The organism is Pedococcus sp. P2_A3, from assembly GCF_056405035.1.
This window is the reverse complement of the sequence record NZ_JBFUCW010000015.1, coordinates 57,672-112,973: the sequence shown is the minus strand read 5'-3', so window position 1 is coordinate 112,973 and position 55,302 is coordinate 57,672. Positions and strand designations below refer to the sequence as shown.

The window sequence follows — 55,302 nt, the reverse complement described above, 5'->3', positions numbered from 1 at the left end:
CACCGTGGCGACGAGCCACCCCCGCCCCGGCCGCATCCACCGGGCCTGGTGGGTGGCAGCCGTGATCCTGGGTGCCCTGGTTGCCGCAGCGGGTTTCCGGTCGTCCACCGGTGCCCTGCTCGAGCCGCTCGAGTCCGAGTTCGGCTGGTCGCGCGCCACCACCTCGGGTGCGGTGACGGCCAACCTGGTGGTCTACGGGCTGACCGCGCCGTTCGCCGCGGCGCTGATGGAACGGTTCGGGCTGCGGAGGGTGGTCTGCCTCGCCCTCGTCCTGGTGGCCCTCGGCAGCGGGCTCACGACAGTGATGACGGCACCGTGGCAGCTGTGGCTGCTGTGGGGCCTGTTCGTGGGGGTCGGGGCCGGGGCGATGGCGCTCGTGCTGGGCGCCGTCGTCGCGAACCGGTGGTTCGTCGAGTCGCGACGCGGCCTGGTCACCGGGGTGTTCTCCGCAGCGGGTGCCGCCGGTCAGCTCGTCTTCCTCCCGGGCATCGCAGCCCTGGCCACCGGACCGGGCTGGCGGTGGTCGGCGCTCGTCGTCACCGGCGCGGCCCTGCTGCTCGTGCCGCTCGTGCTCCTCGTCGTCCGCGACCGGCCGGCCGACCTCGGCCTGCGGCCGCTCGGCGCGCACCACGGTGAGGCCCTCGACGAGCCGGCCACGCGGCATACCGGGTCGCAGGTGGGGCCGGCCCGGCTGGCCGTCCGGACGCTGCGCGAGAGCGCGCGGTCGCGGACGTTCTGGATCCTCGTCGGCACCTTCTGGATCTGCGGGTGGTCGACGAACGGGCTGATCGGCACCCACTTCATCCCCGCGGCCCACGACCACGGCATGCCCGAGACCACGGCGGCCGGGCTGCTCGCGCTGATCGGTGTCTTCGACCTCGTCGGCACGATCGCCTCGGGCTGGCTCACCGACAAGGTGGACCCGCGGCTGCTGCTCTGCGGCTACTACGGGTTTCGCGGGCTCTCGCTGCTCTTCGTGCCGGCGCTGCTCGGCCCCGACATCCACCCGAACCTGTTCATCTTCATCATCTTCTATGGCCTCGACTGGGTGGCCACCGTGCCTCCGACGATCGCCCTGTGCCGCAGGCACTTCGGCGTCGCCCGCTCGGGGGTCGTCTTCGGCTGGGTCTTTGCGTCCCACATGGTCGGGGCCGGCGTCGCGGCCAGCTATGCCGGCTGGGTCCGCCAGAGCACCGGCGACTACTTCACCGCGTGGCTGACGGCCGGTGGCCTGTGCCTCTTCGCCGCGCTCGCCTGCCTGGCCATCGCCAGGTCGCCCGAGCGGGGGTCGTGGAGCGCGGAGGGCGAGAACGCCGAGGTGGGGGCGGTCGCCTGACCGGCTGGCAGCCCGGTGCTGCACTGTGGGCACGGCCGTGCTTGGCTGGACGCATGACGGACATCGTGGTTGCCGACAACCCGGCCGAGCACCGGTACGAGGCTCGGATCGACGGCGCGCTCGCGGGCTTCGCCGCCTACCGGTTCAAGGGAGCCCACATCGTCTTCACCCACACCGAGGTGGATGACGCCTTCGCGGGGGAGGGGGTGGGCAGCGTGCTGGCCAAGGGGGCGCTCGACGACGTCCGGGCCAGGGCAGAGCACGACGTGGTCGCGCTCTGCCCGTTCATCTCCGCGTGGATCGCCCGGCACCCCGACTACCAGGACCTCGTCGCACCCTGAGGTGCGCCGACCTCCCGAGGGTCACGTGCGTTCCCGGGGACGAGGGTGGTCCCGGTAGTAGTCGCGCCAGATGAGGCGGTGCACCGGCACGAGCCGCGGCAGGTCCCGCAGCCCCGGGATGAGGGGCAGGAACATCAGGCCCAGGGTGAGGACCATCATCAGGGCCCACACCTCCGCGTCGGCGTTCTCAGAGGTCGAGAAGGGCGGCACCTGGTACCAGAACGTGTAGAGCCACATCCAGGGCTGGCCGGGGTAGTTGCCCGTCTCGTTCATCATCCCCCACTGGTCGCCGCCGAGGTGCTGGGCACGGGCTGCGTCCTCCAGGTAGGCGCCGTCGCTGAGGAGCAGCAGCGCTCGGGTCTGGTCGCCGCCGTAGAAGTTGCCCGACGACGTCAGCTGGCCCTCGAGTCCCCCCGAGCGTGCGACGTCGAGGAAGGACTGGGTCAGCACGGGCACCGGGCCGTAGCTGCCCCGGGCGACCGCTGCCGGGTTGCCGTCGGGCGCCTTGCCCAGCGCGTCCGCATAGGCCGTGGCCCAACCGGTCCGGGTGCCTTCGTCGGCACTGCGCCACGTGGCGAGGGCGGACGTGGTCGGCGCGTCGGTCCGCGCGGTGGTGAGCGGTGTGAGGACGAGGTCCGCCGAGTTCACGGGGATGCGCACGCCGCCCCACTTCTGCAGCGGCACGCCGACGACCTTCTGGCCCTCGGCTGCGGCGTTGTACGGCGCGCCGTACGCCGCGCTGGTGCTGGTGCCGGCCAGCTCTGCGGTCGCCGTGGCGACGACGTCCCCGGGGGCACCCTTGGCCCACCCGGCCATCGTGATGGCGGGTTCGTCGGGCGACGAGAACAGGGCCCCGAGACCGACGGTCAGCAGGGACACCGCGACGAGGGCGGCGACATACTCCTTGACCAGGTCGTAGGGGCGCGTCGGGAACGAGTGCGAGTCGCGGGTGCGGCCGGCGCCCAGGCGCCGCCCACGTTGCGAGCCCGGCCTGGTGGGGGTTGCGGTGGCCATCTCAGTCACCTTCCTCGGCGTCGATGGGAGGCACGACCCCGTGCCGTCGCACGAGCACGATGTGCAGGACCGTGATGACACCGACGGCCAGCGGCAGCAGGACCACGTGCCACAGGAGCATCTGGCCGGGGTTGAGCACGTTGAACCAGGCACCCACCCCGATGGAGTTGATTCCGTCCTTGGCTTCCGCGCTGATCCACTGGGAGTCGAAGTTGGACTGGGACAGGTACCCCGTGAACGCCGTGCCGATGGAGGTGAGGAAGGCGACCACCCCGGTGACCCACGTCAGCAGGCGGTTGCCGCGCCAGGCGGCCATCCAGAACTTGCCCCAGAGGTGGATGACCATGAAGCCGAAGAAGAGCTCCACGCTCCACAGGTGCAGCGAGTTGACGAAGTGGCCCAGCGACGACACGTGCCACCACGCTGCGCCACCCACTGCCAGCGCGCACCCGGTCACCACCACGACGGTCAGGGCGGCCAGGGTCAGGACCCCGAAGACGTAGATCCAGGACGACACGTAGACCGGCTGGCGGTCCGGGAGGGCCTGACCCGGCGGGACGGTGCTCGCGATGCGCTCGCGCAGCGCGGCGGTCCAGCTGTCGTCCGGCCGGCGGACCCGTTCGGCGCGAGGAACGCTGGTCATGACCGGTCTCCGCCGCTGTCGTCGTGGCCATCCGGGTCCACGGTGCCGTCGGTGTGGCGCACCGGGCCGGGGGCCTCGACGTGCGCTCGACCGAACGGCACGAGGATCGCGACGACGAAGAGCACGACCATCGTGACGATGATCAGGAGGTTGGCCAGCTCGATGCTGAACCACCCCCAGGACAGCACGTGACCGCTGGGACCGAAGACCACCGTTGCCATCTGGACCATGTCGACCTCGACTCGCGAGCGGGTTGGCCTGAACTTCACCAATGGCTCAGGGTGTGCCTCCGACGACGCGCGGGACAGGGCCTTAGGTCCCCCCTGTGGCCCGCGACGGCATACCGGTGGCTCGTCCTGTGGGGCAGGCTGGAACCGGGGCGGGGCCCGGCACGTTCGGCGCTGGGGGAGGGTTCCCCCGCCCGCGCGTCCACGGTCGTGCGCCGACTCGACTAGCCTAGGTCGGGCCGTTGCCACCGGGCTGTCCACGGCTGCGACCTCCGGGCGTAGCAGGAGATCAAAAACGTCCGGGCGTAGCAGGAGATCAAAAACGTCCGGGCGTAGCAGGAGATCAGAAAACTCAGGAGATGTTGCGTGTCCAAGATCGTCGAAAAGCTGCTGCGTGCCGGTGAGGGGCGCATCCTCAAGAAGCTCCACGGGATCGCCGCCCAGGTGAACTCGATCGAGGAGGACTTCGCCGCGCTCACCGATGCCGAGCTGCGGGCCGAGACCGACGTCTTCCGCAAGCGGCTGGCCGACGGCGAGACCCTCGACGACCTGCTCCCCGAGGCGTTCGCCGCGGTGCGGGAGGCGTCCAAGCGCACCCTCGGCAAGCGCCACTTCGACGTGCAGCTCATGGGTGGCGCCGCACTGCACCTCGGGAACGTCGCCGAGATGAAGACCGGTGAGGGCAAGACCCTCGTCGCCACGCTGCCCTCTTACCTCAACGCACTCGAGGGCAAGGGCGTCCACGTCGTCACGGTCAACGACTACCTCGCCGAGTACCAGTCCGAGCTGATGGGTCGCGTGCACCGCCTGCTGGGCCTGGAGACGGGCGTCATCCTCGCGTCGATGACCCCCGAGCAGCGCCGCGCCGAGTACGCCAAGGACATCACCTACGGCACGAACAACGAGTTCGGCTTCGACTACCTGCGCGACAACATGGCCTGGTCGGTCGACGAGCTCGTGCAGCGCGGCCACAACTTCGCGATCGTCGACGAGGTGGACTCCATCCTCATCGACGAGGCCCGCACCCCGCTCATCATCAGCGGCCCGGCCGATGCCGCCACCAAGTGGTACACCGAGTTCTCCAAGATCGCCCAGCGGCTGACCCGCGGCGAGCTCGAGTCCGGTGAGGGCGACTACGAGGTCGACGAGAAGAAGAAGACCGTCGGTGTCCTCGAGGCCGGCATCGCCAAGGTCGAGGACTACCTCGGCATCGACAACCTCTACGAGTCCGTCAACACCCCGCTCATCGGCTACCTCAACAACGCCATCAAGGCGAAGGAGCTGTTCAAGCGCGACAAGGACTACGTCAACATGAACGGCGAGATCCTCATCGTCGACGAGCACACCGGCCGCATGCTCGCCGGGCGTCGCTACAACGAGGGGATGCACCAGGCGATCGAGGCGAAGGAGGGCGTCGAGATCCAGAACGAGAACCAGACGCTCGCCACGATCACCCTGCAGAACTACTTCCGCATGTACGACACCCTGTCGGGCATGACCGGCACGGCCCAGACCGAGGCCGCCGAGCTCAACTCGATCTACAAGCTCGGTGTCGTGCCGATCCCCACCAACCGCCCGATGATCCGCAAGGACCAGGCCGACCTCGTCTACCGCACGGAGGAGGCCAAGTTCGCCGCCGTCGTCGACGACATCGCGCAGCGGTATGCCGAGGGGCAGCCGGTGCTCGTCGGTACCGTCTCGGTCGAGAAGAGCGAGTACCTGTCGGACCAGCTGCGCCGCAAGGGCGTCCCGCACGAGGTCCTCAATGCCAAGCAGCACGAGCGTGAGGCCGCGATCGTGGCCCAGGCCGGTCGCAAGGGCGCCGTCACGGTCGCGACGAACATGGCCGGTCGAGGCACCGACATCATGCTCGGTGGCAACCCCGAGTTCATGGCCGTGGCGACCCTCAAGCAGCAGGGGCTCGACCCGGTGGAGACCCCGGAGGAGTACGAGGCCGCCTGGGACGCCGCCCTGGCCAAGGCCGAGGAGGCTGTCCAGGCCGAGCACGACGAGGTGACCGAGCTCGGCGGTCTCTACGTGCTCGGCACCGAGCGCCACGAGTCGCGCCGCATCGACAACCAGCTGCGCGGCCGGTCCGGCCGCCAGGGCGACCCCGGTGAGTCGCGGTTCTACCTGTCGCTGCAGGACGACCTCATGCGGCTGTTCAACGCCGCCATGGTGGACCGGTTCATGACCACGGCGAAGATGGAGGACGACGTCCCCATCGAGTCCAAGATGGTCAGCCGCTCGATCCAGAGCGCGCAGGGCCAGGTCGAGGGCCGCAACTTCGAGATCCGCAAGAACGTCCTCAAGTACGACGACGTCCTCAACCGCCAGCGCACGGTGATCTACGACGAGCGTCGCCGGGTGCTGGAGGGCGAGGACCTGCACGAGCAGATCCGGCACTTCATCAACGACGTCGTGGGTGGATACGTCGACGCCGAGACCGCGGAGGGTTTCGCGGACGACTGGGACCTCGACCGCCTCTGGAACGCGCTCAAGACGCTCTACCCGGTGTCGGTGACGCCGCAGGACGTCCTGGCCGCGGCGGACGGCTCCCTGACCCGTGACAGCCTGCGTGAGGTCATCACCTCCGACGCGCACCACGCCTACGACGAGCGCGAGGCTCAGCTCGGCGAAGAGGTCATGCGTGAGGTCGAGCGCCGGGTCGTGCTGTCCGTGCTGGACCGCAAGTGGCGTGAGCACCTCTACGAGATGGACTACCTCCAGGAGGGCATCGGCCTGCGGGCGATGGCCCAGCGCGACCCGCTGGTCGAGTACCAGCGTGAGGGCTTCCAGCTCTTCGAGGCGATGAACGAGTCCATCAAGGAGGAGTCTGTCGGCTACCTGTTCAACGTGCAGGTGGACGTCGACCAGCCCGAGCAGCAGGTCCCGGCCGTCCAGCCGGTCAGCGTCTCCGACATGCTCGCCGGGTCGGGGCTGGCCGCGGCCGACACCGCGGCCGACACCGCGCCCGTCGAGGCGACCGCGGGGTCCAGCAACGGTTCCCACCCAGCCGACGAGCTGGTGTCTGCCGAGACGGCTGCGGCCTCCGCGGAGAAGCACCCGACGTTCCGGGCCAAGGGCCTCGAGCAGCCGGAGCGTCGTCCCCAGCAGCTGCAGTACTCCGCGCCGAGCGAGACCGGCGACGTGGAGCACCGGGCTACCGGGACCGTCAACGACACCCTGAGCCCCGAGCAGCTGAAGGGTGCCTCGCGCAACGGACCGTGCCCGTGTGGCTCGGGCAAGAAGTTCAAGATGTGCCACGGGAAGCCGTGAGGTAGGCCCGAGGGCCACCTCCCCCGGGCGGCGTCGGCACCTCTGGCGCCGTCGCGATGCGGTCAGCCGATCTGGAGGGCCTCGACCCGCCAGCGCCCGTCGAGGCCCACGAGCCGGAAGGCGAGCGCGCGGACGCGCCCGCCGTCGACCACGACCGCGCTCGCCTCGGCCACCCCGTCGGCCGGCTCGCAGACCCGGACCCCACGTACCACGGTCCGCCGGGTCGACCCGGCTCCGCGCCTGGCTGACACGGCTGCCCGCCGTGCCACCACGGCATACACCTCGGGGGTGGTCCAGCGCAGCACCTGTGGCGCCGGGCGGGCCCCGGCCATCACCTCGACCAGGGCCTGGGCGATGTGGCCGGCCCAGGGTCGGGGATCCGGGAGGTCGTCGCGTCGGGTGGGCCGTTCGCCGAAGAGCTGTTCGTCGGTCATCGTGTCGAAGTCGACCGCCAGCGCGTCCTGCACGTAGCGAGCAGGTCCGGAGTCGGCGGGCACCCACGACTCGAGCTCGCTGAGCACGGGCGGCCTGGTGCGGGGAGCCGGGACGATCCGCAGGGGAGTGAGGCGCCCGGCCGCTGGCATGCCGTGGGCGGCTGGCTCGGTGGCGCTCACGGGCGGGCCCCGGTGGCGTGGTCGGCCGACCGACTCGACTCGGGCGCCCGCAGCACCTGCCCCGGCAGGAGGAGGTCCGGGTCGGGGCCGATGACGTGCCGGTTGGCGGCGTACCAGTGCGGCCAGGCCGCGGCGACCTCGGCGTCACTGGCGCCGGGGCCGAGGTGGCGCCGCGCGAGGTCCCACAACGTGTCACCCCGGCGGACCACGACGTCGCTGGCGTGGGGCACGCTGCCGCTGGTCACCAGGCGGGTCACCGGCGCGGCTGCGCCGGCCGGTCTCGACGGCGTCCACCCGGGTCCGGCTGCCACCGGTGCGGGGACGGCAGGGGGAGGGGCGACAGCAGGGGCGGCGACAGGGGGAGGGGCGACGGTGGCGGCGCCGGGATGGAGGGTCACGACGAACCCTGGCACCCGCTCGGGCACGGCGCCCTCGCCCACCGCGGTGCCGGAGACCAGGCTGCCGCCGATCGCCGCGCCGACCAGCACCGCGGCGATCCTGCGCACCGCGGCGGGCGCCCAGGCGTGGGCCCACCGCCGGGACGTCTCGCCGCACCGGCCCGGCAGGTGCGCGGCGAGGGCGATCGCCGTGACCACCACCAGCCACGCGCCGATCAGCGCACAGGCGGCCAGGACGACGAGCACCACCGCCTCGTCGAAGCTGGCGGGACCCGGCTGCCGGACGCCTCGCCAGGCACCGCGGGTTGCCTCCAGCGCCAACAGCTCCAGGACGACGATCAGGGCGAGGGCGCCGATCGACCGCAGGCCCGCGCCGACCGTGCGCCCCGGGGCCCGGCACTCTTCAAGGATCATTCGGCTGCCCCCCGGTCTTGCCATCGTCGTTTACGTTCAGTTGCCTTTGTTTGCGGCGCGTTGACGGTAACAACGTCGGTCGGCTGTGGCAAGGTTTCGGTGCACCGGGCCGAGACGGAAGCGGCCGGTCCAGACGAGAAGGGGGAAGGCCGTGCGGTGGGACGACCTGTTCGCAGACCTGGGGGCGCAGTGGGACGCGGAGGCGCGCCGCGAGCTCGACGGTGAGGTGGCCGACCGGACCAGGCGCGAGCGGGCGCTGGTCGGACTGTCCGACCGGCTCGCCGCCGCCCGGGGTGAGCCGGTGGCGCTCACCCTGCGCGTCGTCGGTGCGCTCGCCGGTCGGGTGCTCGAGGTCGGCGACGGGTGGCTCGTCCTGGCGACGGACGCCGGGAGCCGCGCGCTGGTGCCACTCCCGGCCGTGACCGGCGTGACGGGGCTGCCCCCGCGCGTCGACGGTCGCGGTGAGAGCCGCCGGTTCGGGCTCGGCTACGCCCTGCGCGGACTCAGTCGTGACCGCTCAACCGTGCTCCTGACGGACCTGGACGGCGTGGTGCTGAGCGGCACGATCGACGCGGTGGGCCGCGACGTCCTCGAGCTGAGCGAGCACCCACCCGACCTGCCCCGGAGGGCGGAGAACGTCACGGGGCGTCGTCTCGTGCCGTTCTCCGCGGTGGTGCTGGTGCGCCCGGGCCTGTCGGCCGGGGCGCGGACGGGTCAGTCCTGACCCTGGCCGAACGGGTGGGCGGCGACGAACGTCTTGGTCTCGCTGTACATCCTCTGGATGTAGCCCTCCAGCTCGGCGACCTCGACCCGCCACTGTCCACGGCCGCCGACCTTGATGGCGGGCAGCTCCCCGGACCGAACCAGGGCGTATGCCTGAGCTGACGAGATGTCGAGAACTTCCGAGACCTCGGAGAGCTGAATGAAGCGCTTTGACACGGACTTCCCCTCTTCTTCCGCCAGTCGGCTTGACTGGGAGCAGACCTTTCCTTGACCGAATTTTTACCATGTTCTTGTGGCTGCGTCTGGTGGATGGACAGATTCTGGCATCTATAGCCGTTTGGGGGAGTTGGCCTCCCGACCTTGTGGATGACCCACGAACCTGTGGACTGAGCAAAGGGTGACCTGTTCGGTCGCGCGATCATGACCGCTTCGGGAGCACGGGTCCTCGACCCACGCCCGGGCAGAAGTTGCTGAACAGACGCTGATGGAAGCGTGCCGACGAAGGGGGACCATTCGATGACTGACCTGCCCGTACCCAAGGCTGTCCGGCTCCAGCGTCCGGGATGGCGGGACGTCCGGCTGCTGTTCGGGGTGCTGCTCGTACTGGCCTCCGTGGCCCTGGGCTCGCTCGTCGTCGCCCACGTCGACGACCGCACTGCCGTGTATGCCGCCCGCCAACCCCTGGTGCCGGGACAGCGGCTCACCGAGGACGACCTCAGCCGGGTCGACGTCCAGCTCGGGGCCCAGCAGTCGCGGTACCTCTCCGCGACCGCGCACCTGGCCCCGGACCGGTTCGTGCTCCGCCCGGTGCCTGCCGGCGAGCTCGTCCCCGCCGCGGCCGTCGGCGACCGGGCCACGGTCGGCGTCCAGCCCCTGGTCCTCACCGTCGGGGCCGGCTCCGCCGCCGCCCTGCAGGTCGGGTCCGTCGTCGACGTGTACGTCAACCGGGTCGACCCGGCGGCCGGCCCCTCGGCGGGAGGTTTCCAGGGTCCCGAGCTCACGCTGGAGGCGGTGTCCGTGTCGAGCCTGCCGCGTGGCTCCAGCGGCCTGGGCGGTGGCTCGAGTGCCGATCGTGCGGTGCAGGTGATGGCGCCGACGCCCCGGATCAAGGAGATCATCGCCGCCGTCGACCTCGGGGCGCGGGTGACCGTCGTGCCCGTCGCCGGGTCGAGCCTTCGGGTCGAGCAGTGACCCGCGCGGTGCTGGCCGCGCTCGACGCCACGTGGGAGTCGACCCTCGTGGCTGCGGTCGAGGCGACAGCCGGGTACACGGTGGCGCGCCGGTGTGCCGACCTCGCCGACCTGTTGGCGGCCGCTGCCGCCGGTCACGGCGACATCGCGCTGGTCTCGGCGGACCTGCGCGCCTTGGACCGCCCCGCGCTGCACGACCTGGCCAGCCACGGGGTCGAGGCGGCAGGGGTGGTGGGGCCGGGCGACGAACAGGGTGAGCGCCGGCTCCGCCAGCTCGGCCTCGAGGTCATCCTCCGCGCCGACCTGCACAGCCACGAGATCGACGACGCCCTCGACTCCCTCGAGGCGAGACGGGTCGCGACGCGCGAGGTGGCGACCGGGCAGACGGATGGCGATGGTGCCGGTGAGGACACCCCACCGCCGCCGCGGGCGACGGTCATCGCTGTCTGGGGCCCCACCGGCGCGCCCGGTCGCACGACCGTGGCCCTCAACCTGGCCGCTGAGCTCGCCCTGCGCGCGCCGACCCTGCTGGTCGACCTCGACACCCATGGTGCGTCGGTCGCGCAGGCCCTCGGCCTGCTCGACGAGGCGCCCGGTGTCGCGGCCGCGGCGCGTGCCGCCGACCAGGGCGGGCTCGACCTCGCCGGCCTGTCGCGGGTCGCCCCCGAGGTGAGCCCCGGGCTGAGGGTGCTGACCGGCATACCGCGACCGCAGCGGTGGACCGAGCTGCGGGCAGCCTCGGTGGCGCACGTGCTCGCCACCGCGCGCGGCCTAGTGCGCTTCGTGGTGGTGGACTGCGGCTTCGCGATCGAGGACGACGAGGAGCTCTCCTACGACACGCTCGCCCCGCGCCGCAACGCGGCCACCCTCACCGCCCTCGAGGAGGCGGACGAGCTCGTCGTCGTGGGCACGGCCGACCCGATCGGCCTGCAGCGACTGGTGCGCGGGGTGCAGGACCTCGCGTCAGTGCCGTCACCCCCCGGGCGGGTGGTCGTCAACCGGGTCCGCGCCGCCTCGGTGGGGCCGCGACCGGAGCAGCGGATCACMGAGGCCCTCAGCCGGTTCGCGGGTCTGGACGACCTCGTCTTCCTGCCCTTCGACCCGGCCACCCTCGACGGTGCGGTGTTCGCGGGCACCACCGTGGCCGAGTTCGCGCCGCAGTCCGAGCTGCGCCGGGCCATCGCCTCGCTCGCCGATGCGTATGCCGCGCCGGTGCCCGGGCGTCGGCGACGCCGCCGCTGAGCCGGTGGTCGGCGGACGCGTCAGGAGCTGAACAGGAGGGTGAGCCCGCCGACCGTGTAGCCGACCATCAGCACGAGGAGGGGCACCTGGCCGAGCACCGCAGCACGACGGGGGAAGAGCGTGATCGCGCGCTCGTGGGCGGCAACGACGCTGAGCACGTGGCCGCTGATGATCGCCACCACCTGGATGCCGGCCACGAGCCCCGGGGCGATGAGTGCTGCCGAGGGGGAGACCCCCGCCGTGCCGAGCCAGTTGGCGCCGGTGCCCAACGGGTCGCTCATCTTGGCCAGGCCGTTGGTGCCCTCCCAGACCCACAGCGACCAGTAGTGCGCCACGAGGTAGCCCGCCGCGATGGGGATGAGCGAGGGGGCGAACGCCGCGGCCACCCCTCGCACGCCGACCCCGGCCAGGCGCGCCGACAGGGCGGCGGCGGCATACAGGGAGGCGGCGACGACGAGGCTGAAGGCGACCAGGGCCACGGTCTCCCACACCCGCGCCGGGATGCTGGAGGACTGCACGAACGCGTACCACCGGGTCTCGCCGGAGAACCCGTCGTAGGCCGTCGTGCCCAACATCACCGAGGTCACGGCGAGCAGGCCCGGCGCCGCCTCGAGCTGCAACGGGCCGTGCAGCGGTGTCCGCAGCACCCAGCGGCCGTCGGCGCGTCGGCCGAGCAGGCTCAACGTGCCGTAGAGCGACGACCAGGCGGTGAACGGGTCGCCTCGGCGCAGGTAGGGGGTCCCGAAGGTCAGGGCGAGGACCAGGCTGATGATGAGGTAGCCGAGGACGGCGATGCGCAGCACCGGTTGGTCGGCGTTGTTCGGGGCGATGAGCTCGAGCCAGGCGAAGGCGAGCAGCCCGGTCGCCGCAGGCCAGTACCCCAGGCGGTAGTCGGCGAGGGCGAAGTCGTCCTCGATGCGAGCCGCCCGCAAGATGCCGGCATGCAGCCACCGCACCGGGTTGACGAGCCGCCAGATGCCGCCGACCAGCATGGATCCGAAGGCCAGCCCCACCCACAGCCACACGTAGACCACCGATGGCACCGGGTTGTTCGCGTCGTCCTTGCCGAAGACCAGCGCCATCAGGGTCCATGCCGTGATGGCGAGCGACAGGATGACGAACAGCCCTCGGATGGCGGCACTGTCGAGCGCGAGGGCGAGGGGCATGGGGAGCAGGCGCCCGTCACGGGCGTCGAGGCGTGGCTGCTTCCACAGCGCCCCGAGTGCCACGAACGAGACCACGAGGGCGAGCCCTGCACCGATCAGCAGGAGCGTGAACGGCAGGGGGAGGTCTTCGCGGGAGCCGACGCCGTGGGCGGGGACCAGGCCGGGCAGGACCGTCGCGGGCAGGACGGTTGCTGGCAGGGCGGTGAGCGCGGCGGGCGTCACCGGACGGCGATCTTCATCAGCCGCAGCTCCGGTTCGTGCGTCTCCACCTCGTAGACGCCGGGCTGGTCACCGGTGAGGGTGACCGTCGTCGGGGTGCCCGCGACGAGGTCCTTCTCCACCTCGAAGCCGTGGATGTGCAGCTGGTCGGCGTGGTCGCTGGTCACGGTGAGGGTCAGCTGCTCGCCGACGGCGAGGTCCACCGTGGTCGGCGCGGGGGTGACCTTCGACCCCGTGACGGTGATGACGATGGTCCGACCCGCCGGGCTCGAGCTGCTCGACGAGCTGGGCGAGCTCTCGGACGTCGACGAGGTGGAGGAGCTCGTCGAGGAGCTGGTGGTCACGCTCGGTGCGGCGTCGCCCCCGGAGCCCCCGCACGCGGCGAGCGTCAGGGCGAGAGCCAGACCTGTGGCGCACGGGATGGGCGCGCGCAGGGTCATCTTCGTCACGAACCCGAGTCTAGACAGCGCTTTCTGACACGATGAGCGGGTGCCTGACCGCCTGAGCTCCCTCGACGCGTCGTTCCTCTACCTCGAAGAGGCGACGACACCGATGCACGTGGGTTCGGTCATGGTGTTCGACCCCCCGAGCGACGGATTCGACTACGACCGGCTCGTGCAGCTCATCTCCACCCGCATCGCGTTCGTGCCCCGCTACCGCCAGCGGATCCGCCAGATCCCGGGCCGGTTGGCCAACCCGGTGTGGGTGGACGACGAGAACTTCGACGTCACCTACCACGTGCGGCGCTCGGCCCTGCCGCGTCCGGGCAGCGACGAGCAGCTGCAGGAGTTCGTCGCCCGCATCCAGCCGCGGGCCCTCGACCGCCACCGCCCGCTGTGGGAGGTCTACCTGGTCGAGGGGCTCGCCGAGGGGCGCTTCGCCATCGTGACGAAGTCGCACCAGGCGCTGGTGGACGGCATCAACGCCGTCGACATCGCGCACGTCATCGTCGACGGCGACCCGGCGGCCGAGGGTCTGGTCACCGACACCTGGCGGCCCTCCCGCGAGCCGAGCGACATCGAGCTGCTCACCGGCGCCCTCGTCGACGCGGTGCGCCGCCCCAGCGAGGTCGTCGAGAACATCCGCGGGGGCATGGTCGACGTCAAGGCCGTCGGCACGCGCGCCCTTACTGCCGCAGGCGATGTCGTGTCGACGCTCGCACGCACCGCGGCGCGACCTGCCCCGCACTCACCCCTCAACGCCCCGGTGGGGGAGGCCCGCCGCTACGTCATGATCGGCACCGACCTCGAGGACTACCGCAAGGTGCGCAGCCGGCTGGCTCGGGGCAACTACGCCGACGACGTGTCGATCAACGACGTGGTGCTGGCGACCATCTCCGGGGCGTTCCGCACCTGGCTGCTGACCCGTGGCGAGTCCGTCCACTCCGGGACGACGGTCCGGGCGATGGTGCCCGTGAGCGTCTACGACGAGGACGCGCGACACGTCGGCAGCCGCCTCACCGCCTGCTTCGTCGACCTGCCGGTGGGTGAGCCCGGCCCGTCGATGCGGCTGCACCAGATCGCGTTCGCCATGCGCCAGCAGATGGAGGGTGGACAAGCAGTCGGTGCCGAATCCCTTGCCGGACTAGCAGGTTTCGCACCACCGACGCTCCACTCCCTCGGCGCCCGCCTTGGGAGCGCCGTGTCACGACGACTGTTCAACGTGGTCATCACCAACGTGCCCGGCCCCCAGCACACCTTGTATGCAGGCGACGCACGGATGCTGTCCACCTACCCCGTGATGCCCCTCGCCAAGGGACAGGCCCTCTCGATCGGACTGACGTCCTACGACGGTGGGGTCTACTACGGCCTCAACGCCGACCGCGACTCGATGCCCGACATCGACGTCCTCGGCCAGAGCATCGTCGACTCCCTCGGTGAGCTGCTCGACAGCCACCGCTCCAAGGCGCGATGACCCCGGCGCAAGCGCCCGATGCGGCTCGACCGGCAGGCCGTCCGCGCCGTGGCCTCGTGCTCGGCGGCGGCGGGGTGCTGGGCGCGGCGTGGATGGTGGGCGCGCTGACCGCGCTCGAGGCCGAGCTCGGCGTCGACGTCCGTGACTTCGACGAGTTCGTGGGCACTTCCGCGGGCTCGGTGCTCGCCGGGCTGCTCGGTGCCGGTGTCTCGGTCGCCGACCTCCTCACCCACCAGCTCGAGGGCGCCATCGACGCGGGGCCGCTGGCCGGCTACGCCTGGGACTACGAGAAGGACACCGGTGGTGACCGGCCCGGACTGCCCAAGGTCGGGTTGGGGTCGCGAGAGCTGTTGCGGCGCAACGCACTCCACCTGCGGCACCTGCCTCCGACCGCGGTCCTGTCCGCGATCCTTCCCGAGGGGCGGGGCAGCATCGAGGCGGTCGGGGCCATGGTCAGCCACGTCGTCCCCCACGGATGGCCGACCCGGCGTGGGGTCACCGTCGTGGCCCTCGACTACGACACGGGGGAGCGGGTGGCGTTCGGGCGCGACGGTGCCCCCTCCGTCGACCTTGCTGCCGCCGTCATGGCCTCGTGCGCGATCCCGGGGTGGTACCAGCCGGTGCGCATCGGTGACCACCGCTACATCGACGGGGGCGCCTGGTCCTCCACCAACCTCGACCTGATGGCGGGCCTCGGCCTCGACGAGGTCTACGTGCTCGCCCCCCAGGTGAGCTTCGTCCGCGACGCGCCTCGGCACTGGCGCACGCGGGTGGAGCGCCAGTGGCGCAACCGGGTCACGCTGCGGGTGCTGCGCGAGCTCGCCAAGGTGCACGACGACGGCGCCGAGGTGACGGTGCTCGGCCCCGGCGAGGAGGACCTCGAGGCCTTCGGCGCCAACCTCATGGACGTCAGCCGACGACCTGCGGTCATCGCCACCTCGCTGCGCACGTCAGCGGTGGCCCTGCACGACCCAGCACCCCTGCCAGACCGCACCGACTACGAGGACGTTGGATGACGCAACGACGACAGGGGACGACCCGATGACCCAGACGAGGATCTACGTGCCGCTGCTGCCCGACGCGGTGCGCCGCCTCGCCGCCGAGCGGGAGATCGGCCCCGCGCCGGTGGCGGCGTTCGGTGTCACCGAACGCATCGAGCGCGCCGACCCCACGGGTCAGGAGGAGGAGTGGGAGTATGCCGCGCTGACCGAGGCCGCCGAGGCCGCAGCACTGCTCCAGGGCACCACCGTCGCCAAACGTGTGGTCGCCGCCGCAGACGTGGACCCCGGCACGGTGTCGTCGGACGGCTCCCGGGAGTCGCTCGGTGCGGTGACCGTCTCCGTCGGCGTCGCCCTCAGGCAGGTCGTGGCGTTCCACGTCGACGAGGAGGTCGGCGACCAGGGCATGGAGGACCTGCTCTGGTACGACGCGACCGAGCTGGACGAGGTCCTGCGCCTGCTCTGAGCGACACCGAGCGCGGGTGTCGTCAGTGGTCTCCTGTCCTGGTCAGGAGTGCGCGGCCAACCACGGGTCGACCAGCGCGTGGAACGCGTCCGCGCGGTCGCGACGTACGCAGTGCCCAGCGCCCTCGACCACCCGGATGTCGACGTGGGGGTTGGCCAGGGCAGCGGCACGTGCGCGGACGGACGGCGAGACCGGTCCGCCACGCTCGGCGAGGAGCACCAGCGTCGGCACCGTGATCGCAGCGACGATGTCGTCCCAGGGCTCGAGCAGGCTGGCGATGCCGAGGGCGAGGAAGTCGAGGTCGACCTGGGCCTTGGAGCCGACCCAGGGGCCGAGCTCGACGGCCGGCCAGGTGGGGTTGTCGGCCTTGCCCTTCTCCAGATGACCCGCGGGGTCGTCGGCAAAGGCCCGGCACTCCGCGACCCGTTCGTGGACGACCTCCAGGGGCTGCACGCGCTCGGCAGGGTCGCGCCACGCGGGGTCCTCGAGCACGGCGGCGGACAGCAGGTCGGGTCGACGCGCGGCCAGCGCTCCCGCCAGTCCGCCACCCATCGAGTGGCCAACGACCAGCACCGGGCCACCGTGGGCGGCGGCGACGCCCGAGACCGTGGCCTCGGCCGCGGCATACATCGACTCCATGGGGTCGGGGGAGGCCAGCTGCGCCGGCGTGAACCGCGGGGAACGGCCATGGCCGAGCAGGTCGACGCCGACCACGCGGTAGTCGCTCGACCATCGCCGCACGGCATCCGGCCAGCAGTCCCCGGAGTCGCCGAGCCCGTGGAGCAGCACCACCGTGGGGGCCGCGGGGTCGGCTGGCCCCGACCATCGGTAGGTGAGCTCGGGGGCGTCGAGGGCAGGCGGCATACGTGACACCATAGGTGCGCGTTGCGCTGGGTCCTGAGCTCTCGAGACCGCAGCCGCGCCCGAGCCACCGAAGCGACCCCGAGGAGCCAGCCCACATGGATGCCGTCACCCAGGTGCCCGTCCCCGTCAACGAGACCGTCCTGGACTACGCGCCGGGCAGCCCCGAGCGTGCCTCCCTCGAGGTCGCGCTCGCCGAGCTGGGCAGCGCCAGCGTCGACCTCCCCCACACCATCGCGGGCAAGCGGGTCATGGGCACGGGCAAGAAGTTCGAGGTCCGGCAGCCGCACGCCCGCCGCAAGGTGCTCGGCACGATGCGCAACGCGACCTTGGGTGACGCCCAGTCCGCGGTCGATGCGGCCAAGGCGGCGGCGCCCCAGTGGCGCGAGACGTCGTTCGACGACCGCGCCGCCATCCTGCTCAAGGCGGCCGAGCTGCTGTCCGGCCCGTGGCGGGCGCACCTCAACGCGGCCACCATGCTCGGCCAGTCGAAGACCGCGTACCAGGCCGAGATCGACGCCGCGTGCGAGCTGATCGACTTCTGGCGCATCAACGTCCACTTCGCCCGCCAGATCCTCGCCGAGCAGCCGCCGCTCAACGCCAAGGGCATCTGGAACCGCACCGACCACCGGCCGCTCGAGGGATTCGTCTACGCGATCACCCCGTTCAACTTCACGGCGATCGCCGGCAACCTGCCGACGGCCCCCGCGCTCATGGGCAACACCGTCGTCTGGAAGCCGAGCCCGACGCAGCAGTTCGCGGCGCACCTCACCATGTCGCTGCTGGAAGAGGCCGGTATGCCGCCGGGTGTCATCAACATGGTGACCGGCGACGGCCTCAACGTCTCGAAGGTCGCGCTCGCCGACCCCGACCTCGCCGGCATCCACTTCACCGGCTCGACCCCGACGTTCCAGCACCTGTGGCAGGAGGTCGGTGCCAACCTCCCGAGCTACCGCACCTACCCGCGGCTGGTCGGCGAGACCGGGGGCAAGGACTTCATCCTCGCGCACCCGTCTGCGGACCCGGATGTGTTGCGCACGGCGATGATCCGCGGTGCCTTCGAGTTCCAGGGCCAGAAGTGCTCGGCTGCTTCGCGCGCCTACGTGCCGCGCTCGCTCTGGAAGAAGATCAAGGCCGACCTCGTCTCGATCACGAACGGCCTCAGCCAGGGCGACGTCACCGACCTGTCCAACTTCATGGGCGCCGTCATCGACGAGCGCGCCTACGCCAAGCACACTGCCGCCATCGACCGCGCCCACGCCACGACCGGTGTCGACGTGGTGGCCGGCGGCACCTACGACGACAGCGAGGGTTGGTTCATCCGCCCCACCGTCCTCGAGATCGACGACCCCACCGACGAGTCCTTCCGCACCGAGTACTTCGGCCCGATCCTCTCGGTGCACGTCTACCCGGACCGGCAATACGACAAGGTGCTCGACCAGATGGAGTCGTTCGCGCCGTTCGGCCTGACCGGGTCGATCATCGCGCAGGACCGCTACGCGATCGCCGACGCCACGTCGCGCCTGCGGTTCGCGGCCGGCAACTTCTACATCAACGACAAGCCGACCGGTGCCGTCGTCGGCCAGCAGCCCTTCGGCGGCGGACGCGCCTCAGGCACCAACGACAAGGCCGGCGCCGCGCAGAACCTCCTGCGGTGGACCAGCGCCCGCTCGATCAAGGAGACCTTCGACCCGCCGAAGGCGCACGCCTACCCCCACATGGGCTGACTCGGCCGACGGCGCGTCCCCCGCTCACGGGAGGTGAGGGGGCCGCGCCACCTCGCCTCGCGGGAGCGCTCGCGCCACCTCGCCGACGGGCGGGTCGCGCCACCTCTACTCGGGATGGCTAGCGCTTGAGCCACGTGCGGGCGGTCGTGGCCTCGATGTCGATGGCCTCCTCGATCGGCGGCGCGGCAGCCTTCTCGATCTTGCCGCCGATGAGCGGCACCTTGGCCTTGAGCTCGGCATCGAGGGTCTCCACGGTGCCGCCCGCGGCGGGCGCGAGCATCAGGGTGCCCTTGAGGGCGATCGGCGCGCCGGCGACGGCCATCTCGACGGTGCCGCGGCGCCCACCGCCGCCTCCCGCCGGGCCCCAGTCCTGGGTCTCGGTCACCTTGAGGGTGTCGCCGACCATCGACTTGGCGAAGTCGGGCAGGCCGTCGCTGGGCAGGATCCGCTCGGTGGTGATGACAGTGTGGTCGCCGACGGTCTTGACGTCCGCCGAGTGCTTGACGGCCGCGGTGGCCGCGCACTTCGCCTCCTGGAACTTCACGTCCGACAGGACCGCGAAGACCTCCTCGGGGCTGGCGGCGTACTCGATCGACTTGGCGATCTTCATGCGTCTTCTCCTGTCACCGGGATGGCTGCCCACCGGGTGGCGGACGTCGCGTCGCCAGCGTATCCGTGGCTGGTCAGGGGCGCGACGAGACCAGTCGGAGGCGGACGCCCTGGCCGGGCACGAGCTGGGCGGCGAGGTCGGCGGAGCGCTCGGTGAGCACTGCGACGACGGGGTAGCCGCCGGTGACCGGGTGGTCCGCGAGGAACACGACGGGCTGCCCGTCGGCGGGCACCTGCACGGCACCCCGCACGACGCCCTCGCTGGGGAGCTCGAGGTCGTGGAAGTCGGACGACCTGCTCAGGGCAGCGCCGCCCAGTCGGATTCCCACGCGGTCGCTGGCCGGGCCCACCGTCCACACGGTGGACGTCAGCCCAGCGAGGTCGGGTAGCCACTCGGCCCGTGGGCCGGTCAGCAGCTCGAGCGTGACGGTGTCGGTCGACGCAGTGGCCACTGGGGCGACGTCGACGGAGGGCTGACCCATCGGGGCACCGACCGGCAGCAGGTCTCCACGCTGCAGCGGCCGCGGCCCGATCCCGGAAAGCGTGTCGTACGAACGTGATCCGAGTACCGGGGCCACGTCGAATCCACCGCCGACGCTGACGTAGGTGCGCAGACCTGCCGTAACTGCTCCGAGGTGGAGGACGGCCCCCCGGTGCACCGTGAACGGCGCCGCGTGGCCCACTGGGCTGCCGTCGACTGTCGCCGTCGTGGGCGCTCCGGTCAGCACCATGGTGACGGTGCGTTCGGCACGCAGCGCGAGGCCGCCGTGGTGGGCCTCGAGGGCGGCCAGCTCGGTGGTCTGTCCCAGGAGGCGGGCGCCCAGCGCGAAGGCGCCCCGATCCGCGGCCCCCGACGGGCCGACCCCCAGCTGCGCCAGACCGGGTCTACCGAGGTCCTGGACCAGGGTCAGTGGTCCGGTCTCGACGACCTCGAGCTGCGCGTATGCCGGTGCGGCCGGCACCGCTCCTGCCTCGCCGCTCACCGGCCACCGTCCGCGTCGACACCGTCCGCATCGACACCGTCCGCATCGACACCGTCCGCATCGACAAACTGCACCCGGAGACCGGGCCTGAGCAGGGCGGGTGGGTCACGGTCGAGGTCCCAGAGGACGTGCTCGGTGCGACCGATGAGCTGCCAGCCGCCGGGCGAGGACCGGGGGTAGATGCCGCTGAACTCGCCGGCGAGCCCGACCGATCCCGCCGGCACCTGCGGGCGCGGGGTGGCCCGGCGCGGCACGTCGAGTCGCGGGTCGCCCCCGACGAGGTAGGCGAAGCCGGGCGCGAACCCGGCGAAGCCCACGCGCCACACCTGTCCGGTGTGGGCCGCCACGACCTCCCGGGGCGTCAGGCCGGCCAGCTCCGCGACGTCGGCGAGGTCGGGGCCGTCGTAGTGGACCGAGATCTCGACGTCGGCGGCTTCGTTGCCGCCCGGCTGCTCGCCGCCGAGCCCGGTCAGGTGGCGAAGGGCCTGCTCCGCGACCGCCCGAACCCCGCCGAGGGCTGCTGCCGAGTCGACGACGAGCAGGAGCGTGCGCGCCCCGGTCACGGCGTCGAGCAGGCCTGGCGCGCGGTGGTCGACCCACAGGCGGCGGTGCAGCTCGAGCACCTCCTCGAGGGTGTCGACCTCGACGAGGACGGCACGCTCGCCACTGGGCAGCAACCGGCTGGTCACGACGCCCTAGGCGTGGACGGCGACGAAGGGCCGCACCGCGATGCCGGCCGCCTCGAGGCCCGCGCGGACCGCGGTCGCCATCGACACCGCACCGGGACTGTCGCCGTGGACGCACAGCGACCTGGCCCCGACGGTGACGGGGGTGCCGTCGGAGGACTCCACCTGGCCGGTGACGACCAACCGGACCGCGCGGGCCGCGACGGCGTCGGGGTCGTGCAGGACGGCGCCGTCCTCGCCGCGGGCAACCAGCGAGCCCTGCGGGGTGTAGGCGCGGTCGGCGAAGGCCTCGGTGACCGTGGTCAGCCCGGCCGCCTCCGCGACCGCCAGCAGCACGGACCCGGGCAACCCCAGGACGGGCAGCGCGGGGTCGACTCTCCGCACGGCCTCGACCACGGCGACGGCCTGGGCCTCGTGGTGCACGACCGCGTTGTAGAGGGCACCGTGCGGCTTGACGTAGCGGACCGTCGTGCCGACCGCAGCGCAGATGCCCTGCAACGCTCCCAGCTGGTAGACGACGTCGGCCAGCAGGTCGGCCGGGTCGAGGTCGATGAAGCGTCGCCCGAATCCCGCGAGGTCGTGGTAGCCGACCTGGGCGCCGATGACCACCCCGCGGGTGGCCGCCAGCTCACACACCCGCAACAGGCCGCGGGGATCGCCGGCATGGAAGCCGCACGCGACGTTCGCGCTGGTGACCACGTCGAGCATCGCCTCGTCGTCGCCCAGCGTCCAGCGCCCGAACGACTCGCCCAGGTCGGCGTTGAGGTCGACGGTCGTCACCGGCGCAGCGCCTCGGCGTGCGCGGCCAGCACGACCTGCGACTCGCGCAGGGCCAGGACCAGGCGGTGGCGGCGCTGGGCGACGAGCGCGGCCACCGTGTCGAGCTCGCGCTGGAGGCGGTCGAGGGCATCGAGCTGGTGGGCGCTCGCGTCACCGTCGGCGATCCCGGTGACCCCCCACGCCGTGGCGACCTCGCCCTCCTCACTGACCCGCAGCCCGGCCTCCGTGGCACGGGCGGCGAGGCGTCGGCTGTCGGCGACTGCCTCGGCGAGGTCGGCCGAGTGTGCCTGCAGGGCTGCACCGATGCGGTCCACCTCGCGGGCCGCCGTCGCCGTCGCGGCGTCGAGGGGGTCGACGCCGCGGCGGACCTGGAGCAGCACCGGTCCCGGCCGGGCGTCGTCGCCGTGGTCGGACGCATCGTGGACCGCTCGCCCGGCGGTCCTCAGCCTGGTGGCCAGCTGGCGCAGGGTGCCACCCAGGTGGGAGCACGAGGCCGGGTCACCCGCGACGACGCTCATCGCCACACCCTGACGTCGTCGTGCCCGGCATCCTGCACGTCGTCCAGGACGTCCGGCGCCTCGTCCCGGGCGGCGAGCGTGGCGACCCTGATCCGGCCGACCAGGTCGCCCGCGGTGGCGTCCACCTCGCGAAGGAGGTCGGCGAGCTGCTCGACCCACCCGTCGAGAGCGGCCTGGGTCTCCCGGTCGCCCACGTCGGGGAACTGCGCGAGGACCTCCTCGGCCCCCTCTCGCGCGCACTCGCGCAACGGCACCAGGACTGCCCCGAGCGAGCAGAGACGGTCGTGGTCGACCCGGGCGGGCGGCATACCCCTCACTGTAGTGAGGTCATGGCAACGGCCCCCGGAGATACCCACATGCTTGCGCAGCGGGCTCTCCGAGGGCCGTTCGTCACGAACCAGGTCCGGTCAGTACCAGTGCTTCCGGCCGCCGATGGCGCGACCGGTGCCACCCAGGATGGCCAGGATCAGGCCGATCACGATGAGGATGGCGCCGATGGTCACCAGGATCTTGAGGCTGGCGACCAGCAGGCCGAGGATGAGCAGGATGATGCCGAGGACGATCACGTGGAACTCCTTCTGCTTTCGGGGGATGCAAACACTCCACCTCACCACACATCCGGCAAAAACACACGTTGACCTGCGTAAACAACCTGCCAGTGTGGCCTGAGGGGCGGGGTGTGCCGCCTGCGACCGGTGAGCGATAGTCTCGGCTGGGTCGCACAGCGTGGTGCGGCGGCACAGCCGAACGACCTGCGGTGCCCGAAGATCTAGTGAGGATGAAGTCGACAGCCATGTCTGCGTCGCTGGAGCAGTCCCGTCAGCAACTCCTGCACACCGCCGCTGAGCGCGCGGACCACGCGGGCGGTGAGGTCGAAGAGTTCCTGCGCACGTACTACCGGCACGTGGCGACCGAGGACCTCCTCGCCCGTGCCCCCGAGGACCTGCTCGGCGCGGCGATGGCCCAGCGCGAGCTGGCCAAGGACCGGCCCGTCGGCACCGCGAAGGTCGAGGTCTTCAACCCCGAGATCGAGGAGCAGGGCTGGGCCAGCGGGCACACCGTGGTCCAGATCGTCACCGACGACATGCCCTTCCTCGTCGACTCCGTGAGCGCCGAGCTGCAACGCATGGAGCGCGCCGTGCACCTGGTCGTGCACCCCACCATGCGGGTGCGCCGCAACGCCGCGGGGCAGCTGGAGGAGGTGGTCCTCGGTGACCCCGGCACGGCTGCTGGTGGGACGGGCGAGAAGAGCGCGGAGGACGGTTTCGGACTCGTGCGCGAGTCGTGGATGCACCTCGAGATCGACCGGGACAGCAGCGCCGCCGACCGCGCCACGATCGCCGACGGGCTGCGCAGCGTCCTGGGCAACGTGCGCGAGGCGGTCGAGGACTGGCCCAAGATGAAGGCCACCTGCTCCCAGGTGGCGCGCGACCTCGTCGACTCGCCGCCGACCGGCATACCGCAGCAGGAGGTGGAGCAGGCGCGCGGTCTCCTGGAGTGGTTGGCAGACAACCACTTCACCTTCCTGGGCTACCGCGAGTACGCCCTCCACCGCGGGCCGGACGCCGACACGCTCGAGGCCGTCCAGGGCACCGGACTGGGTCTCCTGCGCTACGACCCCACGGGTGAGGGGGTGCTGCTGAGCGAGCAGGYCAGGGCCGTCGCGCGCGCTCGCGAGCTGCTCATCATCACCAAGGCGAACTCGCGGGCGACGGTGCACCGCAACACCTACCTCGACTACGTCAGCGTCAAGCAGTTCGACGACGCCGGCGAGGTGACGGGGGAGAAGCGCTTCCTCGGGCTGTTCACGTCCAGCGCCTACACCGAGTCGGTGACCCGGGTGCCGGTGCTGCGTGACAAGGTCGCCGCGATCTTCCAGCGCACCGGGTTCCTGCCCGACTCGCACTCGGGCAAGGACCTGCTCGAGGTGCTCGAGAACTACCCGCGCGACGAGCTCTTCCAGGCCGAGGAGGAGTCCCTCTACGACAACGCCACCTCGGTGCTGCACCTGCAGGAGCGACGCAAGACCAAGCTCTTCCTGCGCCGCGACCGCTTCGGACGATTCGTCTCCTGCCTCGTCTACATCCCCCGCGACCGCTACAACACGGGTGTCAGGCTCAAGATGGAATCCATTCTGCGGCAAGCCTTTCCGGGTGCCACGGTGGACTTCACGACGCGGGTCTCGGAGTCGGTGCTCGCACGGCTGCACTTCGTCGTGCGCGTGCCGTCGGGCGAGTCGATCCCGTCGATCGACGAGGCCGTGCTCGAGCGCCAGCTCGTCGACGCCACCCGCACGTGGGAGGAGGACCTCGGCGAGGCGGCTCGCGCGGAGCACGGCGAGGAGGCGGCGGCCCGGCTGTCCGGCCTCTACGGACGGGCCTTCCCCGAGGCCTACAAGGAGGACTTCACCTCGCGGGTCGGCGTGGCCGACATCCGCCACATGGACGCGCTCGAGAGCGACGACTCGACCGGCCTGAACATGTACCAGGAGCCCGGTGCCCCCGCGAACGAGCGCCGGTTCAAGCTCTACCGCCGCAGCCCGCTGTCGCTGACGCAGGTGCTGCCGATGTTCACCCACATGGGCGTCGAGGTCGTCGACGAGCGCCCCTACGAGATCTCCCGTGGCGACGGCGTCGGCCTCTGGGTCTACGACTTCGGCCTGCGGGTGCGCGACGACAAGGTGTGGACCGCCGACGGTGGTAGAGACCGGCTGCGGGAGCTGTTCCAGGACGCCGTGGGCGCGGTGTGGCACGGGCAGGCCGAGTCCGACGGATTCAACGCGCTCGTGCTCGGCGCCGGGCTGACCTGGCGCCAGGTGGTCATCCTGCGCACGGTGGCCAAGTACCTGCGCCAGACCGGGTCGACCTTCTCGCAGGACTACGTCGAGTCCGCTCTGGTCTCCAACCTGCGCCTGGCCGGCAAGCTCGTGGCCCTCTTCGAGGCCCGCTTCGACCCGAACCGGTATGCCGGTGAGGCCGGTCCGGAGCGCGAGGCCGCGCAGGGCGAGCTCTGCGACCAGATCACCAGGGACCTCGACGAGGTGAAGAGCCTCGACCACGACCGCATCATCCGCGCGTTCCTCGGGGTCATCACCGCGACGTTGCGCACGAACTTCTACCAGGCGGACTCCGCGGGAGCGGCGAAGTCGTACGTGTCGATCAAGCTGAACCCGAAGAAGGTGCCCGACCTGCCGGCCCCGCGGCCGCAGTTCGAGATCTTCGTCTACTCCCCGCGTGTCGAGGGCGTGCACCTGCGCTTCGGCCCCGTGGCTCGCGGCGGCCTGCGGTGGTCAGACCGCCGTGAGGACTTCCGCACCGAGGTGCTCGGGCTGGTCAAGGCACAGATGGTCAAGAACGCCGTGATCGTGCCCACCGGCTCCAAGGGCGGGTTCTACGCCAAGCAGCTGCCCGACCCGACGGTCGACCGTGACGCGTGGCTCGCCGAGGGCATCGGCTCCTACAAGGTCTTCATCTCCGGGTTGCTCGACCTGACCGACAACCGCGACGGCTCACGGGTCGTGCCGCCCCCGTCGGTGGTGCGCCACGACCCCGACGACTCCTACCTCGTGGTCGCCGCCGACAAGGGCACCGCCACCTTCTCCGACATCGCGAACGGCGTCGCCCAGTCCTACGGCTTCTGGCTCGACGACGGGTTCGCCTCCGGTGGCTCGGCCGGCTACGACCACAAGGCCATGGGCATCACGGCCCGTGGTGCGTGGGAGTCGGTCAAGCGGCACTTCCGCGAGATGGGGCACGACACCCAGACCCAGGACTTCACCGCCGTCGGTATCGGCGACATGTCCGGCGACGTGTTCGGCAACGGCATGCTGCTGTCAGAGCACATCCGGCTGATCGCGGCCTTCGACCACCGCCACATCTTCATCGACCCCAGTCCCGTTGCGGCGAAGAGCTTCCCGGAGCGCCAGCGGCTCTTCCAGCTGCCGCGTTCCTCGTGGGCCGACTACGACACCTCGCTCATCTCGGCCGGTGGCGGGGTCTTCGACCGGGCGCTGAAGTCCATCGCCATCACCCCCGAGATGACCGAGGCGCTGGGCCTGCCCAAGGGCGCCACGTCGATGACGCCGGCGGAGCTGATGAAGGCGATCCTCCAGGCGCCGGTCGACCTGCTCTGGAACGGCGGGATCGGCACCTACGTGAAGTCGGCCGGCGAGAGCAGCACCGACATCGGCGACCGCGCCAACGACGCGATCCGGGTCGACGGTGGCCAGCTGCGCTGCAAGGTCGTCGGCGAGGGCGGCAACCTCGGCCTCAGCCAGCTGGGGCGCATCGAGGCGGCCCTGCACGGCGTGCGCGTCAACACCGACGCGATCGACAACTCCGCCGGCGTCGACACCTCCGACCACGAGGTCAACATCAAGATCCTGCTCACCTCGTTGGTCAAGTCGGGTGACATGACGCTCAAGCAGCGCAACACCCTGCTCGCCTCGATGACCGACGACGTCGCGGCCCAGGTGCTGCGCGACAACTACGAGCAGAACGTGCTGCTGGGCAACGCCCGCGCCCAGGAGCACCCGATGCTCCCGGTGCACCAGCGGCTGATCCACTGGTTGGAGGAGCGCGGCGACCTCGACCGGGCCCTGGAGTTCCTGCCGAGCGACACCGAGATCGACCGACGCTTCGCCGACGGCCTGGGCCTGAAGTCGCCCGAGTTCTCGGTGCTGGTGGCCTACGCCAAGCTGGCCCTCAAGGAGGACCTCCTGCCGTCGGAGCTGCCCGACGACCCGTGGTTCCAGGCGACCCTGACCGACTACTTCCCGGCCGCCCTGCGTGAGCAGTTCGCGGGTGAGCTGGCGGAGCACCCGCTGCGCCGCGAGATCATCACCAACTCGGTGGTCAACTCGATGGTCAACCGCGGCGGCATCACGTTCGCCTTCCGGGCGATGGAGGAGACCGGCGCGACGCCGGAGCAGATCGCCCGGGCCTTCGTGGTCTGTCGCGAGATCTTCGACCTGCCGAGCTTCGTCCACGAGGTCGAGGCCCTCGACAACGTCGTGTCGACCGACGTGCAGAGCCAGCTCTACCTCGAGTTCCGGCGGCTGATCGACCGGTCGATGCGCTGGTTCCTGACGTCCCGGCCATCGCGGCTCGACGTCGCCAACGAAGTGGCGCGGTTCGGCGACGTCGTGCGCGAGTTCGCGCCGCAGATCCCCGAGCTGCTCAAGGGCGCCGAGCTGAAGAGGTTGCAGCGCAACGCGTCCGCCCTCGAGAAGCTGGGGGTGCACGAAGACCTGGCGATGCGCTCGGCCAGCCTGCTCGACCAGTTCTCGCTGCTCGACATCGTCGACATCGCGACCGACACGGGGGAGTCCCCGGTCGACGTGGCCCCCTTGTACTTCGTCCTCTCCGAGCGGTTCGGCATCGACGGCATGCTCACCCGTGTCACCAACCTCCCGCGGGACGACCGGTGGGACGCGTTGGCGCGCGGTGCCCTCCGCGACGACCTGTATGCCGTGCTGGAGAGCCTCGTGCGCTCCGTCATCGACGCCTCCACCTCGGGTGCGGCGCCGCTCGCGCGGTACGAGGAGTGGGCCAAGGCCAATGCCGAGAACCTGGCGCGGGCCAAGACGGCGCTCAGCGGTATCGAACGCCTCGACAAGCCCAACATCGCGGCGTTGTCGGTCGCCCTGCGCACCCTGCGCTCGGTGATCCGCTCGGGCGCGGCCACGTCGTAGCAGTCCCGGCCCTCGAGGCCTGCGCGGGCTCCGCGCTCAGCTTCGGCGCTCAGTTTCCGAGCGCGGCTCCGAGCACCAGGACGACCACGAGCAGGGCGAACACACCCAGTGCCACCCAGAGGCACCCCATGCCGGGGCGCGGCTGCTTGGTGAAGCCGATGTTGCCTCGGGCGAACTGGTGCATCGGCGAGGCGTACCAGACCTCGACGACCTGGCCCGGTGCCACGCTCGTGTCGATCCCGGCCTGGCCGTAGGTGCGCATCCACTGCGCGTCGACGTCGATGTGGTTGGGCCCGGCATAGACGGGGAGGTCCTGCACGCCGTAGCGCGAGGGCGCGGGATAGCCGTTGATCCGCACCCGGGGGGTGAGCGCGTTGGCGGTCATCATCGACCCCTGGATGGTGAGCCGGATCGTGCCCAGAGCGGGCTGGGCCGGCTGGGTGGGTGGCACGGGCGGCGGTGTCGGAGGCACGGTCATGGTGGCCGAGAGTAGGGCGAAAACGGTCCGGGGTGGGGCGAAACCGCACAGATAGAGTGGCCGCGTGGCCGACCAGACGACTCATCCGCAGGTCCTGCTGCTGACGCGCTACCCGGTGAAGTCGATGGGTGGGGAGACCCTCACCAGGGTCGAGGTCGGGGGTGCAGGGCTGGACGGCGACCGGGAGTGGGCGGTCTACGCCGCCGACGGCAAGCTGGCCAGTGGCAAGCACTCACGACGCTTCCGCAGGATGGACCCGGTCTTCGACGTCACTGCCGCACAGCGCGCCGGGGACACCGTCGTGACCCTGCCGGGCGGGCTGGAGGTGGCCGTCGGGCAGGGGAGGGCGGACTCGGCCCTCTCGCGGCACTTCGGTGAGCCGGTCACGGTGCGAAGGGAGGGCGACGTCCAGCACCAGGACGCCGCGTCCTTCTCCCTCGTGGGCAGCGCCACCCTCGCCGAGCTGGGTCGGCACGAGRGCGACGGACGCCCACTCGACCCGCGGCACCTGCGCGTGAACGTCGTGGTCGCCACCACCGAGCCGTATGCCGAGGAGTCGTGGCTCGGACACGACGTCACCATCGGCACCGTGCGGCTGCGGGTGAGCGAGCCGATCGAGCGGTGTCGGATGGTGGGGGTCGCGCAGGTGGGGCTGCCCGAGCGGCCCGGGATGCTCCGGGCCATCAGTGAGCACCACGACCTGCTGGCGGGCATCTACGCGTCCGTCCTCGAGCCCGGCACCATCGCCGTCGGCGACGTCGTCGTCCCCACCTGACCGCGTGGCCTTCGCCACCGACGCCGCCACGGCGACGTGGTTCGGGGTCTTCGACCCGGAGGAGCTCAGCCTCGCCTGCGGCCGGAGGCCAGGGCCAGGAGGTCGGTCAACAGGCCAGTCTCGTGCAGGATCGTCGCTGCTGACAGGTGCCGCCCACCCGTCGAGCAGGGCGGTCCGCGCCCGCGATTAGGCTTCCCGCGTGCCCACCCTCAACGAGGTGCTCCAGTCCGCCACCGATCTCGCTCCCGCAGAGGTCGAGTGGTTGCAGCTGCTCGTCGGCGACTGGCAGTTGATCTCCGACCTCTCGTTCGGCGACCTCGTGCTCTGGGTGCCGGGGGGTCTCGAGGGCTGGCTGGCGGTGGCGCACGTGCGCCCCACCACCGGCCAGATGGTGTTCTTCGAGGACGTCGTCGGTCGGCGCACCCACCGGGGACGGCAGTCGCTGCTCGACCAGGCCTACCTCGACCAGCGGATCGTGCGCGAGAAGGACCCGATCTTCCGCGACGACATGCCGGTGCGCGAGGAGGCCATCCCCGTGGTGAGGGAGGGCCGCGCGCTCGCGGTGATCACGCGGCATACCAACCTGGCGGCGATGCGGACGCCGAGCCGGCTGGAGCTGACCTACCAGGCGCTCGCCGACGCGTTGGCACGGATGATCGCGGCCGGGGAGTTCCCGAACACCTCCGCGCCCACCGGGCAGCGGCGGGGCGCGCCGCGCGTCGGCGACGGCGTGATCCGGCTCGACGTGAACGGGATCGTGTCGTATGCCAGCCCGAACGCCCTCTCGGCCGTGCACCGGCTGGGCCACGTCGGCGACGTCATCGGTGAGCTGCTGGCCAAGGTGGTCGCCGACCTCCTGCGCGACGAGTCCCCGGTCGACGAGTCCCTGGCGCTCGTGGTCACCGGTCGTGCCCCGTGGCGCACCGAGGTCACCTCGCGCGGCGCGAGCGTGTCGATGCGCGCCATCCCGATCACCGAGGGCGGCATCCGGGTGGGTGCGCTGCTGCTCCTGCGCGACGTCTCAGAGCTGCGCCGCCGTGAGCTCGAGCTGCTCACCAAGGACGCGACGATCCGCGAGATCCACCACCGGGTGAAGAACAACCTCCAGACCGTCGCCGCCCTGCTGCGGCTCCAGGCCCGGCGGCTGCCCGAGGGCGAGGCCGGCCGGGTGGCGCTGGAGGAGGCGGTGCGTCGCGTCGGGGTGATCGCGCTGGTGCACGAGACGCTGAGCCAGGGTTTCGACGAGATGGTCGACTTCGACGACATCGCGGTGCGGGGGCTGCAGGCCATCACCGAGGTCGCCAAGATCGAGCACCCGATCACCTCCCAGGTGACCGGGTCGTTCGGCACACTGCGGGCCGAGGACGCCACGGCGCTGGCGATGGTGCTCTCCGAGCTCGTCCAGAACGCCGTCGAGCACGGTCTCGCCGAGACCGGCGGGGGCACCGTCCACATCGAGGCGCAGCGCACCACCGACGACCGGGGCGACGAGCTGCTCACCGTGACGATCACCGACGACGGGGCCGGCCTGCCGGCTGACTTCAAGCCGGGTGGGTCGGGGCTCGGCACCCAGATCGTTCAGTCGCTGGTGCAGGACCTGCGGGGTCGGATCACCTGGGACGCAGCAAAGCCGCGCGGTACGCGGGTGCGTTTCATCGCGCGGCTTCGGCCACTGGGGAGGGACAACGCCTGACGGCGGTCCCGGTCTTCTTGAGTTGTGGTGCGGCGTGGGGGCCGCCGACGGGTCGGCGGGAAGGGGCCTCGGTCAGCCGGCGCGGCGGGCGCGGGCGTTGCGGCGCTTGAGGGCGCGGCGCTCGTCCTCGGACATGCCGCCCCAGACGCCGGCGTCCTGGCCGGACTCGATGGCCCACTTCAGGCACACGTCGACAACCGTGCAGCGTCGGCACACAGCCTTGGCCTCCTCGATCTGGAGGATGGCCGGGCCGGTGTTCCCGATCGGGAAGAACAGCTCGGGGTCCTCGTCGAGGCAGGCAGCGCGGTCGCGCCAATCCATGAAGGGTGCTCCTTGTAGTGCAGGGGGATTCGCATCCGTGTGGTGGGCCCTGGGGTTGCGGACCTCACGGCACGGACGCGTCATTGCGGGGGTGTGCGGGGGGTCGTGCACCTGAGCAAGTCAGGACCGAACGGCATAGCCTACTCGACCCATTTCCACACAGGGTGAAACGCGTGCGCACCCATTTTGGAGGGGTTGACGCACTTCTGCCAACGGGTTGCCCGGTGTTTCTGTTCCAGCCTGACGCATCAGACCCGGAATCAACACCCTGAGCACGAGATTTCGGGTGGGTAACACTGAGGTGTTGGTCACATGTCGGACAGCCCGCGTCAGGTGAGCCGGCTCCCCGACCATCGTGACCGTCGGTATGCCGCGTGCGCCTGCTCCGCGCCTGCACCTAGCCTGAGGGGCGTGACAAGTCCGGCCCCCGCCCCGTCCCGTCCGCGCGACCCGTTCCGTGCGGTGGCCGCCGGGATCTGTGCCCTCCATGCGCTCGCCCTGCTGGGGTTCGTCGTGTTCTACCTCTGGGAGCTGACCCAGGACTCCGCCGCCGACGTGGCGAGGGTCGTCATGTCGGCCCTGTTGATCCTCGTCTTCGCGGTAGGGATCGCGGTTCTGGCCCGCGGGTGGCTGCGCGGCGACAACTGGCCCAACACCCCCACCGTCGTCTGGAACGCGCTGCTGCTCCCGGTCGGCTGGAGCCTCGTGCAGAGCGACCACGGGCTGGTCGGTGCGCTGGTCATCGGCATCGCCCTGGTCGGCATCGTGGCGGCCATCCGCGCCGACACGACCGACGAGGACCCGGCCGAGGGTCCGGCCGAGGGCCCGGCACCGGGCTCGACACAGGGCCGGGCAGGGGGCGCGGTCAAGGACTGACCCGGTCAGGCGGCCTCGTCGGCTGCCGTGATGCGGAGCATGACCCGCTGGGGTGCTCCTCGGCGGATCAGCCGCTCGATCCCCAGGACGAGGCGGTACTCGAAGGGGTACTTGGTTCCCATGACCGAGTCGAGCCGGTACATCGCCTCGCGACCTTCGACGACCTCGGCGACGCCGGGGACCGGCGGCACCGAGGTGTCGACGTTGCCCCGTCGGCTCGAGGGACGCAGCGTGATCCGCTCGTCGTTGCGCAGGCGCTTGACCTTGCCGCTCCCGGACGGGGTGGTCACGATGAGCGAGTCGCCGTCCTTCCCGATCCAGACGGTGGTCTCGACGGCGGCGCCGGACTTGCGGAACGTCGTGAGGCAGACGAACTTCTCGTCACCGAGGGCGGCCAGGTCAGGGGGGAGGGTCACCACCTGACCGTAGTCGAGCCGACCTGGATCGGCACCGCGACCCCGGAACGCACGTGGTAGCCACGGCCGGGTGGTGCCGCCCGGTCCACCGGAACCCGGGTGCCGAACAGGTCGGCCGCGGTGACGCTGGTCGGCCCGAGCAGGACGCCCGTCTGGCGGCGGGCGATGGCGACCGCCAGGCCCCGGTACTGCACCGACAGGGCGTCGGCCTCAGCTCCTATCACGACGAGTCAGCCGTCTCGGTCGACCAGGCCGGCCACCTGACGCAACGCCGGGTCGAGGGGCGTGTCGAGCAGCTGGTCGGCGTCGTCCACCACCACGGCGAGATCCGGTGCCCGGCGCCGTAACGCGACCAGCGCGTCAAGCCCACCCGGCCCGTCGACGAAGAGAACGCGCGGGTCCCGGCGTAGCGCCTCCCACGGGGTGGAGGGTGAGGCGACCACGCAGAGCGGACGACCCCGGGTCAGCAAGCCCGTCGCGACCGTCACGAGCGTGGTGCTGACGCCCGAGCCACGTCTCCCGAGCACCGCCCACTGTCGCCCGTCGCGGGAAGGACTCAACCCGCGCGGCTCCAGCTCGTCACCTCCGATCCCCACGAGCACCAGGTCGTCGTCGACGGTCCCCGGCGACGCCTCCTCCAACGACCGCAAGGACACGTGCTCCGGCAAGGCCTCCACGCGCCATGGGCGTCGTTGCGGCCGGCCGCTGGCGGCGTGCGTGGGCGAGGCGGCGAGCGTCGAGACCTCGGGGACGGACGGTGGCACGGCGACCTGGAGCTCGGTGCCGTCGCGGAGCAGGCCGCGGCCGGGCGGCGGCGCGGCAGGCACCGACCTCGCAGGGATGCCTGCCAGCAGGACGTCGGTGGGATCGTCCATCCGGAGCACGACCCGATGGGTCATGACCGACGCTGCCCGCCCCACGAGCAGGGACCTGTCTCCTGCGAGCACGGCGGTCAGCCCGAGGCCGGCGCCCTCCCGGAGCAGCCCGAGGAGCCTGGCCGTGAGCTGCCCTCCGTGGTGGTCGTCGGGCTGCGTGAGGAGGTCCCAGTCGTCCACGAGCAGCAGCAGGGCGGGCGGGGCGCCCAGGGGGTCCGCGGCGCCACTGCCCCCAGGACGGACGACCCGAGGTGGTGAGCTGCACCCGGCGCCCGGCCAGCTCCCCGGCCAGCCTCGACACGAGCCGCTCGAGGTGGCCCGGTGCGTCGACGCCCACGTGCGCTCCGCAGTGCGGCAGGGCGGTCACGGCTGCGAGCGACCCGCCACTCACGGCATACAGGTGGAGGTCGTCCGGACCCATCGTCCGCGTCGCGGAGCCCGCGACGGCGAGGAGGGCGGTGCTGCGTCCGCTCCCGGTGCCACCCACGAACCCCCAGTGGCCCGGCTCGTCGAGGGCCACCTCGAGCGGCGACTGCCGCTGGAGGGCGGGTTCGTCGACGAGACCGATGGCGAAGCGGGACGGATCCGGACCCTGCGGCAGTGCCCCCAGCTCCAGCCGCTCGGGAAGGGGCGGGAGCCACGGGCTGGACGCGGGCCGCGCACCGGTGAGGTCGACCGCCGCCGACACCGCGTCCACCACGGCCGACAGGTCGGTGGGGGCGTCGTCGTCCGGCGCGGCCTCGGGCCACGGCGCTGGGGCCACGCCCCACGGCAGCCGACGCACACGGATGCCGTCGGCAGGGCCAAACGTGGTCCGGGCGGTGGCGTGGGCCGTCTGGAAGGCGGTGACCGGACCACCCGCGACGCGGGCGAGGGCGCGGCCAGGGAAGCGGCTGTCGACGGCGGCGGCGTCGGGCACGTCGATGACGTCCACCGAGTCGGACCGGTCGCGCAGCCGCAGGCCGATGCGCAGGTTCAGGTTCGCCTTGAGGTCGGCCGTCACCACCCCTGCGGGACGTTGGGTCGCGAGCACCAGGTGCACGCCGAGCGAGCGGCCGAGGGACGCCACGGCCACCATGCCGTCGATGAACCCGGGCAGCTCCTCCGCGAGCGCGCGGAACTCGTCGATCACGATGACCAGGCGGGGGAGCGGGTCGGTGGCAGAGACCGGGGAAGACTGGTACGCAACGAAGTCCGGCACGTGCGCGGTCGCCAGCACCCGTTCCCTGCGTTTGAGCTCGGCCCGCAGGGAGGTGAGCGCTCTGGCGGCAAGCAGCTCGTCGAGGTCGGTGACCACGGCGGCGACGTGGGGGAGGGGTGCGCATTCGCGAAATGCGGCGCCACCTTTGTAGTCGATGAGGATCATCGAGAGGTGCTCCGGCCGGTGGTGGACGGCCAGTGCAGCCACGAGCGTGCGCAGCAGCTCGGACTTGCCCGCGCCCGTGGTCCCTGCCACCAGCGCGTGCGGGCCGTCGGAGGCGAGGTCGACGCGAAAGCTGGCTTCCCCCGTGTGGCCGACCGGCACGGAAGTGCTCTGCGGGTGCTCCGCCCACGAGCATGCGATGGTCGTCCCCCACGGCTCGGCCTCCGTGAGACCGAGCAGCTCGCCGAGCCCGAGCCGGTCGGGAGGTGAGCCGGCCGTCGCACCCGGGGTCGCGTCGCGCAGAGGGGCGAGGGCGCGGCTCAGGCGGTCTGCCCACCACGGGCCGACCCGGTCCACCACCAGGGGCGCGGACGGAGCGCCAGGGAGGTGCAGCAGAGACCTCGGGGTGTCGAGGTCCAGGACGGCGCGGCACTCGGACGGCAGGCCCGACCTCTCGTCGGCGACGGCCACGACGCAGATGCCCACGGAGGGACCGTGCTCGAGCAGGACGGTGAGGTCGGGAAGCCCTCGCAGGTCGAGACCTCCGTCCAGCACGACCAGGGTTCGTGGTCCTCCGGAGACCTCGTCCCGGACGTCCTGGTGGGTGGCTCTCTGCCGGACGACAGCCGCGAGCTCGCCGATGCCGATCCGTACGACCTCGGTCTCGCGCGGGTCGGCGCGCTCCACTGCCAGCAGCCAACCGCGGCGCGGGCGCCCGTCGGCGGCGCGGACGTGGGGCAACCGCCCGAGCCACGTCCATGCCGGGTCGACGCCGCCAGACCCCGTCACCAGGACCAGCTCGAGGTCGAGCGGCGAGTGGAGGGTGGCGAGCTGGCCGATGACACCGCGCAGGGCCCCCAGGACCGCGGCGCGCTCACCGCAGAAACCCGTCACCCCCAGGTCGGCGAGTGGGACAGCGCACGGGACACGATGCAGCAGGGGGTGTTCGGCGACGTCGGCATCGGAGTTCTGCACCTTCAACGAAGCGGGGGTGCTCCACCACCCGACGCTGACGGTGAGCGCGTCCGGGTCGTTGCGGCGGCGTTCCCAGAGCTGGGCCGTGGGTGTCGTGGCGACGGCCAAGGTCTGCGCGGGGTCGGGGAGGTCCCTGGCCCGCTGCCGGGCCTCGTCATGGCAGGCAGCTCGCAGGCGCGCCTCGGCGTCACGACGCTGACGCAGGTATGCCGCGTGCTCCGCGGCATACCTGCGTCTGCCCGTGAGCCGATCACCGATGACGTTGCCTGCCAAGAGGATCGGGCTCATGACGGCAAAGGCGAGCATCATCGGACCGAAGACCAGCGCCATCACCCCCGCGACCGGGAGGGGGAGCAGCATGGCCACCCACGGCACGCGGGGGGCGTGCGCGACGGCTGGCGGGGTGGGCAGCGTGATCGTGCGTGCAGGCAGGGTGCCCGAGAGGCGCGGGCGGCGGTTGACAGCGATGCTGCCGTCGCCTCGGGGTGCCACCACAGCCGGCACGCCCCCTCCGGCGCGAAGGACGAGCAGGGTGTCTCCGACGCGGACGGTGGCCCCGATGGCCGCTGGGTGCGGGTCGGCGCCGACCCGGACTCCGTCGAGCTCGGTGCCGTTCGTCGACCCGGCGTCGGCGACGCTGATGGAGTCAGCATCCACGCTGATGACGGCGTGGACCCGGGAGATCCGCGGGTCGTCGATCACGACGGCCGCCTCCGAGCCCCGACCCACGGTGTGCACTCCGGGGACGAGCTCGATGCTGCGGCCGGCGTCCGGTCCGTGGGTGACCGAGAGTGTCACCGGCGAGCGGGGGGCTGCGGGACCCGGCGAGGAGGAGGCGGCGGGCTGGATCGCGAGGGTGAGGGCGGCGCCGTCGACCAGCGGGTGCGTCCCCACCACGGCCGCACTCGCGACCAGCGCGCCGGACACCGAGATCGATGTCGCGTGGTGGCGACCCCAGGGGTCCAGGGTGGCGAGAGCGCTGGCCAGCTGCCCGGCGGTGGACCCGGCGGCCGCCACCACCTCGACCTCCACCGGCTCGGGGGGTGGTCCGCCGCCTGGTGGGCAGAAGAGGACGGTGAGCTGGAGGCGCATCCGTCGACGGTAGGAGCGGCCGATCGCCATCGTCGCCCATCATCCACAACTGTGGACGAGCGACATCAAACAAGCACCAACGCGTCTAACCTTGCGCAAGCGAATGCAAGGGAGGAGATCGCGATGGAGGTCGTGGGGAGGGGGGAGGGGTCGATGGACGCACTGCTGACGGTGGAGTCCGAGGTGCGGGAGCTGATCCGCCGCTCCGGCCTCGACCCGGCGCGCGATGTCGGAGAGCTCGATCGGCTGGTCCGGGACGCGGTGGCCGACTACGACGAGCGGTCGCTGCACGGCAGCCTGCCGGCACTGCCCAACGTCGACGACGCGGTCAAGTCGGTGAAGGACGCGGTCGCAGGTTTCGGGCCGTTGCAGCAGTACTTCGACGCCCCGGACGTCGAGGAGATCTGGATCAACGAGCCCTCCAAGGTGTTCGTCGCCCGTGGGGGCGTCGCAGAGCTGACCACCACCATGCTGACCACCGACGGCGTCCGCGACCTCGTGGAGCGCATGCTCAAGACCAGTGGGCGCCGGGTCGACCTGTCCAGCCCCTTCGTCGACGCGGTCCTGCCGGACGGTTCTCGGCTGCACGTGGTCATCCCCGACATCACGCGGACCCACTGGTCGGTCAACATCCGGAAGTTCGTCGTGCGTGCTGCGCACCTCGACGACCTCGTGGGTCTCGGGACGCTCACTGCCCCGGCGGCGCGCTTCCTGGGTGCGGCGGTGGCGTCCGGTCTGAACATCCTCGTCGCCGGAGGCACCCAGGCCGGCAAGACCACCCTGCTCAACTGCCTCAGCGCGGCGATCCCCCCGAGGGAGCGGGTGGTGACCTGCGAGGAGGTCTTCGAGCTCAAGATCCCCTTGCGTGACGTGGCTTCCATGCAGTGTCGACAGGCCAGTCTCGAGGGAACCGGTGAGATCCCGCTGCGTCGGCTGGTCAAGGAAGCCCTGCGGATGCGGCCGTCCCGGATCATCGTCGGTGAGGTCCGCCAGGGCGAGAGCCTCGACCTCCTGATCGCCCTGAACAGTGGTCTGCCGGGGTATGTCAAGGCACAATGTCGATATGACCAAACGAGCGGCCATCTACTGCCGCATATCCCAGGACCGCGAGGGCGCCGGCCTTGGCGTCGAACGGCAGCGTCAGGACTGCGAGGCGCTCGCCAAGCGCCTCGGTTGGACCATAGTCGCGCAGCACACCGACAACGACGTGAGCGCCTACAGCGGCAAGTCGCGGCCCGGATACCTCGCTCTGCTCGACTCGATCCGCAGGGGTGAGGTCGACGCGGTGCTCGCATGGCACGAGGACCGCCTGCACCGAGCGCCACGCGAGCTCGAGGACTACATCGACGCGTGCGAGCCTCGCAGGGTGGTGACTCACTTCGCCCAGGCGGGTGAGCTCGACCTCGCAACGGCGTCGGGGCGTATGACTGCACGCATCCGCGGGGCCGTCTCCCGTCAGGAAAGCGAGCATAAGAGCGAGCGAACCCGGAGGGCCCAACGTAAGGCGGCCGAGGCGGGCAAGTGGTTGGGCGGCGCGCCACCATTCGGCTGGAACCTAGTCGGCGACGGCAGCGCCACCTTGAACCGACGCGAGGCGCGCGAAATTCGCGAGGCCGCGAAGTCGCTTCTTGCTGGCGCGTCTCTTGGATCCATCGTGGCCGACCTGAACACCCGCGGTGTCACGACGTCGACGGGAAGGCCGTGGAGCTACACGAGCTTGCGGCAGGTGCTCACGCGTCCCCGGAATGCGGGACTGTCGACTCTCAACGGGGAGATCGTCGGCAGGACGACGTGGCCTGCCATTTTGACCGAGGACACCTGGCGCGCGGTCTGCGCAGTGTTGGAGAACCCCGACCGGCGCAGATCCACGAGCAACCGTGTTCGCTGGCTCCTGGCCGGCATCGCGGTCTGCGGCAAGGAAGGGTGCGGCGAGCCCCTGCGTTCGGCCACGGTGGCGAGCAACCGCGCCAGAGGGACCAACCGCACGGTCTACCGCTGTCGAGTCGGTGGCGGTGGGCACGTCGCCCGGTCTGCCGAGCCGTTGGACGAGCACGTTGAGGGCATCATGCTCGGGTTACTGGCCCGCCCGGACTTCATGGCAGCGCTGGCGACCCGCGAGGACTCACCAGACGCCGAGGGGCTGCGGCTCGAGGCCGTCAGCATCCGCGCCAGCATGGGGGAGGCTGCCGACCTGTTCACCGCGCACAGCATCACGGGCGCCCAGCTGGCCAAGATCACCAAGGGGCTACAGGACCGACTGAGCGACACAGAGTCCGCGATGGCCCGCGCCGCCCGAGGTAGTGCCCTCGCGCCGTTCGTGGGCCGTGATCCGGCCAAGGTTTGGAAGGCGCTCACGATCGACAGGAAACGCGCCGTGGTCCGCGAGCTGATGACGATTACCGTGCTTCCTTCGGGCAAGCGTGGCAACGTCTATGACGGGGACCTAGTCAAGATCGAACCGAGGGGAGTCCACCAATGAGCCGCCGTAGACGTGTAGAGGATCAAGGAAGAGGTTCGGTCCAGCCGATGCAGGTGGTGGTCGACCTCCTCTGCGAGAAGGGGCACTTCGTTGGGATCGCGCTCAAATATCTTGACCCGCATCCGAAGGCAAGCGAGTACCGCCAAGGCAACGGCCTGCACTTTGAGCAGTCCGGGGAGTCTGAGCGCGTCCGCGGGACCTGCGGGGAATGCCGCGCCGATGTCGTCGTGCGTTGGGATCGTGTCCGCGCCCTACTGGATGACAACGAGGTGCGCGGGCGACACACGGACGAACTACGTCCCTAGTTTCACTTGCTACTGCCTGTAGCATTTGCAGCAATAGCCCCACCGGGCCGGTTCGGCAGCCGATTAGAGCCGAGGTTAGGTGCCTCTCAGCGGAGACACGGATAGCACTCGCTGAGAGGCATTCCTATGTCTTCACGATCCCTCCGAGGCCGTCTGGCCGCTGAGAGCAGACACCGACCGACCGAAGACCACACCGACCTACGCCGCGAGCTCAAGGCCGAAACCCTGGCCGAGCACATTGCCAAGACCGTGGCCGCGTGGCCCCCGCTCCTTCCCGAGCAGCGCGACCGGCTCGCCCTGCTCTTGCGGGGCGGTGAAGCACATGGCGACGCCGCCTGACGCTCTCCTCCCTCGCGACGACTGGGAACGTCACCTGCACGGATACCTGCGTGGATTCGCGGATGGCATCGAGCGCGGCCGACAGCAGATGGACGAAGAGCTCGCCACCATCCAGCGCACCGCGGCCGAGGTTGTGCACCGTATGGCCGACCTGGAGCCACGAGACGCGGATGCGGACGAGGCGGCAGCATCTCGGCGCGAGGCCAGGTGGCCCAGGTGAACCGCGTCTACGTCTATGGCCTCCGCGAGAGCCCGCGCTACAGCTTGGTCCGCGGCCATCTCGGGCAGTGGCTGAAGGCCGAGCACATCCCCGCCATGTACTCGATCACGTACAAGGGCTGGCACATCCGCACGGAGCGCATCGGTGATCTCATCGCCCGAGCCGAGCACGCCGGCTACGAGGTACGGATGAAGGGCGAGCTCCGGTGAGCGTCCGACGCATCGACTTCGGCGGGCGCGACTGGTCCGCACACAGCCAAGACCACTGGCTCGACAGGGCTGGCGACCACAGATTCCCCGACTACCTCCGCATCGTCTTCGTCGCTTATGGCCGCCACAGCGCGAACGGCCACGCCAAGCTCGACCGCGGCGAGCTGGCCTACTACCTGATCCGCGAGGACGGCTCCCTGCCCGACCGTCGAAGCATCTACCGCAGCATCCAGAAGGCCGTCGACCTGGGCCTGGTCCTCGACGTCTCCCACGCACTCTGCCTGGTCGTGAGTAGCCACGACGTGCAGGGCGGCAGGGGTAACCCGGACGCTCGATGCCGACGCGATCACACGAGGCGCCAACCGCGAACGACTACCCGTGAGGTAGTCACTCAGCCGCGAACGACTACCCCCACTGTGGTCACTCAGCCGCGAACGACTACCCCCGACGTAGTCGTTCCGTGCTCGGCCTCTCTCTCTTCTACTACCCCAACCACCCCCGAACTCGAGGCCTCCTGACATGCCAACCAACGCGCCAACCATCCGGTTCGTCCACGCCCGCCGATGCACAGGCGAGGAGTTCACCGAGGAGACGCGGCCGAACGGTGACGTCAAGCGCACCTGTCTCGGGTGCGACAAGTACCTGATCGTCTACCTGGACAAGCGCCGCGGCCCCAAGCGCCCAGCCCTTCCAGTCACCGGCTACGTCTGCCGCGATCACCACCACCAGCCAGTCACGTGGCGAGGCACGGGATGCCCGGAGTGCAGCCCATGAATCGCCACGGGGTAGGGGCCAAATCATCTCTACGTCAAGACAGGCCGGACGACTGCTCCGGTAGTCGTCCCCACACAGATGGTCTGCGCAAGCCCGTTTTTCAGCCTCAGGAGGCCCCAAGATGACCGCTAGGAAGTCGCTCTACGACCCTGCCGGCTCGGCACTGTGGGATGCCGTCGTGGGCGCCTACGAGCTCGACCCCGCCGAGCGCGCACTTCTGCACCAGGCATGCCGCACGACCGACGAGCTGGCACGCATCGAGGTCGAGCTCGCGGCAGGCGCCCTCACCGTGCGCGGCTCGATGGGCCAGCCGGTGCCGAACCCGTTGTTCGCCGAGCCGAGGGCGCACCGCAAGGTGCTGGAGTCGTTGTGCCGTTCGCTGGCCCTTCCGCTCGAGGGCGAGCAGGCAGGCGAGGTCCGCCACCCCCAGCAGCGCCAGGCCGCACGGACCAAGCACCGAGGCAAGGCGTTGCGCTCGCTGCGAGGGGGCCGTGATGGCGCGGCGTAAGGGCCAGGGCGCCCAAGCCACGGCCGCCGACGTGCTGGCCGAGTTCCCGCGCCCCGCTGACGAGCGGTGCGTCTGCGAGATCTGCGAGCCCAGCCTCTCCACGGCCGAGCGGAACCGGCTGCGCCGCGGGTGGGACCAGGCCCGCCGCGACCGCTACACCCGCGCCAGAGAGCTCGGCCTCAACCCCCTCGACCTATTCGCACTGATCTGAGAGGCCAACCCAGTGACCGTCAACGCCCACGACCAGGACGATCCCTCGAGCATCGTCAACTTCCTCGACGCGCAGATGGAGGCGACCCTCCTGACCTGCCGGCACTGCCGCGTCACGGCTGAGCCTGTACCCGCCAGCGGCACGCGCTGGGTCGTCGGTATCGACCACGAGCCGGGCTGTCCTGAACACGCGGAAGCCTAGATCCCTGTCTCGGATACGAGACATGCGCTATGATGGGGCTGTAGGACAAGCCGTTTCGATCGTCGCCGCGAGATAAGCCGCGGCCGCCGCCCTTCGGGGCCGCCGCCGCCGCCCAAGCTCCCCGCATTCGCCGAACGGCACGAAGAGTCCCGCGCGCGCTTGGCCGCTGCCTGCAGGCCGCATAGCGCAGCCCCTTTCCCTCTCGTGCCCGCCGCAGATGCGGCGCGGCACATATGGACAGACATCGAGATCCGAGATGTCCGCAATCCTCGAGGCCAAGACCGCGATGCGGCAGCTGGCCGAGCAAGCCCAGGAAGTCACCAAGAACCCCCGTCTCCGACCGGAGACCAAGACCGCGAAGCTCGACGAGATCGAGGCCGCGATCAAGGCCCACGCAAAGACCATCGAGATGCACGAGCAGGCAGGCCGCCTTGCAAGCGGCGGCTCATCGGCCGACTCGATGGAAGGCGTTGGGGCGTACACCGGCAAGTCGTTCGGTCTGCCGTCGCTGGCCCCCGACGACGAGCAGGTCAAGGCACTGCACCACGCGGCCACCACGAAGCAGTCGCTTCGCGTGGAGGTCGGCACCAAGGCGGCGTCGGACCTCGGCTCCCTCCTGCCGTCCAGCCTGGTCCCTGGGATCCTCGCGTTCCGGCGTGAGCCCACCCGCGTGGCGTCCCTGTTCCCCACCGTCGCCGAGTCGGCGCCGAGCTTCGAGTACATCCGGCATACCGGCAACAGCAGCGGCGCAGCGGCCACGGTGGCAGCCGGTGGGGCCAAGCCGGAGATCGTGCCGACCATCGACCAGGTGACCGCCACCATGCGCAAGATCGCGGCCCACCTCGGCGTGGTCGACGAGTCCTTGATGGACTTCGCCTCGACGGCCTCCTACTTCTCCTCCGAGCTCACCCAGGCCATCATCGCCGCGGAGAACACGCAGCTCCTGTCCGGGAACGGCACCGCGCCGAACCTGCAGGGTGTGCTGACCACGACGGGCGTCCTGACTCGCACACAGGCCGCGGCGCCCGAGACGGCGATCGACACTCTCGAGCTCGCGTTGAACGACCTGCGAGTTGGGTCCTCGTTCACTGAGGCAACCGGCTTCGTGATGAACCCCAACGACTGGTCAGCGATCCGGCTCCTGAAGGACACCCAGAACCGCTACCTCCTGGGCGCTCCGGCCGAGAGTGACGGTCTGATGCTGTGGGGCAAGCCGGTGGTCCTGACCACCAGCATCACCGCCAAGACGGTCCTCGTGGGCGACTTCGCCAGCGGAGGCCAGGTTCGCTACCGCCAGGGCATCACCCTGGAGACCCAGAGTGCCGGCACCGACTGGACGAACAACGTCACTCGGTTCCGCGCCGAGGAACGCCTGGCGCTGGCAGTTTTCAGGCCGACGTGCTTCGTCAAGGTGACGCTGTCTTGACCGGCCGCACCAAGGCCACCGCCGACGCGGAGCCCAAGGAACCCACCGTCAAGGTCACACCGGCCGCCAACTGGCAGGTGGCCCACGAGGGCACCGTCGCAGGCCCAGGCGAGTCCATCAGCGTCCCCAAGTCCGTCGCCGAACGGTGGCGGACCGCGGGGCTCATCGAGTAGCGCAGAACGTCCCACCGCGGTGTTTGGGCGCCGAGGTGGGAAAGCCGGGCCGAGCGTCTCGCACGGGTGTCCTGAGCACTCACCCGAGGCGACGACGAAGCCCGACGCCAGGTGCCCCCGAGCCCCAAACAGGTTCGGGGGCACCCAAGGCAGCCAACGCGTTGCGTCCCCACGCTCGCCCCGAACCCAGCACAGGAGCTCGACATGACTCAGTACAGCTTCAACGCGGAGACCGGCACGGCCGGGACCGCCGTCACCGCAGGCAACTCGGGGATGACCACCACCACGACGCCCACGGACCAAGTCCTCACCATCTCCTCACCCAGCGCCATCGGGGACTGGTCCGACCTACAAGGAGTGCCGCCTCTTCTGTGTGGTGGGCCCCCGTCTTGTGACCCAGGATGGGGCCGTGAATCTCCTCGACTTCCTGCGTGCGCGCATCACGGAGCAGGAGATCCGCTGCAGGACGCTGCTCGATACGGCCGACCTGTCGCCGGCGGCGCGCAGGGCGCTCACCGTGGCCCTTAACGACTGTGACGCAAAGCGCCGGATCATCGAGGTTCAGGCGGGGTGGTTCTCCGATGACGAGGAGGAGGTGCTCTCGTGGGAGCTTATGGCCCTGGCATACACCTACTCGGATCACCCGGAGTGGCGCGCAGAGTGGGCCCCTGTGAGCTAGCGCGAGGATGCCTTGTCGTATGTTGTCGGGCGCCCGCATCGAACCTCTCTTACCGTGCCCTTACTGCATAAAGCCGGGGAAGTCGGGTAGGCGGCAAGTGGGCTGGGAGGGTCAAACAGTCGGCTCTCTCAGTTCGCGGGAACTGGTTCGACGCTGCCCGTCTCGAGGACGTGCTGCGCGAGCACGGACAGCTTGACGTTGTTGTCCTGACTCGCCTTGGACAACAGGCTCCAGGCCTCGTCGAGGCTGACCTGCTGGCTGTTCATCAGGATTCCCAACGCGACACCGATCCGGCGACTGGTGTGCAATGCCCGCTCCAGATGCTTGGCCCGGTCGTCGTGGTGGGCTACGCGCAGCGTGCCAGCAGCAGTAGAAGCAAAGATCGAGAGCAGGGTCTCGTGTTCGGGTGAGAACGCATGCGGTCGGGCGGCGTAAACGTTGACCGCGCTTACGACATTAACGCCCACGGGCCGGACCGCGGCCACCATGCTGCGCATGCCGAGCCTGCTGGACGTCGTCTGCCCGAAGCTTGGCCAGCGCGTGTCAGTGGTGAGGTCGTCGATGCGCACCCCGTCGGTGGTCTGGTCTGCGTCGAGGCATGGCCCCTCTTTGGTCTCGGCTTGGATCTTGTCGACCATGCTCGGCACGTCGCTGGTGCTGGCGACAGACGAGAACTTGCCGCCGTTCACCGTCGTGATGGATGCGTGGTCACCCTCGACTACCTTCATCGCGAGTTCGCACAGCGCCGCGAGGGCATCTCGGTGGTCGTCCTGCATGTGCGCAAGCCGCGCGACCTCAGCGAAGTCGTCCAACATCTGCCAGGTCTCGTCCAACTCCCGGGGCATCAGGTGTTTCCTCTCTGCCCCTCAAAGCGGGCGGGTGCCAACCTCAAGGCGTCTGCTCTGCTGATTCAACTATGTCCGCCGCGAGATGTCACATTCGTCAGACGCACCAGTCAAAGGCGCGTAGGACAGGTGCGCGATGCCATGGACGTGGCCCCTCCCTAGCGTTGGGAACGCCGCCGGGCAGCCCCCTCACCCACCGGCGGCCCCTACCCCACCCAACATCCCTGCTGGGTGGGGTAGCGGTCGGCACTAGCGCGCCCCCTCGACCCCGGGGGCCGGGGGGGGCGCGCAGAGACCATCCTGCCATTGCCAGGCTGGCCGTGCATATGCCCAGTTCGGAGCATTGCAGCTATTTCGGGTCCGAGCGCACAATGGCTGCGGGTAGAGGTGCCCCACGCCGGAGGGGTTAGGGGGAAGGCGTGGGGGGCCTTGATTGCTTTGCCGCGGGTACTATGCTGACGCATCGCGGTCATCGGCTTTGTCCCCTCGGCCGATTGCGTAGCCGCCCCGCCTAACCCCCTGTAGGGCGGGGCGGCGCCACAACGCAGACGGTCCCACTGTGCACAAAACGCGTGGCAGTGGGACCGTCTTGACGTCGAGAGATCAGCGGAGCAGGTCCACCACGCTGACACCGAGAGCATCGGCGATCACCTCGACGACGTCCACGTCGAACGGTCCACCGTGGCCGATAGCGCGCACCAGGCCGCGGTGAACCGCTACCGTCGTCGGCGTGTGGCCAGCCGCGAGTGAGGCGGCCTCGATCGTCCTGGCAGCCACCTCGACGGCGTCCGTGGGGCTCAGCTGGTTGCCCCCGCCGCTCCACACCGTGACGACCTTGCGGCCGCCCTCGACGTCGACGTTCACGAAGGCACCAGCGACGTTCGCCTCCCACTCGCAGCAACCCGGGCCGGACTCCTCGTGCAGGTGGTGGTTGCACCACAGCTCGTGCTTGACCTCCGTCGCCGTAGCGGTCATGACGTCGCCTCCCGTGACGTAGCCCGGACGCCGACTGCGAGCACCTGCAACGATCTGATCGCGCGCTCGATGACCTCAAGGGAGGTCGAACGCGGCCCTGCAGGCATCTCGGTCATGACCTCGTCGGAACCCTCGCCGTCCATGTTCAACGCGATGACGAGGAGCCCGGAGGCGTCCAGCGTCGGAACGTAGGTCTTGGTCTTGCGACTGCCCACCTTCAAGGCGGTGTTGAGGTCGCCCGACTCCTGCCACCAGACGTCGACGTCGCCTTCCTGCACCCGCAGTTCGCGGGGATCAATGGTGATGTGCACGGTGGTGTCCTGCATGCTTGTGCTCATGGTCGTTCATCTCTCTGCTAGGTGAATCGGTCTAGGCCCTGGCCGGCGACTGCTTCACCGGCTGGGGCCGCACCCGTAGGTGCTGTGCGCAAGCATTACTTGCGCTTCCGGGCATGTGCACGATCCACGCCAACAGCGCCCGCGAAGCCATCACGAAGATGTGCACGCTGCCCCTGCTGGCCGGTGAGAACGTCGGGAGCAGGTTCGTGCTTCACACCTAGACACACCATCGATGTGTGATGCAGGACTCTCAATTGCACTGAACCGTGTGCCCCATGTCAAGCGTGCGAAGTCTGGATCACAAGCCATTAGGTTGCGAAGTTTGGACGACGCTGCTCCCCGAAGACCATCACCTGGCGCCTGACCGCGGCTCCGCAGGCACGCTCGGGCCTAGCTCGGGTGGGAGGCAGGAGTTTTAGTCGCGCGTGTGGCCAAGGGATGCGGCGCGCAACTCATGACGATGCCAGCCGATACAACTCGCTGGCGGTGGGCCAGGTGCGGGGTGCAGAGGTCCGCGAGATGTTGGCCGCACTCAGGGTTTTGCATAACTCTTGTCCGTTGTCCGATACGGGCGAGCCTGAGACTTTGCGAGTCAACATGAGACTCGCGTGAGACTCCCCGCGACGAACTTGAGACTGGTTGTGCGTGTCCGGGTCAGGCCACTTAGGGAGTTGTCGGGCGCGAGCGGGAGCCGTGGAGGAGTTTGTCCGATCCGGGCAACTATGCGAATTTCTGACTCCACTTTGCGATCCGCGTGCGAAATCACGGGTCAGTGTGCGAACAAACGGGGGTGCGTGTCCGATCCGGGCGAACTTGGGCCTTCCCGACTCAGATGGGGACTCGCATGGGACCTGAGCGCCCATCTTGGGACTTGGGACTCGGCCTTATGCCGATTCGCCCACAAGGCTGAATAGACTCCGTCGCAGCGTGACCCGCGGACCGCTTGCCTCCGGGCTCACGCCTACTTGTCGCACCGGACGTCCGCGGTCACTTTGGTGAGCGCGACCATGGCGCGTTCGATGGCTGCGACGAGCCCTTCGTTGGAGTTGCCGAGGCTTGACGCACCACAGTCGCCGCAGCCAGCGGTTTCCCACGGCTGGAAATCGGGGTGTGTCCCGGGCCGAGTGAGGTGCAGGGTGACGCCGCTTGGGCTGATGCGGATATCTACGGGGATGGCGGCGGTGACCCAGAGGTCTTGGTTGCCGCAGTCGCAGGTGGGGTGGTCGGTGCTCATAGTCGATTCCTTGGGTAGGGCTTGTAGTCCCCGCCTATATCGGCGGGCACGTCTGCCGGTTGACCGGGTGGAAGCCCTGGCGACTGCGCTGGGCGTCATGGGCTCATGTGGTGGTGATCTTGGCCTGCGCCAAGGCGGTGAGTGCTGCGGCGCGGGCGCTCTGAAGTGGGTTGGGGAAGTCATTCGCGGTCGCCTGGCCGCAGGAGGCGCAATGGGCATCCACTCGCGCGATGCTCCCGAGGACCTTGTCGATCTTGATGGTCGCCACGGATCGTGCGACCTGGACGGGGACGGGGAGTGTGGCGATGACCGTGAAGGTGTCGCTTCCGCATGGGCAGGTCAGTGGGTTGGTCATGGGGTTGGTCTCTTTCCGAGGTGATGGGCTGTTATGAGGCGGTCACAGCGGTGTATCGGCAGAACCTCGCGGGTCGGGAGCGTCCACGAAGAGGGATTCGTGTCGCCCTCTCCCGTGCCGGGCGGGCATCTGGGGCCGACGACGTGCTGCATGCGCGGGGGAGAGGCGGGTCCACAAGCGTGCGGTTGGGCACTCGCTCTGCCGATAGGAGGGGTATGTCCATGCCACCTGCTTTCGATCTCCGCTATCAGTCCGAAGAGCGTGCCAACTGCGAGCCGTGGAACTGGTACACGCTCGATGACTATCTCGAGGGCGGGTTCTTCGGCCGTCCGGACGTCGCTCAGGCGTGGATGGATGCGGATATCTACCCGCACCAAGCGCGCCTGTACGAGGAGTTGGGCTTGACCCCCCAGGATGCGTGGGACTGGGTCATGGTGCCGGAGGCCGTGCGGTCGTTCGTCGACGGCGGCTTCACCGAAGAGGAGGCGTGGGACTGGGCCAACTTCGAGATCTTCGGTTACGAGACGATGTTCTGGCGCGAGGGTGGCTTCACGCCGTGGGAAGCGCACGTCCTCAGGGATCTTGGGAAGCCGGTCGCCCAGGCCGTTCTGTGGGCCGTGACGGGCCTGTCGCCCGCCGACGCGTTCGACCATGCCAGGGACGGGGCCAACCCGGCGGACTTCCTGTCGCCGCCTGACCTGGAGGGGTCGTGGGCCGCCCTGCCTGATGACTGGGACGGTCGACTTCACCAGGAGGTGCTGGACGACTGACCCGGGTCCACGCCCGGGAGCATGCGCCGCCACCACGTTCCACAAGACTGACCGCGGAGCAGGTTCGGCCCATGCCCATCAGTGCCGATAAGACGATCATGACCATCAACTCGCCCCTGGATGACTTGGATCGCGCCTACGTCGACTCGCCATACTCACTCACAATCTGTCGGGAGGCGTACCTCGAAGCGACCGACTACGAGTGGGCGGACGCGCAGCGGTGGTTCGCTTGCGGCTTCACCCCGGTGGACGTGCGACGGTTCATCGTGATGGGCATGGGCCCTGAGGAAGCGCAGTCATGGGGTCTCAACGCGTCCATGGTGGAGCGGTTCCGGGCTCTCGGCTTCACGAAGAGTCAAGCGCGGGAATGGGCTCTGGCTGGGCTCTGGCCCGACCACGCCATTCACTGGCGCCGTCGGGGATTCACTAGCCAGATGGCACGGCTGGTAGTCGAGCACAGCCACAGCCCTACGGCCGCACTCGGGTGGACCCTCGTGGCAGCGCAACCGGACGAGATCGTCCACCTCGCGTGCATCGGCCGGAAGCCGGGGCCCATCCTTGCCCAGCAGTCGGCCGACCGCGCAGGAGCGCCAGCGTAAACCGGGTCTGCCCCCAGCCTGAGCCGCAGCGCTCATGGAGGCCGGGCTACAGCTGCGTCGGCGTGCCCAGAAAAGTGATCACGTGCCCAGGAAAAGTGCACGCCACGGTCCGGAACGCCGACGCGTCGTGTAGAGCGTCAGCCACACCTATCGGGTGGTCCACGGAGTGTCCCGCGGCCGCCCCGGACGAGCCTGCGCCCACCTCGTGGGCTGCATCCGGCAAATGATTGGGAAAACCCAATTCGGGCGCATAAATGGCAATCGCCGAGCGCCCGGGGTCCGGCCGTTGGTTGCCTATCTTCCCCTCGGCAGTCCTGATGGAGGGCCCTGCGTCCCGTCCGGTTCGCCTGCCGATAAGTGAGTCATGTTCAAGAAGCCCGCGCCGAGCGCCCCCACCGAGACCCTGTCCAGCCCGTCCGACAATCCCAGCCGCTGGCCGTGGGATCTCATCGCCGACGCAGTCCCTGCCCTGCCCTGCGGAGCCGTCACCCTCATCGCCATCAGCGACGACCACCCATTCCAGTCCCACACCGCGACCGTCGGCGACCTAATGTCCACGATGGCGCGGGGTCGTAATCCACTCGCCCACGTCGCGGTCGGTGAGTCAGACGGGGTGACGGCCGAGCGATTCGCGCAGTCACTCAACGAGGAGACGAATGGGCTGGTCGCCGCATACGTGGACCGCGACTACAAGGTCATGGCTCGCCTCGGCGACGGGGGCGGGTACGTCTACTCCTGTGGGATCCCGTCGCTGGACAACGTCGAACGGTTCCTGGCCGCTGAAGATCCGGGAGCCGAGCGGCTGGTGATCCTGGACGGCTTCGAGCGTGCGCGCCCCTATCCGGCTGCTGGCCCGTCGCCGATTCCGGATGGGGTGCCGGCAACCCCGGAGGATCTAGACGCCTGGAGGACGGCCGACCTTCGTGCCTTCGCGGCCGCCAGGCCGCACGTCCCAACCGTCGTCGTGTGGCACGGGGCTGAGGTCGAGCGTGAGGGTGCCAAGAGGTCGATCGGGGAGGCAGCCGACCTCGTCCTGCTGCATAAGGTGGGCCACGACCGCGACTGGTTGTYTGTCAGCGTGCGGTCCCAACGTGTCCGCTCAGACCACCCCGCCTGAATAGTTCGCCTGTTAGAAGGGCCACCGACATCGTGCAGAGCACCGTCGTTCTCGACACCTTCGAGTGCGCCCGTCCGGACCCGGCTGTGGGGCCTGCCTCCAGACGCACCGTGGCCCGGACCCACAGGGCTGACAAGCAGCGGACCACCGATCTGCGTGACTTCGCCCGCTCGCGCGGTCACGTCAGCGCTTGGCTCCGCCGATGGGTGACCACATGGATATGAACACTGATGTGTATGAGTTGCGGTACTGGGTTGAGCGGGCTGCTGAGGCAAATGACCCTTTCGGCCTGATCGAGTATCTGAAGGAGGGCCTTCCCGCGAGCTCTGCTCCGGCGTGGTGTGAGGCTGCGATTCCGCCACAGATGGCGCGTGACTTTGAAGCGTTGGGTCTGGGCCCAGAAGAGGCGGAACGCTGGGGTGTGATACCCGTCGTCGTCAGGGAGTTCCTCGAAATGGGTTTCGATGCTGACTGGACCCGGGCCTGGCGTAACGCCGTCGGTTTCACCGCAATCGAGGCGGCGGCGTGGCGAGATGCGGGCCTCTCGATCGCCGACGCTCAGGTGATGTGCAACGCCGACCGCGTTGGGACCGCAGTGATGCTGCAGTTCGCCTTGGCGGGCATGCGTCCTACCGAGGCGATTTCTTCGATTCTGACTGCTGCTCCTGACGCTCCACAGGCTGAGTAGGCCCCGGACGAGCCACCGGTAGCGCTTCTTGGTGAGGCTTCGCGCCCTGTGGCTCGCCCGGCGCGTCCTGCGATCATGGACCCACTGGGGCGTCACCGGGCTCCGCCCGGGCACGCACTTCATCTACTTCCCCGACCCAAGTGGTCCTTCATCGTGGCCGTCATCGCCGGAGCCGCCGGCGTCCTGTCGCTGACCTCAGCCCGCACCGGCGGCCTGTCGGGGGTGTTCATCTCCGTCACCACGGTGCCCGCCGCCGGGCACATTGCCCTCTGACTGGCGTTCGGAGCCAGCCGTGAAGTGTGGGGAAGCACGCTGCCGGCGACCTGCGAGTTCTCGCCGACATGGGCGGGCAGCAAGACGGCCGCGACCGCCTGGAGGCCCTAGGACCGACCGAACGTGCACGCTTGGTGTTCGTGGACCCGACATCCCGGCGCCTGGAGTTCCGTCATCCGCTGACTCGGTCCGCTGTCGTAGGGCTGGCGCCAGACGCCGAGCGACGCCGGGCGCACACCACCCTCGCAGGCCGCCTGATCGCGGACCCTTAGCGGCGGGCTTGGCAGCTGGCTGCGGCTGCCCTCGGAGCGGACGAAGCGGTGGCTGCGCTCCTTGAGGAGGTGGCTCAACGAGCTGTCGACCGCGGAGACCCCGTCGGAGCGGTAGCCGTCTTCGTGCGCGCCGCTGACCTGAGCCCCCTGCGCACCAACAAGTTCAGGCGCATGGCCCGAGCCGCCTACCTCGGCGCGAACGTCACCGGCGACCTCGGCATGGCACCCCACTCGCTGGACGAAAGCGCCCTGGAGCGGGATCCGGACGCTTCCCTGACGATGACCCTTGCCGCTGCGGCGCAACTTCTCCATCAGGACGGCGCCCTCGACACCACCTACCGGCTGCTGGTCAACGCAATCGAGATGCACACCGGCCCCTTCCGAGCTGACGACCAAATCCTTGTGGAGGTGCTGCACACCCTGCTGCTGATCTGCTACTTCGGCGGACGTCCCGAGCTGTGGGAACCCTTCGACACCGCGATGGCCCGGCTGGAACCAGAGCCACCCCTGGACCTACGGCTGATCAGCGGCACCCTGCGAGACCCCGTACGAACCGCTGCGGGCGTGCTGGACGACCTGGAAGCCGCAATCGCCAGGCTGAACCGGGAACAGGACCCCGCCCACGTCCGGCGCCTGGGCATATCTGCCGTGTTCGTCGATAGGGTAGGCGGCTGCCGTCAAGCGTTGTGGCGGGTCGTGGAGGACGGTCGCGCGGGAGGGGCAATCACCTCCTCCATCGACGCCCTCTTCCTGCTGGGCAATGAGGACTTCTTTACCGGCGCCTGGGAGGACATGGACGAGGTCGTCTCCGAAGGACTGCGTATGTGCGACGAGCTCGGCTACCGGATGCTCGAATGGCCCGGACAGCATCTGCGGGGCATGGTGGCGGCTGCTCGGGAACACGATGCGACGGTCCAGTGGACGACCGACCGGATGGCCGCGTGGGCCTTCCCACGCCGCGTGGGCTCGGTCCAGGGCTACCTCGCCAACATGGCCTGTCTGGCGGCCCTGACGCGCGGGGACTACGACGCCGCATACCGCCACGCATCCAGCATCAGCCCAGCGGGGGAACTGCCGTCGCACTCGACACTCCCGCTCAGGGTCATCCTTGATCTCACTGAAGCCGCCGTCCGATCCGGTCGGTCAACTGAAGCCGCTGCCCATGTGGCCGCCCTCGAGGAGGCCGGGGTGGGAAGGTTGTCCACCCGCCTTCAGCTGATGACGCTCGGCGCTGCCGCCCTGGCCGCGCCCCCTGACGAAGCCACGCGGCGGTTCGAGGCAGCATTGGCCGCACCGGAGGCACAGCAGTTCCCGTTCGAGCTCGCCCGCATCCAGTTGGCCTACGGCGAACATCTTCGACGGACCCGGCACGCAGCCGCTGCCAGGACCCAGCTCACGCAGGCCAAGGACGCCCCTTGGCCGGCTGCTGACGCGGCCCTGGGCCGACCGGGCGGCGCGAGAGCTCAGGGCCACCGGCAAGGCCCAACCGGGCCCGCATGTTGGGCAGAGGACTCTCTTGCCGAGACCTTGACGCCGCAACAGCAGCAGGTCGCGGAGCTGGCGGCATCCGGACTGACCAACAAGCAGATCGGGGAACGCTTGTTCTTGTCGCCGCGGACGGTTGCGACTCACCTGTATGAGGTCTTCCCCAAGCTCGGCGCCACCTCCCGGGCCGCGCTGCGCGACGTCCTCGCCAAACAGCTCGGCGAAGCAGAAACGACGGACACTACGGAACGGTCCTGACTTCTCTGCACCAGCTCCCTGTGGTGGCCGGCGCCTTGGTTGATTCGGGGATGGCTGGAGCGCAGCCCGGCCGTTGACTTACCGGCGACTGACCTGCTCCGACCCCAGTCATCTGACGCACGCGACGTCACGCCGCCTGCTCCTAGCGTCGAGGAACCTCATCGGCCCTCACTAGGAGAACATCATGAGCATCAAGAGCCCTAGCCCTACCATCGCGCTGGTCCACGGAGGTTTCGTGGACGGTTCGGGTTGGCAGCCGTGCACGACCTGCTGCGCGCTGACGGCTACAACGTTGCCGTCGTCCAGAACCCGACCCTGTCGCTGGAGGGCGACGTGGCCGCCACTCACCACGTGCTCGACGACTACGACGGCCCCGTCGTGCTCGTGGGCCACTCCTACGGTGGTGCGGTCATCACCGAGGCCGGCACCCACCCGCAGGTGGAGGCACTGGTCTACATCACGGCGTTTGCCCCGGACCAGGGCGAGTCCGTCCAGACCCTCATCGCCGACCCGCCCCCCGGCGCGCCAGTCCCGCCAATCCTGCCGCCCCGCAACGGCTTCCTCGCACTGGACACGGACAAGTTCGCTGACTCCCTCGCCGCGGACTTGAAGCCGGACCAGGCCACGTTCATGGCCAACTCCCAGGTGCCCTGGGGTCTCGAAGCCCTAAGTGGCGTCGTCAGCACCCCGGCCTGGCGGTCCAAGCCGAGCTGGTACCTCGTCGCAAGCGACGACCGGATGATTCCGCCGCCTGCCCAGCGCGCAATGGCCGAGCGCGCAGGCGCCCAGGTCGTGGAGGTGCCCGGCAGCCACTCGGTCTACGTGTCCCAGCCCCAGGCCGTCGTCGACCTCATCCGAACGGCGGCCGAGTCGCTCAACCAAGGCTGACCTACGGCCGCGGCCGCGGCCATGAAGGCAGGCGTACAAGGCACGCCTCCCAGCCGTACGTGGACACAAGTCGGCGCGCCCGACCGCGTCCCCCGGTGAGCATGCCCCCGTCATGCGGCAAACGCCGCGAACAAACGCGACACAGTGCAAGGAAAGTTGGAGACCACCATGGGTACCAATGATGTTTCACGCCGCCAGGCGTTGGTGGCGGGCGCGGCCTTGGCCGGGTCCGCTGCACTGACCGCCACCGCCTTCGGTGCCGGACCGGCAGCCGCTGCCACTGCTCACCGCTCGAGCGGCCAGAGCGGGCAGAGTGCCAAGCCGACCATCGTGCTGGTGCACGGTGGCTACGCCGACTCCTCGTGCTGGAACGACACCATCGCCCAGCTGCAAGGTGCGGGCTACCCGACCATCTGCGGATCGAACGCGCTTGCGCGGCATCCCGACCGATGCCCCTACATCGCCAGCCTGCTGGACTCCATCAGCGGGCCTGTCGTGCTCGTCGCACACTCCATGGGCGGAACCGTCATCACCAACGCCGCGGCAGGCAAGGCCAACGTCAAGGCCCTGGTGTACATCGCCGCGTTCGTGCCCGACGTCGGCGAGACCCAAGGGGAGCTCATCACCAAGTTCCCCGGCAGCGAAGTGGGACCCGTCAGCGTTCCCGTGCCCTGCACCAACGCTGACGGGACCACCGGAACGGACCTGTACCTAGGTCAGAACGGCAAGGCCGCGTTCGCCGCCGACATCTCCACGTCGGCGTTCCGGGTGCTGCAG

At 70.1% G+C, this 55,302-nt stretch carries 62 protein-coding genes and 2 pseudogenes (2 of these 64 running past the window's edge); 36 read left to right on the top strand and 28 right to left on the bottom strand.

Annotated features, from left to right (window positions below):
- A protein-coding gene (locus tag AC1DX8_RS13310) for an MFS transporter (RefSeq protein ID WP_477630399.1) crosses the window boundary here: on the top strand, positions 1-1,336 show its 3' portion. 26 nt of this gene lie to the left of the window's left edge; only the last 1,336 of its 1,362 coding nucleotides appear in the window; its start codon lies off the left edge, out of view; the stop codon is at positions 1,334-1,336.
- A 53-nt stretch (positions 1,337-1,389) separates the two neighbouring features.
- Positions 1,390-1,677, top strand: coding sequence for a GNAT family N-acetyltransferase (locus tag AC1DX8_RS13305; protein WP_477630398.1), 288 nt, complete (start codon positions 1,390-1,392; stop codon positions 1,675-1,677).
- Between the two features lie 21 nt (positions 1,678-1,698).
- Here AC1DX8_RS13305 and AC1DX8_RS13300 read toward each other — a convergent pair whose 3' ends face one another.
- The 3 genes from AC1DX8_RS13300 to AC1DX8_RS13290 are packed head-to-tail and all read right to left on the bottom strand — an operon-like array spanning position 1,699 to position 3,603.
- Positions 1,699-2,691 carry a hypothetical protein gene (locus AC1DX8_RS13300; protein ID WP_477630397.1) on the bottom strand — a complete coding sequence of 331 codons (993 nt, stop codon included), beginning with the start codon at positions 2,689-2,691 and terminating at the stop codon, positions 1,699-1,701.
- A 1-nt stretch (position 2,692) separates the two neighbouring features.
- The gene (locus tag AC1DX8_RS13295) at positions 2,693-3,334 is read right to left on the bottom strand and encodes a cytochrome b N-terminal domain-containing protein (protein WP_477630396.1); all 642 of its coding nucleotides are present in this window, start codon (positions 3,332-3,334) and stop codon (positions 2,693-2,695) included.
- Positions 3,331-3,603 (bottom strand): hypothetical protein, encoded by a 273-nt coding sequence (locus AC1DX8_RS13290; RefSeq protein WP_477630395.1) that lies wholly within the window; start codon positions 3,601-3,603, stop codon positions 3,331-3,333. Before AC1DX8_RS13290 ends, AC1DX8_RS13295 begins: the two co-directional genes overlap by 4 nt.
- A gap of 324 nt (positions 3,604-3,927) precedes the next feature.
- Here AC1DX8_RS13290 and secA point away from each other — a divergent pair, with 324 nt between their 5' ends.
- Positions 3,928-6,840, top strand: coding sequence for a preprotein translocase subunit SecA (secA, locus tag AC1DX8_RS13285; RefSeq protein WP_477630394.1), 2,913 nt, complete (start codon positions 3,928-3,930; stop codon positions 6,838-6,840).
- Between the two features lie 62 nt (positions 6,841-6,902).
- Here secA and AC1DX8_RS13280 read toward each other — a convergent pair whose 3' ends face one another.
- Both AC1DX8_RS13280 and AC1DX8_RS13275 read right to left on the bottom strand, forming a co-directional pair.
- Complete coding sequence (locus tag AC1DX8_RS13280) at positions 6,903-7,454, bottom strand: Rv3235 family protein (RefSeq protein WP_477630393.1); 552 nt, start codon at positions 7,452-7,454, stop codon at positions 6,903-6,905.
- Entirely contained in the window at positions 7,451-8,266 is an 816-nt protein-coding gene (locus tag AC1DX8_RS13275) for a LysM peptidoglycan-binding domain-containing protein (protein ID WP_477630392.1), read from the bottom strand. The genes AC1DX8_RS13280 and AC1DX8_RS13275 overlap by 4 nt, the downstream gene beginning before the upstream one ends.
- A 151-nt stretch (positions 8,267-8,417) precedes the next feature.
- On the opposite strand from AC1DX8_RS13275, the gene AC1DX8_RS13270 reads away from it, so the two are divergent.
- Positions 8,418-8,990 carry a hypothetical protein gene (locus AC1DX8_RS13270; protein ID WP_477630391.1) on the top strand — a complete coding sequence of 191 codons (573 nt, stop codon included), beginning with the start codon at positions 8,418-8,420 and terminating at the stop codon, positions 8,988-8,990.
- On the opposite strand, the gene AC1DX8_RS13265 is transcribed toward AC1DX8_RS13270, so the two are convergent.
- Positions 8,981-9,205, bottom strand: coding sequence for a helix-turn-helix domain-containing protein (locus AC1DX8_RS13265; RefSeq protein WP_477630390.1), 225 nt, complete (start codon positions 9,203-9,205; stop codon positions 8,981-8,983). The genes AC1DX8_RS13270 and AC1DX8_RS13265 overlap by 10 nt on opposite strands.
- Positions 9,206-9,505: 300 nt before the next feature.
- On the opposite strand from AC1DX8_RS13265, the gene AC1DX8_RS13260 reads away from it, so the two are divergent.
- The gene (locus AC1DX8_RS13260; protein WP_477630389.1) at positions 9,506-10,180 is read left to right on the top strand and encodes an SAF domain-containing protein; all 675 of its coding nucleotides are present in this window, start codon (positions 9,506-9,508) and stop codon (positions 10,178-10,180) included.
- Positions 10,177-11,421: a CpaE/TadZ family protein gene (locus AC1DX8_RS13255; protein ID WP_477630388.1), complete on the top strand. Its 1,245-nt coding sequence runs from the start codon at positions 10,177-10,179 to the stop codon at positions 11,419-11,421. The genes AC1DX8_RS13260 and AC1DX8_RS13255 overlap by 4 nt, the downstream gene beginning before the upstream one ends.
- 20 nt (positions 11,422-11,441) lie before the next feature.
- On the opposite strand, the gene AC1DX8_RS13250 is transcribed toward AC1DX8_RS13255, so the two are convergent.
- Positions 11,442-12,809: a hypothetical protein gene (locus AC1DX8_RS13250; protein WP_477630387.1), complete on the bottom strand. Its 1,368-nt coding sequence runs from the start codon at positions 12,807-12,809 to the stop codon at positions 11,442-11,444.
- Positions 12,806-13,246, bottom strand: a complete 441-nt coding sequence (locus tag AC1DX8_RS13245) for a cupredoxin domain-containing protein (protein WP_477630416.1) — start codon at positions 13,244-13,246, stop codon at positions 12,806-12,808. The genes AC1DX8_RS13250 and AC1DX8_RS13245 overlap by 4 nt, the downstream gene beginning before the upstream one ends.
- Before the next feature lie 49 nt (positions 13,247-13,295).
- Here AC1DX8_RS13245 and AC1DX8_RS13240 point away from each other — a divergent pair, with 49 nt between their 5' ends.
- From AC1DX8_RS13240 to AC1DX8_RS13230, 3 genes are read left to right on the top strand one after another with little or no spacing between them, the layout of a single operon-like run.
- A complete protein-coding gene (locus AC1DX8_RS13240; protein WP_056922809.1) occupies positions 13,296-14,720 on the top strand; it encodes a WS/DGAT/MGAT family O-acyltransferase in 1,425 nt (474 codons plus the stop codon).
- A complete protein-coding gene (locus AC1DX8_RS13235) occupies positions 14,717-15,736 on the top strand; it encodes a patatin-like phospholipase family protein (RefSeq protein WP_477630386.1) in 1,020 nt (339 codons plus the stop codon). The genes AC1DX8_RS13240 and AC1DX8_RS13235 overlap by 4 nt, the downstream gene beginning before the upstream one ends.
- A 25-nt stretch (positions 15,737-15,761) precedes the next feature.
- On the top strand, positions 15,762-16,184 hold the full coding sequence (locus AC1DX8_RS13230) for a DUF6912 family protein (protein ID WP_477630385.1): 423 nt from the start codon (positions 15,762-15,764) through the stop codon (positions 16,182-16,184).
- 42 nt (positions 16,185-16,226) lie between these two features.
- Here the strand turns inward: AC1DX8_RS13230 and AC1DX8_RS13225 are convergent, their stop codons facing one another.
- Positions 16,227-17,048, bottom strand: coding sequence for an alpha/beta fold hydrolase (locus AC1DX8_RS13225; protein WP_477630384.1), 822 nt, complete (start codon positions 17,046-17,048; stop codon positions 16,227-16,229).
- A 95-nt stretch (positions 17,049-17,143) separates the two neighbouring features.
- Here AC1DX8_RS13225 and pruA point away from each other — a divergent pair, with 95 nt between their 5' ends.
- The gene (gene pruA, locus AC1DX8_RS13220) at positions 17,144-18,772 is read left to right on the top strand and encodes an L-glutamate gamma-semialdehyde dehydrogenase (RefSeq protein ID WP_477630383.1); all 1,629 of its coding nucleotides are present in this window, start codon (positions 17,144-17,146) and stop codon (positions 18,770-18,772) included.
- 118 nt (positions 18,773-18,890) lie between these two features.
- Here the strand turns inward: pruA and AC1DX8_RS13215 are convergent, their stop codons facing one another.
- From AC1DX8_RS13215 to AC1DX8_RS13185, 7 genes are all read right to left on the bottom strand, one after another.
- Positions 18,891-19,382 carry a DUF2505 domain-containing protein gene (locus AC1DX8_RS13215; protein WP_477630382.1) on the bottom strand — a complete coding sequence of 164 codons (492 nt, stop codon included), beginning with the start codon at positions 19,380-19,382 and terminating at the stop codon, positions 18,891-18,893.
- Between the two features lie 73 nt (positions 19,383-19,455).
- Positions 19,456-20,364: a 5-oxoprolinase subunit C family protein gene (locus AC1DX8_RS13210; protein ID WP_477630381.1), complete on the bottom strand. Its 909-nt coding sequence runs from the start codon at positions 20,362-20,364 to the stop codon at positions 19,456-19,458.
- Positions 20,361-21,053, bottom strand: coding sequence for a 5-oxoprolinase subunit B family protein (locus tag AC1DX8_RS13205; protein WP_477630380.1), 693 nt, complete (start codon positions 21,051-21,053; stop codon positions 20,361-20,363). Before AC1DX8_RS13205 ends, AC1DX8_RS13210 begins: the two co-directional genes overlap by 4 nt.
- 6 nt (positions 21,054-21,059) lie before the next feature.
- Positions 21,060-21,830, bottom strand: a complete 771-nt coding sequence (locus tag AC1DX8_RS13200; RefSeq protein ID WP_477630379.1) for a LamB/YcsF family protein — start codon at positions 21,828-21,830, stop codon at positions 21,060-21,062.
- The gene (locus AC1DX8_RS13195; RefSeq protein ID WP_477630378.1) at positions 21,827-22,348 is read right to left on the bottom strand and encodes a hypothetical protein; all 522 of its coding nucleotides are present in this window, start codon (positions 22,346-22,348) and stop codon (positions 21,827-21,829) included. The genes AC1DX8_RS13200 and AC1DX8_RS13195 overlap by 4 nt, the downstream gene beginning before the upstream one ends.
- On the bottom strand, positions 22,345-22,656 hold the full coding sequence (locus AC1DX8_RS13190; protein ID WP_477630377.1) for a hypothetical protein: 312 nt from the start codon (positions 22,654-22,656) through the stop codon (positions 22,345-22,347). The genes AC1DX8_RS13195 and AC1DX8_RS13190 overlap by 4 nt, the downstream gene beginning before the upstream one ends.
- A 99-nt stretch (positions 22,657-22,755) precedes the next feature.
- Entirely contained in the window at positions 22,756-22,914 is a 159-nt protein-coding gene (locus AC1DX8_RS13185; protein ID WP_477630376.1) for a DUF6131 family protein, read from the bottom strand.
- A 227-nt stretch (positions 22,915-23,141) separates the two neighbouring features.
- Between AC1DX8_RS13185 and AC1DX8_RS13180 the strand changes: the two genes are divergently transcribed.
- On the top strand, positions 23,142-28,040 hold the full coding sequence (locus AC1DX8_RS13180) for an NAD-glutamate dehydrogenase (protein ID WP_477630375.1): 4,899 nt from the start codon (positions 23,142-23,144) through the stop codon (positions 28,038-28,040).
- Between the two features lie 49 nt (positions 28,041-28,089).
- Here AC1DX8_RS13180 and AC1DX8_RS13175 read toward each other — a convergent pair whose 3' ends face one another.
- Positions 28,090-28,518, bottom strand: coding sequence for a hypothetical protein (locus tag AC1DX8_RS13175; protein WP_477630374.1), 429 nt, complete (start codon positions 28,516-28,518; stop codon positions 28,090-28,092).
- Positions 28,519-28,582: 64 nt separating this feature from the next.
- Between AC1DX8_RS13175 and AC1DX8_RS13170 the strand changes: the two genes are divergently transcribed.
- Both AC1DX8_RS13170 and AC1DX8_RS13165 read left to right on the top strand, forming a co-directional pair.
- The gene (locus AC1DX8_RS13170; protein ID WP_477630373.1) at positions 28,583-29,293 is read left to right on the top strand and encodes an MOSC domain-containing protein; all 711 of its coding nucleotides are present in this window, start codon (positions 28,583-28,585) and stop codon (positions 29,291-29,293) included.
- A 199-nt stretch (positions 29,294-29,492) separates the two neighbouring features.
- Entirely contained in the window at positions 29,493-30,986 is a 1,494-nt protein-coding gene (locus AC1DX8_RS13165) for a sensor histidine kinase (RefSeq protein WP_477630372.1), read from the top strand.
- Between the two features lie 72 nt (positions 30,987-31,058).
- On the opposite strand, the gene AC1DX8_RS13160 is transcribed toward AC1DX8_RS13165, so the two are convergent.
- A complete protein-coding gene (locus AC1DX8_RS13160) occupies positions 31,059-31,307 on the bottom strand; it encodes a WhiB family transcriptional regulator (protein ID WP_056922793.1) in 249 nt (82 codons plus the stop codon).
- 411 nt (positions 31,308-31,718) lie between these two features.
- Between AC1DX8_RS13160 and AC1DX8_RS13155 the strand changes: the two genes are divergently transcribed.
- Positions 31,719-32,183: a hypothetical protein gene (locus AC1DX8_RS13155; protein WP_477630371.1), complete on the top strand. Its 465-nt coding sequence runs from the start codon at positions 31,719-31,721 to the stop codon at positions 32,181-32,183.
- A 5-nt stretch (positions 32,184-32,188) separates the two neighbouring features.
- Here AC1DX8_RS13155 and AC1DX8_RS13150 read toward each other — a convergent pair whose 3' ends face one another.
- The 4 genes from AC1DX8_RS13150 to AC1DX8_RS13135 are packed head-to-tail and all read right to left on the bottom strand — an operon-like array spanning position 32,189 to position 36,904.
- Positions 32,189-32,599: a PPOX class F420-dependent oxidoreductase gene (locus AC1DX8_RS13150; protein ID WP_477630370.1), complete on the bottom strand. Its 411-nt coding sequence runs from the start codon at positions 32,597-32,599 to the stop codon at positions 32,189-32,191.
- Entirely contained in the window at positions 32,596-32,823 is a 228-nt protein-coding gene (locus tag AC1DX8_RS13145; RefSeq protein WP_477630369.1) for a hypothetical protein, read from the bottom strand. Before AC1DX8_RS13145 ends, AC1DX8_RS13150 begins: the two co-directional genes overlap by 4 nt.
- Before the next feature lie 6 nt (positions 32,824-32,829).
- Entirely contained in the window at positions 32,830-33,126 is a 297-nt protein-coding gene (locus AC1DX8_RS13140; protein ID WP_477630368.1) for a hypothetical protein, read from the bottom strand.
- Positions 33,127-33,178: 52 nt separating this feature from the next.
- A complete protein-coding gene (locus AC1DX8_RS13135) occupies positions 33,179-36,904 on the bottom strand; it encodes an FtsK/SpoIIIE domain-containing protein (RefSeq protein ID WP_477630367.1) in 3,726 nt (1,241 codons plus the stop codon).
- Positions 36,905-37,057: 153 nt separating this feature from the next.
- Between AC1DX8_RS13135 and AC1DX8_RS13130 the strand changes: the two are divergent.
- The 12 genes and pseudogenes from AC1DX8_RS13130 to AC1DX8_RS13075 all read left to right on the top strand — a co-directional run.
- Positions 37,058-37,945 (top strand): annotated as a pseudogene (locus AC1DX8_RS13130) (CpaF family protein); the annotation flags it as partial.
- A gap of 1 nt (position 37,946) precedes the next feature.
- Positions 37,947-39,383: a recombinase family protein gene (locus AC1DX8_RS13125; protein ID WP_477630366.1), complete on the top strand. Its 1,437-nt coding sequence runs from the start codon at positions 37,947-37,949 to the stop codon at positions 39,381-39,383.
- 47 nt (positions 39,384-39,430) lie between these two features.
- Positions 39,431-39,688 (top strand): hypothetical protein, encoded by a 258-nt coding sequence (locus AC1DX8_RS13120; protein ID WP_477630365.1) that lies wholly within the window; start codon positions 39,431-39,433, stop codon positions 39,686-39,688.
- A gap of 126 nt (positions 39,689-39,814) precedes the next feature.
- Positions 39,815-40,027: a hypothetical protein gene (locus tag AC1DX8_RS13115; protein ID WP_477630364.1), complete on the top strand. Its 213-nt coding sequence runs from the start codon at positions 39,815-39,817 to the stop codon at positions 40,025-40,027.
- Between the two features lie 216 nt (positions 40,028-40,243).
- Positions 40,244-40,456, top strand: coding sequence for a hypothetical protein (locus AC1DX8_RS13110; protein WP_477630363.1), 213 nt, complete (start codon positions 40,244-40,246; stop codon positions 40,454-40,456).
- On the top strand, positions 40,453-40,974 hold the full coding sequence (locus AC1DX8_RS13105) for a hypothetical protein (protein ID WP_477630362.1): 522 nt from the start codon (positions 40,453-40,455) through the stop codon (positions 40,972-40,974). Before AC1DX8_RS13110 ends, AC1DX8_RS13105 begins: the two co-directional genes overlap by 4 nt.
- Position 40,975: 1 nt before the next feature.
- Positions 40,976-41,230 carry a hypothetical protein gene (locus AC1DX8_RS13100; protein ID WP_477630361.1) on the top strand — a complete coding sequence of 85 codons (255 nt, stop codon included), beginning with the start codon at positions 40,976-40,978 and terminating at the stop codon, positions 41,228-41,230.
- 121 nt (positions 41,231-41,351) lie between these two features.
- A complete protein-coding gene (locus tag AC1DX8_RS13095; RefSeq protein WP_477630360.1) occupies positions 41,352-41,738 on the top strand; it encodes a hypothetical protein in 387 nt (128 codons plus the stop codon).
- Positions 41,725-41,949 (top strand): hypothetical protein, encoded by a 225-nt coding sequence (locus AC1DX8_RS13090; RefSeq protein ID WP_477630359.1) that lies wholly within the window; start codon positions 41,725-41,727, stop codon positions 41,947-41,949. The genes AC1DX8_RS13095 and AC1DX8_RS13090 overlap by 14 nt, the downstream gene beginning before the upstream one ends.
- A gap of 12 nt (positions 41,950-41,961) precedes the next feature.
- Positions 41,962-42,150, top strand: coding sequence for a hypothetical protein (locus AC1DX8_RS13085; RefSeq protein ID WP_477630358.1), 189 nt, complete (start codon positions 41,962-41,964; stop codon positions 42,148-42,150).
- 256 nt (positions 42,151-42,406) lie between these two features.
- The gene (locus AC1DX8_RS13080) at positions 42,407-43,576 is read left to right on the top strand and encodes a phage major capsid protein (protein WP_477630357.1); all 1,170 of its coding nucleotides are present in this window, start codon (positions 42,407-42,409) and stop codon (positions 43,574-43,576) included.
- Positions 43,573-43,749 carry a hypothetical protein gene (locus tag AC1DX8_RS13075; RefSeq protein WP_477630356.1) on the top strand — a complete coding sequence of 59 codons (177 nt, stop codon included), beginning with the start codon at positions 43,573-43,575 and terminating at the stop codon, positions 43,747-43,749. Before AC1DX8_RS13080 ends, AC1DX8_RS13075 begins: the two co-directional genes overlap by 4 nt.
- A gap of 209 nt (positions 43,750-43,958) precedes the next feature.
- Here AC1DX8_RS13075 and AC1DX8_RS13070 read toward each other — a convergent pair whose 3' ends face one another.
- Positions 43,959-44,081 (bottom strand): hypothetical protein, encoded by a 123-nt coding sequence (locus tag AC1DX8_RS13070; RefSeq protein WP_477630355.1) that lies wholly within the window; start codon positions 44,079-44,081, stop codon positions 43,959-43,961.
- A 77-nt stretch (positions 44,082-44,158) separates the two neighbouring features.
- On the opposite strand from AC1DX8_RS13070, the gene AC1DX8_RS13065 reads away from it, so the two are divergent.
- The gene (locus tag AC1DX8_RS13065) at positions 44,159-44,428 is read left to right on the top strand and encodes a DUF6221 family protein (protein WP_477630354.1); all 270 of its coding nucleotides are present in this window, start codon (positions 44,159-44,161) and stop codon (positions 44,426-44,428) included.
- A 128-nt stretch (positions 44,429-44,556) separates the two neighbouring features.
- On the opposite strand, the gene AC1DX8_RS13060 is transcribed toward AC1DX8_RS13065, so the two are convergent.
- The 3 genes from AC1DX8_RS13060 to AC1DX8_RS13050 all read right to left on the bottom strand — a co-directional run bounded on the left by AC1DX8_RS13060 (position 44,557) and on the right by AC1DX8_RS13050 (position 46,586).
- Positions 44,557-45,273 carry an ANTAR domain-containing protein gene (locus tag AC1DX8_RS13060; protein ID WP_477630353.1) on the bottom strand — a complete coding sequence of 239 codons (717 nt, stop codon included), beginning with the start codon at positions 45,271-45,273 and terminating at the stop codon, positions 44,557-44,559.
- Between the two features lie 603 nt (positions 45,274-45,876).
- Positions 45,877-46,248 carry a hypothetical protein gene (locus tag AC1DX8_RS13055; RefSeq protein WP_477630352.1) on the bottom strand — a complete coding sequence of 124 codons (372 nt, stop codon included), beginning with the start codon at positions 46,246-46,248 and terminating at the stop codon, positions 45,877-45,879.
- Positions 46,245-46,586, bottom strand: coding sequence for a hypothetical protein (locus AC1DX8_RS13050; RefSeq protein WP_477630351.1), 342 nt, complete (start codon positions 46,584-46,586; stop codon positions 46,245-46,247). Before AC1DX8_RS13050 ends, AC1DX8_RS13055 begins: the two co-directional genes overlap by 4 nt.
- Positions 46,587-46,690: 104 nt before the next feature.
- On the opposite strand from AC1DX8_RS13050, the pseudogene AC1DX8_RS13045 reads away from it, so the two are divergent.
- A pseudogene (locus tag AC1DX8_RS13045) lies at positions 46,691-46,804 on the top strand (ATPase, T2SS/T4P/T4SS family); the annotation flags it as partial.
- 743 nt (positions 46,805-47,547) lie between these two features.
- On the opposite strand, the gene AC1DX8_RS13040 reads toward AC1DX8_RS13045, so the two are convergent.
- Positions 47,548-47,820: a hypothetical protein gene (locus AC1DX8_RS13040; RefSeq protein ID WP_477630350.1), complete on the bottom strand. Its 273-nt coding sequence runs from the start codon at positions 47,818-47,820 to the stop codon at positions 47,548-47,550.
- Positions 47,821-47,923: 103 nt separating this feature from the next.
- The gene (locus AC1DX8_RS13035) at positions 47,924-48,088 is read right to left on the bottom strand and encodes a hypothetical protein (RefSeq protein WP_477630349.1); all 165 of its coding nucleotides are present in this window, start codon (positions 48,086-48,088) and stop codon (positions 47,924-47,926) included.
- Positions 48,089-48,396: 308 nt separating this feature from the next.
- Here AC1DX8_RS13035 and AC1DX8_RS13030 point away from each other — a divergent pair, with 308 nt between their 5' ends.
- The 8 genes from AC1DX8_RS13030 to AC1DX8_RS12995 all read left to right on the top strand — a co-directional run.
- Complete coding sequence (locus tag AC1DX8_RS13030) at positions 48,397-48,945, top strand: hypothetical protein (RefSeq protein ID WP_477630348.1); 549 nt, start codon at positions 48,397-48,399, stop codon at positions 48,943-48,945.
- Positions 48,946-49,016: 71 nt separating this feature from the next.
- Positions 49,017-49,544 carry a hypothetical protein gene (locus AC1DX8_RS13025; protein ID WP_477630347.1) on the top strand — a complete coding sequence of 176 codons (528 nt, stop codon included), beginning with the start codon at positions 49,017-49,019 and terminating at the stop codon, positions 49,542-49,544.
- A gap of 364 nt (positions 49,545-49,908) precedes the next feature.
- Positions 49,909-50,661 (top strand): hypothetical protein, encoded by a 753-nt coding sequence (locus AC1DX8_RS13020; protein WP_477630346.1) that lies wholly within the window; start codon positions 49,909-49,911, stop codon positions 50,659-50,661.
- 202 nt (positions 50,662-50,863) lie between these two features.
- Positions 50,864-51,349 carry a hypothetical protein gene (locus AC1DX8_RS13015; protein WP_477630345.1) on the top strand — a complete coding sequence of 162 codons (486 nt, stop codon included), beginning with the start codon at positions 50,864-50,866 and terminating at the stop codon, positions 51,347-51,349.
- Between the two features lie 75 nt (positions 51,350-51,424).
- Positions 51,425-51,622: a DUF389 domain-containing protein gene (locus AC1DX8_RS13010; protein WP_477630344.1), complete on the top strand. Its 198-nt coding sequence runs from the start codon at positions 51,425-51,427 to the stop codon at positions 51,620-51,622.
- A 395-nt stretch (positions 51,623-52,017) separates the two neighbouring features.
- A complete protein-coding gene (locus tag AC1DX8_RS13005; RefSeq protein ID WP_477630343.1) occupies positions 52,018-53,637 on the top strand; it encodes a helix-turn-helix transcriptional regulator in 1,620 nt (539 codons plus the stop codon).
- A 258-nt stretch (positions 53,638-53,895) separates the two neighbouring features.
- Positions 53,896-54,525, top strand: a complete 630-nt coding sequence (locus AC1DX8_RS13000) for an alpha/beta hydrolase (protein ID WP_477630415.1) — start codon at positions 53,896-53,898, stop codon at positions 54,523-54,525.
- A gap of 168 nt (positions 54,526-54,693) precedes the next feature.
- Positions 54,694-55,302, top strand: partial view of an alpha/beta hydrolase gene (locus AC1DX8_RS12995; RefSeq protein ID WP_477630342.1) — the 5' portion only. The gene runs 519 nt beyond the window's last position; the window shows 609 of its 1,128 coding nt (coding positions 1-609); the start codon lies at positions 54,694-54,696; its stop codon lies beyond the right edge, outside the window.

Coding starts and splice junctions, on each gene's coding strand:
- AC1DX8_RS13230 (WP_477630385.1), top strand. CDS start 15,762: ATGACCCAGACGAGGATCTACGTGCCGCTGCTGCCCGACGCGGTGCGC.
- AC1DX8_RS13115 (WP_477630364.1), top strand. CDS start 39,815: ATGTCTTCACGATCCCTCCGAGGCCGTCTGGCCGCTGAGAGCAGACAC.
- AC1DX8_RS13195 (WP_477630378.1), bottom strand. CDS start 22,348: ATGAGCGTCGTCGCGGGTGACCCGGCCTCGTGCTCCCACCTGGGTGGC.
- AC1DX8_RS13235 (WP_477630386.1), top strand. CDS start 14,717: ATGACCCCGGCGCAAGCGCCCGATGCGGCTCGACCGGCAGGCCGTCCG.
- AC1DX8_RS13260 (WP_477630389.1), top strand. CDS start 9,506: ATGACTGACCTGCCCGTACCCAAGGCTGTCCGGCTCCAGCGTCCGGGA.
- AC1DX8_RS13040 (WP_477630350.1), bottom strand. CDS start 47,820: ATGAGCACCGACCACCCCACCTGCGACTGCGGCAACCAAGACCTCTGG.
- AC1DX8_RS13015 (WP_477630345.1), top strand. CDS start 50,864: ATGGGTGACCACATGGATATGAACACTGATGTGTATGAGTTGCGGTAC.
- AC1DX8_RS13060 (WP_477630353.1), bottom strand. CDS start 45,273: ATGCCCCGGGAGTTGGACGAGACCTGGCAGATGTTGGACGACTTCGCT.
- AC1DX8_RS13175 (WP_477630374.1), bottom strand. CDS start 28,518: ATGACCGTGCCTCCGACACCGCCGCCCGTGCCACCCACCCAGCCGGCC.
- AC1DX8_RS13055 (WP_477630352.1), bottom strand. CDS start 46,248: ATGACCGCTACGGCGACGGAGGTCAAGCACGAGCTGTGGTGCAACCAC.
- AC1DX8_RS13300 (WP_477630397.1), bottom strand. CDS start 2,691: ATGGCCACCGCAACCCCCACCAGGCCGGGCTCGCAACGTGGGCGGCGC.
- AC1DX8_RS13120 (WP_477630365.1), top strand. CDS start 39,431: ATGCAGGTGGTGGTCGACCTCCTCTGCGAGAAGGGGCACTTCGTTGGG.
- AC1DX8_RS13275 (WP_477630392.1), bottom strand. CDS start 8,266: ATGATCCTTGAAGAGTGCCGGGCCCCGGGGCGCACGGTCGGCGCGGGC.
- AC1DX8_RS13100 (WP_477630361.1), top strand. CDS start 40,976: ATGCCAACCAACGCGCCAACCATCCGGTTCGTCCACGCCCGCCGATGC.
- AC1DX8_RS13090 (WP_477630359.1), top strand. CDS start 41,725: ATGGCGCGGCGTAAGGGCCAGGGCGCCCAAGCCACGGCCGCCGACGTG.
- AC1DX8_RS13160 (WP_056922793.1), bottom strand. CDS start 31,307: ATGGATTGGCGCGACCGCGCTGCCTGCCTCGACGAGGACCCCGAGCTG.
- AC1DX8_RS13050 (WP_477630351.1), bottom strand. CDS start 46,586: ATGAGCACAAGCATGCAGGACACCACCGTGCACATCACCATTGATCCC.
- AC1DX8_RS13190 (WP_477630377.1), bottom strand. CDS start 22,656: ATGCCGCCCGCCCGGGTCGACCACGACCGTCTCTGCTCGCTCGGGGCA.
- AC1DX8_RS13095 (WP_477630360.1), top strand. CDS start 41,352: ATGACCGCTAGGAAGTCGCTCTACGACCCTGCCGGCTCGGCACTGTGG.
- AC1DX8_RS13030 (WP_477630348.1), top strand. CDS start 48,397: ATGCCACCTGCTTTCGATCTCCGCTATCAGTCCGAAGAGCGTGCCAAC.
- AC1DX8_RS13010 (WP_477630344.1), top strand. CDS start 51,425: ATGGACCCACTGGGGCGTCACCGGGCTCCGCCCGGGCACGCACTTCAT.
- AC1DX8_RS13080 (WP_477630357.1), top strand. CDS start 42,407: ATGTCCGCAATCCTCGAGGCCAAGACCGCGATGCGGCAGCTGGCCGAG.
- AC1DX8_RS13295 (WP_477630396.1), bottom strand. CDS start 3,334: ATGACCAGCGTTCCTCGCGCCGAACGGGTCCGCCGGCCGGACGACAGC.
- pruA (WP_477630383.1), top strand. CDS start 17,144: ATGGATGCCGTCACCCAGGTGCCCGTCCCCGTCAACGAGACCGTCCTG.
- AC1DX8_RS13135 (WP_477630367.1), bottom strand. CDS start 36,904: ATGCGCCTCCAGCTCACCGTCCTCTTCTGCCCACCAGGCGGCGGACCA.
- AC1DX8_RS13215 (WP_477630382.1), bottom strand. CDS start 19,382: ATGAAGATCGCCAAGTCGATCGAGTACGCCGCCAGCCCCGAGGAGGTC.
- AC1DX8_RS13070 (WP_477630355.1), bottom strand. CDS start 44,081: ATGGCGCTGGGTGAGGAGATGGTGAGGACTTGGTCCGTGGGCGTCGTG.
- AC1DX8_RS13025 (WP_477630347.1), top strand. CDS start 49,017: ATGCCCATCAGTGCCGATAAGACGATCATGACCATCAACTCGCCCCTG.
- AC1DX8_RS13125 (WP_477630366.1), top strand. CDS start 37,947: ATGTCAAGGCACAATGTCGATATGACCAAACGAGCGGCCATCTACTGC.
- AC1DX8_RS13225 (WP_477630384.1), bottom strand. CDS start 17,048: ATGCCGCCTGCCCTCGACGCCCCCGAGCTCACCTACCGATGGTCGGGG.
- AC1DX8_RS13245 (WP_477630416.1), bottom strand. CDS start 13,246: ATGACCCTGCGCGCGCCCATCCCGTGCGCCACAGGTCTGGCTCTCGCC.
- AC1DX8_RS13305 (WP_477630398.1), top strand. CDS start 1,390: ATGACGGACATCGTGGTTGCCGACAACCCGGCCGAGCACCGGTACGAG.